Raw genomic sequence first — 55,746 nt, 5'->3', positions numbered from 1 at the left:
GGACCTCCGAACATACATTCTATATTAATGATACAATATTTAAAAAATAAAAACAAGAGCTTTTTCATCTTTATTTGAATCTATGTTTCTGGCATTCATCCCGGCATTGAAATGCCGGGCCTTCTGCCAGTCGTTCGTAAACCCCGAATTCACTCTATACCAAGCCCCCTTAGATATCCCGTTTATTTTTCCAACACAACTTCATCGTTTTATTCAATCATTCAATAAAATACCTTCAAAACTAAATGGCCAACATAAAAGTCTAGCTGGTTTTTTAATTAAGCAGCATCAAGATGAATCTCCATATCATCGATTACCAACTTATGATTATGACCTGCTGCAAAAAGGAATTACTTGCGCAACATGCCACTCATTTCGTGTTCATTCCACTGAAAGCAAAATTGTATGCTGTAACTGCGAGAGCGTGGAAAAACTTGACGATGCCATTCTGAGGAATGTTGCGGAATTAAAGCTTCTTTTTCCAAATGAGAAAATTACCACTAAACGTGTACATGAGTGGTGCAAAGTCATTCAGTCCAAAAAGACGATTAGGAGAGTTTTATTGCAAAATTTAACACCAATAGGAGACAGGCACCAAAGATATTTTATATAGGCTAAATACACCCACCCCATTTACATAGATTATGATTGTTAATATTTTGAGGGTGATGGACATGCGCCATTTATTTCCTGTAAATGATAATGCAAAGATATGCTTTTACCGTTATCTGCATTTTTTACTTCTCACGGGCAATGCAGGGGCACCCCTTTTACCGTGGGACATCCTCCTTTGCCTTTTGCAGGTAATGAACAGACAATGCTTTTTCCGGCAACTCACATTTTCACCGCTTGCGGGCAATGCAGAGGCACCCCTTTTACCGTGGGGCATCCTCCTTTTCCTTTTACGGGTAATGAACAGACAATGCTTTGACCGGTAACTCACACTTTCACCGCTTGTGGGCAATGCAGAGGTACCCCTTTTACTAATTCCTTACAGGGCAGAGCTCCCCAGTTTATCAACAACACAAAAAAGACCCTTCCCACCGAAGTGAAAAGAGCCTTGAAACGTAATATATTAACGCTTCGAGAACTGCGGTGCTCTACGCGCGCCTTTAAGACCGTATTTCTTACGTTCTTTCATGCGTGGGTCACGAGTTAAGAGACCTGCACGTTTTAGTGGCGCACGGAACTCAGGGTCTGCTTGAAGCAATGCACGGGCGATGCCATGACGGATGGCTCCCGCTTGTCCTGTGTATCCGCCGCCGTTTACATTGACCAATACGTCGTAGTTGCCCAATGTTTCAGTTGCTGCCAACGGCTGTTTAATGACTTCGCGCAAAGCCGCGAATGGAATGTATTCTTCTACTTCACGATTATTAATAACGATACGGCCTTCGCCGGGTACTAAGCGTACGCGGGCGACAGAGCTTTTACGGCGGCCTGTACCATAGTATTGAACTTGTGCCAAAATAAATTGCCCTCCCTTTAAATTATCCGCGAAGCTCGTAAGTTTGCGGTTGTTGTGCTTGATGTGGATGTTCCGGTCCTGCATAGACATGAAGTTTTCTGTACATTTGACGTCCTAATGGTCCTTTTGGAAGCATGCCTTTGATGGCCAATTCAAGCATTTTTTGCGGTTGTTTTTCTCTCATTTCCTGAGCAGTTCTTTGCTTGATGCCTCCAAGGTATCCTGAATGACGGTAGTACATTTTGTCGCTCCATTTATTACCTGTTAATTCGATTTTTTCAGCGTTAATGATAATCACATGATCGCCTGTGTCAATATGAGGTGTGTATGTTGGTTTATGTTTGCCGCGCAAAATGCTCGCCACTTCAGATGCAAGACGGCCAAGCGTTTTGCCTTCAGCGTCTACAACGTACCATTTACGCTCGATTTCTCCGGCTTTAGCCATATACGTAGTACGCATTTATTACCCTCCAATTTTCAAAAAATGAGCTGTTGTTATTTTCATCACAATAAGTTTCCGGGGCTTATCGTGGAATTGAAAAAAGAATACCATAGGATATTTTATCTGTTTTGGCAAATGAAGTCAAGAAAAACTTGGACGCCAGGAAAGGTTGTTATCACTCCGGAAGCTTTTCGTAATACACTTCCCACAAATAGAGTCCTTGGGCAGGGGCCGTTTTCCCGGCCAGCCTGCGGTCTTTTGCAGCCAAAATGTCCGGAATATCCTGCGGATCAAGTTTTCCTGTGCCTACTTCCAAAAGCGTTCCTACCATAATTCTCACCATATTGTATAAAAAACCGTTCCCGGTAAACGTAAATACAAGTTCAGGATGGCGATCATCAATTTCAAGGCGGGAAATGGTCCTCACTTTGTTCGTCATTTCTGTTTTGGCCGAACAAAAGCTTGTAAAATCATGGGTTCCTGCCAAAAATTGTGCCGCTTTTCTCATTCGGCCAATATCCAGCTTGCCGCGGACATGGGCATAATAATGGCGTTTAAAAGGATCCCTTGCCTCGCGGTTGTACAGGAAATATTTATACGTTTTCCCGACTGCGTCGTAACGGGCGTGAAATTCGGGTGCGGCCGCTTCCACATTCAAAAGTGAAATATCATCCGGCAGCAGGCTGTTCAGCGCCTTCACCCACCGTTCTGAAGGCAGCGACAGCCCGGAGTCGAAGTGGATGACCTGTCCGCGCGCATGTACGCCCGCATCGGTACGGCCGGAAGCGGTAACTGGAACATGGCGTCCTTTATGCATTTTTTTCAACACTTTTTCAATTTCTTCCTGGACCGTCCTCCCTTTCGGCTGGATTTGGTAGCCGGAGAAGCCGGAGCCATCATATTCGATCGTTCCTTTATAACGCTGCATTTCCCTTGATCCCCATTTTCATGATCTCCATGTGATTAACAGTATCGTGAGTATGATGAATGCGCAACCCGCCAGCATGTCACGCGCGTGCCATTTCAGCAGGCGGTATTTCGTCCGGCCTTCTCCCCCGCGATACCCCCTTGCTTCCATGGCGGTCGCCAGTTCTTCGGCCCGTTTGAATGAACTGACAAACAAAGGAATCAAAAGCGGTACAATGGCTTTCAGTCTATCCTTGATGGGACCGCTGGAAAATTCAACGCCCCTGGCCATTTGCGCTTTCATGATTTTATCCGTTTCATCCATAAGCGTTGGGATAAAGCGCAATGAAATGGACATCATCAATGCCAATTCGTGTACCGGGAAGTTGACTTTCTTGAGCGGTTTCATCAAGCTCTCAAGTCCGTCCGTCAATGTGATCGGCGTTGTTGTCAGCGTAAGCAACGTCGTGACAAACACGAGCAGGAAGAAGCGAATCGAAATAAAGATCGCCTGCCGCAGGCCTTCTTCATGTATGTGAACCTTGCCGGGGCTGTATATGACATCTCCCTCTTTGTTAAAAAAGAGCTGCAGGAAAAAAGTAAAGATAATCAAAATGATGACAGGTTTTAAACCATTGATTAAAAACTTGATATTCATTTTTGACAAAAGGATCAGCATGAAGACAAAAGCAACAAGCAATCCATATGTCAGTGTATTATTCGCCAAAAAAACGACAGCAATAAATCCGAACACAAACAGCAGCTTTGTTCGCGGGTCCAGCATGTGAATAATGGAGTCACCGGGAATATAACGCCCAAAAATCATTTTTTCCATCATGGGAGCATGCCGCCTCCCTCTTTCAGTTCTGCCAGCAGTTCGGATAGTTCCTCGATGGACAGGCATGTTTTTTTGAGCTTTTTATTCATTTTTTGCTCAAGCTGGTATTGAAATTTGACGACTTGGGGAACATCCAGCCCAAGTTCAAGCAGCTCTTCCGGATTGGAAAAGATGGTTCTCGGTTCACCGATTTTTTGTACACGCCCTTTATGCAAGATGACAATTTCATCGGCATATTTGGCCGCATCTTCCATGCTGTGCGTTACTAGAATGGTAGACAGGCCCTTTTCCTTATGCAAACGGTAAAACATCTCCATAATTTCCGTCCGGCCGCGCGGATCAAGCCCCGCTGTCGGTTCGTCCAGCACCAATACTTCCGGATCCATCGCCAATACTCCGGCAATGGCGACACGCCGCATTTGCCCGCCGGAAAGATCAAACGGGGATTTGTGCAAAATGTCTTCCGGCAAGCCGACTTCTGCGATCAGTCTTTTTGCCCTTTTCTTCGCTTCTTCCTCGGAAACGCCAAAATTCATCGGCCCAAAGCAAATATCTTTTTCAACGGTTTCATCGAAGAGCTGATGTTCGGGAAATTGAAAAACAATCCCGACTTTTTGCCGGATGCTTCGCAGGTTCTTCTCTTTTTTTCCCGCTGTGATCGTTCTTTCGCCGATGGTAATCTTCCCTTTTGTCGGCTGCAGCAATGCGTTCAAATGTTGGAGAATGGTAGATTTTCCGGAGCCGGTATGACCGATCAAGGCAACGAACGAGCCTTCCTTGATGTGCAGGTTGATATCCTGGATGGCGAGGCGTTCAAACGGCGTGTTGGCCGAATATTTATATTCTACTTTTTGAAGTGTAATTTCCATAAATCATTCACCAACTCTTCATCTGTCAAATACAATTGCGGCAAGGGAAGACCCGCTTTTCTTAACGTATGGCTCATTTTTACAGGAAAGGGAATATCAAGCCCAAGAGTGACCAGCTCTTCTTCCAGTTCAAAGATTTCCTTGGGCTTCCCTTCTTTATACACCCGGCCCCGGTTCATGACGATCATCCTGTCTGCCCTGGCCGCTTCTTCCAAATCATGCGTAATCGATATGACGGTCAGCCCTTGCTCATCTTTCAATTCCCTTACGGTCTGAAGCACCTCTTCCCGCCCAAGCGGATCAAGCATGGATGTTGCTTCGTCCAATATAATGACATCCGGTCTCAGAGCAATGACGCCGGCAATGGCGACGCGCTGTTTCTGGCCTCCGGAAAGATGATGCGGCTCCTGGTTGAGAAAGTCGGACATATGCACCCGTTGGAGCGCCTCTTCTACACGTACGGTCATTTCTTCATGCGGAACACCGTTATTCTCCATCCCAAAAGCCACATCATCTTGTACAGTTGTGCCGACAAACTGGTTATCCGGACTTTGAAATACCATTCCAACCTTGCGGCGGATATCCCAAACTGTCTCTTCACTTAAAGGAAGATTCTGAACCTTGACCATGCCTTTTTCGGGAAATTGCAGCCCGTTTAAAATTTTGGCAAGCGTCGATTTTCCCGAACCGTTATGGCCCACAATGGCAAGCCACTCGCCTTCTGTGACAGAAAAAGATACGTCTTTTAAGGCGTACGATTCCTGGCCTTCGTAGCGAAAAGAAATATTTTGAATGGAAATCACCGGTTTCGCCATCTCTTGCCCCTCCTCTTGCACATTAACGCTTTCTGCATGAAGCCCATAAACAGAAAAAAGCCTGCACCTTGCTCCGGGCACCGGCCGGACCGGTGCCTCATCCTTGATGACAGAGGGAGAAGGTGCATGGAGCTAGACAGGGTCACAAAAAACGTGCCTATCGTAACGCTCTTTTAAGCTTTCATGTTTCTCACGTTTAAAGAAAAAGGGCAATAGACGTACGCCCTGCCCTGTAATGTTTCTTTTGGATTAAACCAATTCAATAATAACCATTGGAGCTCCGTCTCCACGGCGTGGTCCGAGCTTCATGATTCTGGTATAGCCGCCTTGGCGTTCTGCATACCTGGGGGCAATATCGGAAAACAGTTTTTGCAATGCATCCTGGTTTTCTTCGGCATTTGCCACTTCTTTGCGGATGAAGGCGGCTGCTTGCCGGCGGGCATGCAAATCTCCGCGTTTTCCAAGAGTGATCATTTTCTCGACAACAGAGCGAAGTTCTTTTGCACGCGCTTCTGTTGTTTCAATCCGTTCGCTAATAATCAAGTCCGTTGCCAAGTCGCGAAGCATGGCTTTGCGCCCTGCGCTTGTACGTCCCAATTTACGATAAGACATGTCGTTTCCCTCCTTTGTTGTGGCATATTCGCTATGTTATATCTCTTTTATTCGTCTTTTCGAAGTTCAAGCCCCAGCTCTTCCAGCTTGCCTTTTACTTCTTCCAAAGATTTTCTTCCCAAGTTTCTTACCTTCATCATGTCTTCTTCGGTCTTGTTCGCCAGCTCCTGAACCGTATTAATGCCGGCCCGCTTCAGGCAGTTGTACGATCTGACGGAGAGATCAAGTTCTTCAATCGTCATTTCGAGGACTTTTTCTTTTTGATCTTCTTCTTTTTCCACCATGATTTCAGCATGCTGGGCTTCATCCGTCAACCCGACGAAAATATTTAAATGCTCGGTTAAAATTTTGGCTCCAAGGGAAATGGCCTCTTCCGGGCTGATGCTTCCGTTCGTCCAAACGTCCAGCGACAGCTTATCGTAGTTTGTCATTTGACCGACTCGCGTGTTTTCCACTTGATAATTGACGCGCGATACAGGTGTATAAATCGAATCAATCGGTATAACGCCAATCGGTAAATCGTCGCGCTTGTTCATATCAGCAGGAGTGTACCCGCGGCCTTTTTTTGCTGTCATGCGTACACGGAAGTTGCCGTTTTCGGCAAGCGTGGCAATATGCAGATCGGGATTTAGTATTTCTACATCGCTGTCATGCATAATGTCCGATGCTTTTACTTCGCCTTCGCCTTGTGCATCAATTTCCAACGTTTTTTCTTCGTCAGAATAAATTTTCAGAGCTAGTTTCTTAAGATTAAGGATGATAGAGGTAACATCTTCGACGACACCTTCTATGGTTGAAAATTCATGCTGTACCCCTTCGACCTGTATCGAGGTGATCGCTGCACCAGGGAGTGAGGATAATAGAATACGACGCAAGGAGTTACCCAAAGTTGTACCATACCCACGCTCAAGCGGTTCGACAACGAACTTTCCATAATTAGCATCATCACTGATCTCAATCGTTTCTATTTTCGGCTTTTCAATCTCGATCATTCACATATACCCTCCTTCAAAACGTCGAAATTCCGGCTGCCCGAAATTCCCCCATGAAACATTTGTCCGTGCAACAACCCGATGAGGAACAAGTTGAATTTAATCATAAATTCATATAGTACCCCATTATAGACAGGTAATACAGAATTTATACAAATTCATTATACACGACGACGTTTTGGCGGACGGCATCCGTTATGAGGAACGGGTGTCACGTCTCTGATGGCCGTTACCTCAAGGCCGGCAGCTTGGAGAGCACGAATCGCTGCTTCGCGGCCTGCACCCGGGCCTTTTACGGTCACTTCCAAAGTTCTCATGCCATGCTCCATGGAAGCTTTCGCAGCCGTTTCTGCAGCCATTTGGGCAGCAAATGGAGTGGATTTACGGGAGCCTTTAAAACCGAGTGCACCGGCTGAAGACCAGGAAACAGCATTTCCCTGAGCATCCGTGATCGTTACGATTGTATTATTAAATGTGGAGCGAATGTGAGCGATCCCTGTTTCTATATTCTTTTTTACACGACGTTTGCGAGTATTTGTTTTACGTGCCATTGTATATAACCTCCTTTACTTGCTATTTTTTCTTGCCCGCTACCGTTTTACGGGGACCTTTCCGGGTCCGTGCGTTGTTTTTCGTGTTTTGTCCACGTACCGGCAGTCCGCGGCGATGGCGAAGCCCCCGGTAAGAGCCGATTTCCATGAGGCGTTTAATGTTCAATGATACTTCACGGCGAAGGTCTCCTTCAACCTTTAAGCCGTCAACGATATTACGAATTTTATCCAACTCGTCATCCGTCAAGTCTCTTACACGTGTATCTTCGGAAACTCCCGCTTCTTTGAGAATATCGGCGGCTGTATTTTTTCCGATACCGTAAATATATGTGAGCGCAATAACGACGCGCTTTTCACGTGGAATGTCTACACCAGCTATACGTGCCACGATGTGTGCACCTCCTTATTATCCTTGTTTTTGTTTATGTTTCGGGTTTTCACAGATTACCATAACTTTGCCTTTTCTACGGATAATTTTGCACTTCTCGCAGATCGGCTTGACTGATGGCCTTACTTTCATTTTTTTAAAACCTCCTTAACAGCCTGAAGTGCACTACTTAAAGCGGTATGTGATTCTTCCCCGCGTCAAATCATATGGAGAAAGTTCCACAGTTACTCTATCACCAGGCAAAATACGAATGAAGTGCATGCGGATTTTTCCCGATACATGCGCAAGCACCGTATGGCCATTTTCTAATTCTACCTTAAACATGGCGTTTGGCAAAGTATCCACTACCTTGCCTTCCACTTCAATGACATCTTCTTTCGCCATCAAACCCGTCTCCCTTCTCTAAGACTTCCAAAACCTCTTCCACAAACTTTCCAAGAGCCCATCGCAACTTCCCATTGGTGACCCGCCCGGTTTCCAACATGCTTCTGCGCACTTCCTCATTAATATAGTCATAGCACTGAAGATGTTGAATGTTCTTCTTTTTGGGACGGTCAAATTTTCTTTTGTCCCCATCCGCGATCAATACGAATTTGTCATCCATCCGCTGGATGACGATCGCGTATTGGCCGGCATCCCGCCCTTTATGAATATAGACAACCTGGCCGATTTGGGGACTCGAGTCAGACTCATTCAACGAGATCACCTGCGCTTACAGTTTTGTTAAAATCTCAAAACCTGTTTCCGTAATGGCTATTGTATGTTCAAAGTGCGCACACATTTTCCCGTCAACTGTTACGACAGTCCAATTGTCCGGAAGCGTCTTAACGTAGCGGCTTCCCGCATTGACCATCGGCTCAACGGCCAGCACCATCCCGGGTTTCAAGCGGGGTCCTTTGTCAGGTGGACCATAATTGGGAATTTGCGGATCTTCATGTAAGCTTAGACCAATTCCATGCCCTACATACTCACGGACAATGGAAAAACCTTCTGCTTCCACAAATGTTTGTATCGCATGAGAAATATTTGAAAGACGAGCGCCCGGCCTGGCTTGTTCCAAGCCCATATATAGAGATTTCTCCGTTACGTCGAGCAGCATTTGCGTTTCATCGTTGATCCTGCCCACTGCATATGTCCAAGCCGAATCACCGTGATACCCGTTATATTGGGCCCCGATATCGAGGCTGACAATGTCGCCTTCATTTAGAACACGGTCACCGGGTATGCCATGGACAAGCTCCTCGTTGACGGATACGCAGATGCTCCCGCTAAATCCGTTATAGCCTAAAAAAGAAGGATGTGCACCATGTTGTCTGATAAATCTTTCGGCAATGTTGTCCAGTTCCTTCGTCGTAATGCCAGGCTGAATATGCTTTTGCAACTCTTGATGAGTCATGGCAACAATTCGACCGGCTTCTCTCATTAATTTAATTTCTCGGGGGGTTTTTGTAATAATCATTATTTCAAATCCTTTAAAAGCGCATCAATGTCTGAAAATACTTGATCAATATGCTGCTGGCCATTGATGTTTTTCAAATAGCCTTTCCCGTAATAGAAATCCAGAAGCGGCTGCACCTGTTTCACATTAACGTCGAGTCTGTTTTGGACGGTTTCCTCGTGGTCATCTTGGCGCTGATACAGTTCTCCGCCGCAACGGTCACATACACCCGGCTCTTTTGGCGGATTAAATATGAGATGATAAGTGGCGCCGCATTCTTTGCAAATTCGGCGGCCGGTCAAGCGCTCCATCAATATATCTTTATCTACGTCAATATTGATGACATAGTCGATTTTTCTTCCAAGTTCAGACAATATGTCTTCAAGGGCCTCTGCTTGTGGCACTGTTCTGGGAAAACCGTCAAGAAGGAAGCCTTGTTCGCAATCTGCTTTGCTTAAACGGTCACGAACGATGCCGATCGTAACTTCATCGGGAACGAGTTCTCCTTTATCCATAAAGGATTTCGCTTTAAGCCCCAACTCCGTACCCTCATTCATGGCTGCCCGGAACATATCTCCTGTTGAAATATGAGGAATTTGATATTTATTAACAATCTTATCGGCCTGCGTACCTTTTCCGGCACCAGGAAGTCCCATTAACACTAAATTCATTCAAAATCGCCCCTCTGCATCCACCCGGGCCTATGCTTGCCCGCATGTTATTTAATGAACCCTTTGTAATGGCGCTTTACAAGCTGAGCTTCCAGTTGTTTCATCGTTTCAAGCGCAACACCGACAACAATGAGCAATCCGGTTCCGCCAATTTGGGCTGCCTGCGGCAAGTTGGCAAATTTAATAAAAAATACAGGCAGAATGGAAATGAAAGCAAGGAACAGCGCCCCGACAAACGTCAGTCTGTAAAGTACGCGCGTCAAGTATTCCTGCGTGTTTTTCCCCGGACGTATACCTGGTATATAACTGCCCTGTTTCTTTAAATTTTCAGCAACTTGTTCGGGATTCACCTGAACAAAGGCGTAAAAATAAGTAAAGGCGACAATCAGGATGACAAAAATGGCCATTCCTACAGGCTTGGTATGATCAAAAAATGATTGAATCGTACTGACAATGTCACCTGAGCCAAAAAATGTCACGATTGTTTGCGGTGCAACCATAAACGCGCTTGCGAAGATGACTGGAATGACCCCAGCAGCATTTACCTTTAACGGCAAATGTGTATTTTGCCCGCCGACAGGGCTGCGTCCATCCATGCGCTTTGCATATTGGATCGGAATTTTACGCAGTGCCTGCTGGACAAATATGACGCCAACAATGATTGCAATGACAGCGAGCAGAATGAGCAGCATGACGACAATTCGAATGAATAGTTGTTCTCCTGCACCTTCAAATTGCGTTGCATAGATTTGGTTTACTGCATTGGGAATGCCCGCGACGATTCCGGCGAAAATAATAATGGAAATTCCGTTGCCGGCGCCATTTGCCGTAATTTGCTCGCCCAGCCACATCAGGAACGCCGTTCCTGCGGTCAGGACGATGGCAATCGTAATATACGTGCCAAATCCAGGGTTTTTTATAAGTTGAAGCTGTGTCATCCGGTTAAAGCCAAAAGACAAGCCGATTGCTTGAATAAACGCTAATACAATGGTGAAGTAACGGGTAAACTGTGCCAGCTTGCGGCGTCCCACTTCACCTTGCTTCGACCACTCAGTAAATTTGGGCACGACATCCATTTGCAGAAGCTGCACAATGATGGAAGCCGTGATATATGGCATAATGCCCATCGCAAAAATGGAGAAGTTTTGGAGGGCACCTCCGCCAAAAATATTCATAAAACCAAACAAACTTGCCTGGTCCTGCAATTTAAGCACATCGGAATCTACATTGGGCACGGGGATAAACGCCCCGATTCGGAAAACGACAAGCATTAACAAGGTAAAAATAATCTTTTTTCTTATATCCCTCACACGCAAAAGGTTGGAGACTGTCCGGAACATTAAATCACCTCTGCAGTTCCGCCGGCGGCTTCGATGGCCTCTTTAGCGGCAGAGGAGAATTTATTCGCTTTTACAGTCAGCTTTTTCTCGATGTTGCCTTTCGCAAGAATTTTGATACCGGACTTTTCATTACTGACAACCCCTGTTTCGATGAGAAGCTCCGGAGTCACTTCCGTGCCGTCTTCAAAGCGGTTGAGGGCGTCAAGATTCACAATGGCATATTCCTTGCGGTTGATATTTGTGAAGCCGCGTTTTGGCAAACGCTGGAATAAAGGCATTTGACCACCCTCAAATCCCGGCCGCACTCCGCCGCCCGAACGGGCATTTTGTCCTTTATGTCCCCTGCCGGCTGTTTTTCCGTTGCCGGAGCCGATTCCACGTCCCACACGGCTGCGTGCTTTGCGGGCTCCTTGAGCAGGTTTTAACTCATGCAGTTTCATGATGGGCACCTCCTTCTTCCTTTTGTTTTTACTGTTCCTTGACCGTGACAAGATGGGAAACTTTGTTGATCATTCCCCTGATCGCCGGATTGTCAGCATGCTCTACTGTTTGGTTGAGTTTGCGCAAGCCGAGCGCTTTGACAGTGTCACGCTGATCTTTCGTACGGCCGATCAAGCTGCGAGTGAGGGTGATTGTTAATTTTTGAGCCATGATCTTCCCCTCCTTAACCTAACAATTCTTCGACTGATTTATTGCGCAGCTTTGCTACGTCTTCAGCTCGTTTGAGATTTTTGATTCCTTCGATCGTTGCACGAACCATGTTAATCGGCGTGCTGGAACCAAGGGATTTTGAAGTGATGTCCGCAACACCGGCCAATTCCAATACCGCACGGACCGGTCCGCCGGCAATCACTCCGGTACCCTCATTCGCAGGTTTAAGAAGGATTTGGCCTCCGCCGTAGCGTCCGATAATTTGGTGTGGAATCGTTGTGCCGACCAAAGGCACTTCGATCATATTCTTTTTCGCATCTTCGATCGCCTTGCGAATTGCTTCAGGAACCTCTTGTGCCTTACCGGTGCCAAATCCAACGTGACCATTTTTATCACCGACAACAACAAGCGCCGTAAAACGGAAGCGCCGTCCACCTTTGACAACTTTTGCGACACGGTTTACTGTAACTACACGTTCTTCCAAATCAAGTTTGTTCGCATCAATTTGACGCATATAGTTCGTCCCTCCTTTTTATTAAAATTCCAGGCCATTTTCACGGGCAGATTCGGCCAATGCTTTGACACGTCCATGGTATAAATAGCCGCCGCGGTCAAAAACGACTGCTTTTACGCCTTTTTCAACAGCACGTTTGGCAATGAGCTCTCCCACTTTTTGCGCTGCTTCCACGTTGCCTGCAGCTTCGGGGTTGAGTTCTTTGTCGAGTGTAGAAGCACTTACGATTGTTACGCCCTTTTCATCATCAATCAATTGGGCATAAATATTTTTATTGGAACGGTACACGCTTAAACGCGGGCGTTCTGCAGTACCGCTTAATTTTACACGGACACGCGCATGTCTTTTCTTGCGCACTTTGTTCTTGTCGAGCTTGGTAATCAAGCGAGTCACTCCTTTCAGTACCTAGCAGCTTTATTTACCTGTTTTTCCTTCTTTGCGGCGTACGTATTCACCTTCGTAGCGAATACCTTTGCCTTTGTACGGCTCAGGCGGGCGCACCGCACGGATATCAGCAGCCAAGGCTCCTACTCTTTCTTTGTTGTAACCTTTTACGACTACTTTTGTATTGGATGGAACATCGATTTCGATGCCATCTTCCGGTTCGAATTCAACAGGATGTGAATAGCCTACGTTTAAAACGAGTTTTTTGCCCTGTTTTTGGGCACGATATCCGACTCCGACGAGTTCAAGAGATTTTTCAAAACCCTTTGATACGCCTTCCACCATATTTGCAAGCAATGAACGGGTCGTTCCGTGCATGGAGCGGTGTTCTTTTGCGTCGGATGGACGGACAACCGTAATCGTATTGTCTTCGACGTTAATGATCATTTCTTGATGAAATGTATTTTTAAGCTCACCTTTTGGCCCTTTGACAGTAACTGTATTTCCGTCCTTTGTCACTGTTACGCCAGAAGGAATTTCAATTGGTTTTTTACCAATACGGGACATTGTTACACCTCCGTTCTTGTATGAAAAATTACCAGACGTATGCGAGTATTTCGCCGCCAATTTGCTTGGCTCTTGCTTCTTTATCGGACAATACGCCTTGAGAAGTGGAAACAATCGCAATTCCAAGTCCGTTTAATACTTTTGGCACTTCGTTCGCTTTTGCATACACGCGAAGGCCCGGTTTGCTGATGCGTTTCAGTCCGGTAATCACGCGTTCGTTATTGGCTCCGTATTTCAGAAAAATGCGCAGGATTCCCTGTTTGTTATCTTCTATAAATTCAACGTCACGAATGAAACCTTCCTTTTTCAGGATTTCGGCGATTTCCTTCTTGATGTTGGAAGCAGGAACTTCCAAAGTTTCGTGACGGACCATGTTCGCGTTGCGAATTCTTGTCAGCAAATCTGCAATTGGATCAGTCATTACCATTTATTTTTACCTCCTTCCCAATCTCGGCCTTACCAGCTTGCTTTTTTGACGCCAGGGATTTGACCCTTATAGGCCAGTTCGCGGAAACAAATCCGGCATAGTTTAAATTTGCGAAGGACAGAGTGCGGCCGGCCGCATCGTTCGCAACGTGTATATTCTTGCACTTTAAATTTTGGTGTGCGTTTTTGTTTCACAACCATTGATTTTTTAGCCACTATTTCGCCTCCCTTTTGTTTTGATTACTTTTGAAACGGCATTCCGAAGCCGGCAAGAAGTTCACGAGCTTCTTCATCCGTTTTTGCCGTAGTGACGATCACAATATCCATGCCGCGAACTTTGTTGACTTTATCGTAATCAATTTCCGGGAAAATGAGTTGTTCTTTAATGCCCAATGTGTAGTTTCCGCGTCCGTCAAACGCTTTTTTGGAAATTCCGCGGAAGTCGCGTACCCGCGGCAATGAAACGGAAACCAATTTGTCAAAAAACTCATACATGCGTTCGCCGCGAAGAGTCACTTTCGCACCGATTGGCATGCCTTCACGAAGGCGGAATCCCGCAATGGATTTTTTGGCTCTTGTGACAACCGGTTTTTGGCCAGTGATCAAAGCCAGTTCTTCAACAGCGTTGTCGAGCAATTTGGCATTTTGAACAGCGTCGCCAACACCCATGTTCACAACGATTTTTTCAATTTTAGGTACTTCCATTACAGATTTATAATGAAACTTGCTCATAAGAGCAGGAGTGATTTCTTTCTGAAATTTTTCCTTTAGGCGGTTCATGTCGTGTACCTCCCTTCACTACACAGTTTTTACGTCATCTAAAATTTCGCCGGATTTTTTGGCTACACGAACACTTTTTTCTTTTTCGCTGCCATCTTTCATTTTAATCGTTACTCTTTTATAGCCGACTCTTGTCGGTTCATTTGTTTTGGGATCAATGACCATGACGTTAGATGCATGGATTGCTGCTTCTTTTTCAATGATCCCGCCCTGCGGATTGTCTTGGGAAGGTTTCGCGTGTTTTTTTATCGTATTGACGCCTTCTACAAGTACACGTTCCTTTTTGGGGAATGCGGCAAGTACTGTGCCGGTTTTTCCTTTGTCTTTGCCAGTAATAACCATTACTTTATCGCCTTTTTTGACATGCATTCAAGCGCACCTCCTTAGTGACCTAATTGTAATTCCTTAAAGAACTTCAGGAGCCAAAGATATGATTTTCATGAAGTTTTTATCGCGAAGTTCGCGGGCAACCGGTCCGAAGATACGAGTTCCTCGAGGTGCTTTATCATCACGGATAATGACACATGCATTTTCGTCGAATTTAATGTAGGAACCATCCGGACGACGTGCTCCGCTTTTTGTCCGTACAATAACAGCTTTTACTACGTCGCCTTTTTTGACAACGCCCCCAGGTGTTGCATTTTTTACTGTGCACACGATGACATCTCCAATGTTAGCCGTTTTACGGCCGGATCCGCCCAGCACTTTGATGGTCAATACTTCTCGGGCCCCGGAGTTGTCAGCCACTTTTAAACGGGATTCTTGTTGAATCATTACTTGTTACCTCCCTTCGGAAATCGTATATCCGAAAAAATATTGATTATATAATAACCGCTTTTTCTACGACCTCTACGAGGCGGAAACGTTTTGTAGCCGAAAGCGGGCGAGTTTCCATAATCCGGACGATATCCCCGACTTTTGCTTCGTTTTGCTCGTCATGAGCCTTGAATTTTTTAGAGTACTTTACGCGTTTGCCGTACAGAGAGTGTTTTTTATACGTTTCGACCATTACTGTGATGGTTTTATCCATCTTGTCGGAGACAACCCGGCCGGTATACACTTTACGCTGGTTGCGTTCACTCATATTGCAAACCTCCTATCATTATCGATTGTTAACCCCGATCTCTCTTTCGCGGATGATCGTTTTCATCCGTGCGATTCCTTTGCGCACTTCTCTGATACGGGCGGTGTTTTCAAGCTGCCCGGTCGCCAGTTGGAAGCGAAGGTTAAATAGCTCTTCTTTTAAAGACTTAATGTTTTGTTCTATTTCGGCAGTGGTTAATTCACGTATTTCATTAGCCTTCATTTCGTTCACCACCAATTTCTTCTCGTTTAACAAACTTGCATTTTACTGGAAGTTTGTGAGACGCCAGACGAAGTGCTTCACGCGCAACTTCTTCAGATACGCCGGCAATTTCGAACATGACTTTGCCCGGTTTTACGACAGCTACCCAGCCTTCAGGAGCCCCTTTACCGGAACCCATGCGGACTTCCAATGGCTTCGCTGTATAAGGTTTGTGCGGGAAAATTTTAATCCATACTTTACCGCCACGCTTCATGTAACGGGTCATGGCAATCCTGGCGGCTTCAATTTGGCGGTTTGTGATCCAGGATGCTTCCAAAGCCTGCAATCCATACTCGCCAAAGTTTACTTCCGTGCCGCCTTTTGCCTGGCCGCGCATTTTTCCGCGGTGTTCGCGGCGGTATTTTACACGTTTAGGCATTAACATGATTATTTTCCTCCTTCCTCGGACTTTTTCTTTTCAGGAAGGACCTCTCCACGATAAATCCATACTTTTACGCCAAGCTTGCCATAAGTAGTGTCAGCTTCAGCATGTGCATAGTCGATATCTGCGCGGAGTGTATGAAGTGGAACTGTTCCTTCGCTGTAATGTTCAGAACGAGCAATATCTGCTCCGCCAAGACGACCGGATACCATTGTTCTGATTCCTTGCGCACCTGCACGCATTGTCCGTTGAATGGCTTGTTTTTGAGCACGTCGGAACGAAATGCGGCTTTCAAGCTGGCGCGCGATGTTTTCTGCCACCAATTTTGCATCCAAATCAGCTTTTTTAATTTCAACGATGTTAATGTGTACCCGTTTGTTTGTTAGTTTGTTTAGTGCTTTGCGAAGCGCTTCTACTTCACTTCCGCCTTTTCCGATCACCATGCCGGGCTTGGCAGTGTGGATCGTAATGTTGAGCCTGTTTGCAGCGCGCTCGATTTCAACACTGGAAACAGAAGCATCCGCAAGCCGGTTTTCGATATATTCACGCACCTTTATATCTTCGTGCAATAAAGTTGCGAATTCTTTTTCAGCGTACCATTTAGATTCCCAATCGCGAATGATGCCGATGCGCATCCCGATCGGATTCACTTTTTGACCCACGATTTATCCCTCCTTCTTTTCTGATACCACGATTGTAATGTGGCTTGTGCGCTTGTTGATCTGGCTTGCCCGTCCTTGCGCACGTGGCCTGAAACGTTTCATTGTCGGGCCTTCGTCGACATAAGCTTCGGATACCAAAAGATTTTCAACGTCCATTTCATAGTTGTGCTCTGCATTTGCTACAGCGGATTTCAAAAGCTTTTCCACGATGGGAGAGGCGGCTTTTGGTGTCAGCTTTAAAATGGCAACTGCTTCGCCTACTTGCTTTCCTCGAATTAGATCGACGACAAGGCGTGCTTTACGAGGAGCAATTCGAACTGTTCTGGCAACAGCTTTTGCTTCTTGCATCAGGGGGTTCCCTCCTCTCATTAGCGTCTAGTTTTTTTGTCATCTCCGGCATGGCCCCGGTAAGTTCTCGTCGGTGCAAATTCACCCAACTTATGGCCAACCATATCTTCGCTTATATATACCGGAACATGCTTGCGGCCATCATATACAGCAATGGTATGTCCGATGAATGACGGAAAAATGGTCGAACGGCGTGACCACGTTTTAATGACTTGCTTTTTGTTTTCTTCATTTAATTTCTCTACTTTTTTTAGCAAATGATCATCTGCAAAAGGCCCTTTTTTCAGGCTGCGACCCATGCTAGTACCTCCCTTCGTGATTGCGCTACGGTCCGATGAATGAACCGTAGGACAATCCCGTTATTTTTTGCGCCGGCGTACGATAAACTTATCCGACTTGTTCTTTTTCTTGCGTGTTTTGTAACCGATCGTCGGTTTGCCCCATGGTGTAACCGGAGATTTAAGCCCGATTGGCGTTTTGCCTTCACCACCGCCGTGCGGGTGATCGTTAGGGTTCTTAACAGATCCGCGGACGTGTGGACGTTTGCCCAGCCAGCGGGAACGGCCTGCTTTACCAACCGTTACGAGCTCATGCTGTTCATTTCCGACCTGGCCGATTGTTGCACGGCAGGCAGCCAAAATCATCCGTACTTCTCCGGAATTCAAGCGGACAAGCACGTATTTTGTTCCTTCTTTGCCGAGAACTTGTGCAGACGTACCTGCAGAACGAACCAATTGTCCGCCTTTGCCGGGTTTCATTTCGATGTTATGAACGACCGTACCAACAGGAATGTTTGCCAGAGGCAAGGCATTTCCGACTTTAATGTCTGCATCGGGGCCGGACATGACTTCCATGCCTACCTGCAAATTTTTTGGAGCCAAGATGTAGCGTTTTTCACCATCAACATAGTTGATTAACGCGATGTTTGCGGAGCGGTTCGGATCATATTCGATTGTAGCAACGCGTCCACGTATACCGTCTTTGTTGCGTTTAAAGTCGATGACTCTGTATTGCCGCTTGTGACCGCCGCCGCGATGACGAACTGTAGTCCTACCTTGGTTGTTGCGGCCGCCTTTTCTGTTCAGCGGTGCAAGCAAAGGTTTTTCAGGCGTGTTTGTTGTGATCTCTGAAAAATCCAAACTTGTCATCCCGCGGCGTCCGTTGGAGGTAGGTTTGTATTTTTTGATCGCCATGATTTTCCCTCCTCTTCTGTTATTGGAAAAGCTTTATTAAGCCTCGAAAAAGTCGATTTCTTTGCTGTCTGGCGTTAAAGTGACAACCGCTTTGCGGCGTTTTTTCGTATAACCGGCAAACCGGCCTACGCGCTTGTATTTCCCTTTGTAGTTCAATACATTGACCTTCGCCACTTTTACGTCAAATATATTTTCTACCGCATCTTTTACTTGCGTTTTATTCGCTTTGACGTCTACTTCGAAAGTGTATTTTTTGTCAGCCGTCAAGTCCATGGAACGTTCTGTGATGATGGGGCGCTTAATTACATCACGTGCATCCATTACCCAAGCACCTCCTCCACTTTTTCAACTGCAGCTTTCGTCAAGACCAATGTGTTATGGCCGACAACGTCAAGTACATTGAGGCTGTCTGCATCGATTACTGTTACTCCGGGAATGTTCCGGGCCGATAAAGCCACGTTTTCCTCTGTGTTTTCCATTACAAACAGCGCTTTTTTGCCAACTGGCAAGTTGTTGAGTACTTTGACAAATTCTTTTGTTTTTGGTGCGTCAAACGACAGTGACTCGACAACGAGTACATTTTCTTCTTGCGCTTTGGAAGATAATGCCGATTTGATGGCAAGGCGGCGCATCTTTTTAGGCATTTTGTAGCTGTAGCTGCGTGGAACAGGACCAAATACAGTTCCGCCTCCCCGCCATTGCGGTGAGCGGATCGATCCTTGGCGTGCCCGTCCGGTTCCTTTTTGGCGCCATGGCTTTCTTCCTCCGCCACGCACTTCAGAACGTGTTTTTACTTTTGCAGTTCCTTGTCTTAAGGAAGCTCTTTGCATCACGATCGCTTCGAATAAGACATGGTTGTTTGGTTCAATTCCAAAGATGGCTTCGTTGAGATCAACCTCCCCAACTTTGGAACCTTCTTGATTATAAAGGCTTGCTTTTGGCATGCTTTTACTCCTCCTTTCCTCCAGTTATCTTTATTGCACTTTCACTCCGGATTTAATTTCCAGCATCGCCTTTTTCGGACCCGGAACGTTTCCTTTCACTAAAATCAAGTTGCGTTCAGCATCCACTTTAACGATCGGAAGGTTTTGGATGGTTACTCTTTCTCCCCCCATACGGCCAGGGAGCGCTTTTTGTTTGAATACCCGAGCCGGGTCAACCGGTCCCATCGAGCCTGGACGGCGGTGGAAGCGGGAACCGTGCGTCATTGGTCCGCGGGCTTGCCCGTGGCGTTTAATGACACCTTGGAAACCTTTCCCTTTAGAAATTCCTGATACATCTACCAAATCGCCTTCTGCGAAAATATCAACTTTGATCTCCTGACCAACTTCGTACTCATCTAGATTAACACCGTTCAACTCACGGATGAAGCGCTTAGGTGCAGTATTTGCTTTTGCAACGTGCCCTTTTTCAGGTTTGTTGGCAAGCTTGTCACGTTTATCTTCAAAACCAATTTGGATGGCTTCGTAACCGTCATTTTCAACAGTTTTCTTTTGAAGAACTACATTTGGAGCCGCCTCGATTACTGTTACGGGAATCAAACGTCCATCTTCAGCAAAGATCTGCGTCATGCCGATTTTTCTTCCCAAGATTCCTTTGGCCATGAGTCACACCTCCTGTATGAATTTCTTTCCTTATAATTTGATTTCAATATCCACTCCGGACGGCAAGTCAAGTCTCATTAATGAATCTACCGTTTGCGGCGTAGGATTGATAATATCGATTAAACGCTTATGTGTACGCATTTCAAATTGCTCGCGAGAATCTTTATATTTGTGAACCGCGCGCAAAATCGTGTAGACGGCTTTTTCAGTTGGAAGCGGGATTGGACCCGATACATTCGCACCTGAACGTTTTGCTGTTTCTACAATTTTCTCCGCCGATTGGTCCAAGATTCTATGATCATACGCTTTTAATCTAATCCTGATCTTTTGTTTTGCCATTACTTTCCCTCCTTTTCGCCTATTTTAGAAATAGACTTGCTCCATGAAAATTTCCCCATACACTCGCCATGGCAAAGCGGCCGGGTGTATCGGCAACCTTCCACATCATTGCAGTCAAAAACCAACATTATACATTATACAGATATTATATAGCCAATGCAATATGAAACAACAAATAATGCCGTTAATTTGACTGTTTCATTATACAGACGTTCCAGCAATTTTTCAACAATGGCTTTTCGCCTGCTTTTTCCGGGTATATTATCTGAAAAAGGGCATGTCGCTTTCTGATTAAAAAATATTTTTATCTGAAAGGTGTTTACAAAACAGCTTGGTTTGTATATTATGGTTAATAAGTTTCCCTAGGGCAACTATTTGTCCTTAGGTAACATTTCCTGCAGACAGTTAAATTTTCATTAATGATATAAAGAAAAGATAAGGAAGGTGAAAAGTTATGACAGATAAAGCCATTACTGTGCGGAACCTATCTGTATCCTATTATGGAAAGGAAGTCCTCAGAGACATCAATTTTTCTTGTGACAATGGAAAGCTTGTAGGAATAATAGGGCCAAATGGCGCAGGAAAATCAACCATGATGAAAGCAGCTCTTGGTCTAATCCCCAAAGACAGTGGGCAAGTCAGCATTGGAGGGAAACCTCTTGATGAAATGAGAAGATTGATTGCCTATGTACCGCAGCGGTCGAATATTGACTGGGATTTTCCGATTGTAGTCAAGGATACCGTCCTTCTAGGGACCTACCCAAAGCTCGGCCTATTTCACCGTCCCAAAAAAGAAGACAGGGAATGGGCGTTGGCGTGTCTCGAAAAGGTTGGAATGGAACAATTTGCAAACAGCCAGATTGGGGAATTATCCGGGGGTCAGCAGCAACGTGTATTTCTTGCCCGCTCCCTGGCGCAAAGAGCCAAGTATTTCTTTATGGACGAACCGTTTGTCGGGATTGATGTGTCCAGTGAAGAAGTCATTATTAACATCTTAAAAGGTTTAAGGGATGAAGGTAAAACCGTTTTTGTCGTACACCATGACCTTACGAAGGTGGAAAACTACTTTGATGACCTTATTTTGGTAAACAAGCAATTGATCGGCGCGGGGCCTGTGGATCGCGTCTTCAGACCGGAATTAATGCAGGCCGCCTACAAGACCCCCATTCCGCTGCTCAATAGTTTGGGGGTTGGCGTGTAATGGAGTTCATTCATGATTTAATGACTTATGAGTTTTTACAAAAGGCATTCCTCACATCTATCATGGTCGGGATCATTTGCGGTGTGATCGGCAGCTTTATCATCCTGCGCGGAATGGCACTGATGGGCGATGCCATCTCACACGCCGTTCTGCCCGGGGTGGCCGTTTCCTATCTGCTGGGAATCAACTTTTTCTACGGAGCCGTGGTAACGGGCATCCTAACAGCGCTCGGCATTGGGTTAATCAGCCAAAACAGCCGGATTAAAAATGACTCTTCGATAGGGATTGTTTTTTCTGCAGCTTTCGCTCTGGGAATTATTTTAATTACCTTGGCCCAAAGTGCTACCGATCTGACACAGATTCTGTTTGGAAATGTACTTTCGGTCAGATCCTCCGATATGTGGCTGACCCTCATTGTCGGTGCATTAGTCATCCTTATTGTGGTTTTATTTTATAAAGAGCTGCTTGTCTCTAGTTTTGATGAAACAATGGCTGCTGCGTACGGACTAAAAACCAGGCTGATTCATTATATGATCATGGTGTTGCTAACGCTTGTCACTGTTGCATCCTTGCAGACGGTTGGAGTGATTCTTGTGGTGTCCATGTTAATTACTCCGGCATCGACAGCTTATCTGCTGACGAACCGTCTATCAACCATGATTGTACTTGCTTCGGTATTTGGAGCATTATCTTCAATCATCGGATTATATTTCAGTTTCATCTATAACCTGCCCTCCGGACCTGTAATTGCTTTAGCAACAACAGCTATTTTTGTCCTGGCGTTTCTTTTTTCTCCAAAACAGGGAATTCTTTGGAGAATGATAAAGGCAAACAAACATAAGGCGATAGCCGGCTGAACATTGGCAGGAAAAGTGTATAGAAATATTTAATGGAAAGGGAGTTTCACTGAGAATGAAAAGTATGTTGAAATGGATTGGATGGGCAAGCATTGCAGTGTTTTTGCTTGCAGCTTGCGGAAATGACAAATCGGGAGCGGGAGCTGGAGCCAAAGGGGATGGACCTTTAAAGGTTGTCACTTCTTTTACGATCATTGAAGACCTGGCACGGGAAATAGGCGGGGATGATGTGGAGATACACAACCTCGTACCTACCGGTACCGACCCTCATGAGTATGAGCCGCTGCCCGAAGATATTAAAAAAGCCACTGATGCGGATGTACTTTTTTACAATGGACTGAATCTTGAAGGCGGAAAAAGCGGATGGTTTTTCAAAATGGTCGACTCTGTCGGCCAAAAAGAAGAGAATATATTTAGTTTGACGGAGCGGGTTGAACCGATGTATTTGAGCAGTGAGGACGGGAAGGAAGAAGAAATCAATCCACATGCTTTTATTGATCCCAATGTCGGCATAAAAATGGCCGAGGATATGCGGGATGCTTTTATGAAAATCGACCCCGACCGCAAACAAAATTACGAGAAACGCGGCAATGATTATATCGACAGATTGAAAAAGATTGAAAGTGAATACGAGAAAAAGCTGGGTGATATCTCTGAAGAAAACCGCATTTTAGTTACAAGTGAGCGTGCCTTCCAATATTTGGCCAAACATTATGGATTGAAAGAGGCCTATATCTGGGCAATTGATACGGAGGAAAACGGGTCGCCTTCCCAAATCAAATCTCTCGTTCAGTTCCTTAAGGACCATCCTGTACCGGTTCTTTTCGTAGAATCCAACGTGGATACGCGGCCGATGGAAACTGTTTCTAAAGAATCCGGGGTCCCCATTTATGAAAAACCAATCTATTCAGATGAGATAGGGAAGCCCGGCGATGAGGTCGATACGTATATCAAATATCTAAAATACAATATTGACATCATGTACGATGGACTATCCAAATAGTCTTGGGGCTGTCGGTGTCATGTGTGACAGCTCCTTTTCTTTGAGTCTAACCCCATAAGTTTAGAATTAAAAACGAGCAGGGAGTGATCAGTTCCCTGCTCGTTTATTATGGCTTCTTAGACACCATTTATAATTATTTTTCAATAGAAGTAACAACACCGGAACCAACTGTACGTCCACCTTCACGGATTGAGAAACGAGTTCCGTCTTCAATCGCAATTGGGGAGATAAGCTCAACAGTCATTTCGACGTTGTCGCCAGGCATAACCATTTCTACTCCCTCAGGAAGGTTGATGATGCCAGTTACATCCGTTGTACGAAAATAGAACTGGGGACGGTAGTTGGAGAAGAATGGAGTGTGACGTCCACCTTCTTCCTTAGAAAGCACATAAACTTCAGCTTTAAATTTTGTATGCGGAGTAATGGAACCTGGTTTAGCCAACACTTGGCCGCGTTGGATTTCGTCACGGGAAATACCGCGAAGAAGGGCTCCGATGTTGTCTCCGGCTTCAGCATAGTCAAGAAGCTTGCGGAACATCTCTACTCCGGTAACAGTTGTTTTCTTGGATTCTTCAGCAAGGCCGATGATTTCTACTTCGTCGCCAACTTTCACTTGACCGCGCTCTACACGGCCAGTTGCAACTGTTCCACGTCCAGTAATGGAGAATACGTCCTCAACCGGCATCATGAATGGTTTGTCGGTTTCACGCTCTGGAGTTGGGATGTAAGTATCAATGGCCTCCATTAATTCAACGATTTTTTCCTCCCATTCGGGTTCTCCTTCAAGAGCTTTAAGAGCAGAACCTTTGATCACAGGAATGTCATCGCCAGGGAATTCATATTCAGAAAGAAGATCACGGATCTCCATTTCTACCAATTCCAATAATTCTTCATCGTCAACCATGTCGCATTTGTTCATGAATACAACAATGTAAGGAACACCTACGTTACGAGAAAGAAGGATATGCTCACGAGTTTGCGGCATTGGGCCGTCAGCAGCAGACACAACAAGAATCGCGCCGTCCATTTGAGCAGCGCCCGTGATCATGTTTTTAACATAGTCAGCGTGTCCTGGGCAGTCTACGTGTGCATAGTGGCGTTTATCCGTTTCATATTCTACATGGGAAGTAGAGATGGTAATTCCCCGCTCCCGCTCTTCAGGAGCGTTGTCAATCATGTCATAACCTTTTGCTTCAGCACCGCCGCGTTTTGCCATTACAGTGGTGATTGCAGCCGTCAAAGTTGTTTTACCATGGTCAACGTGTCCGATTGTACCAATATTCGCATGTTCTTTGGAACGATCAAATTTTTCCTTAGCCATTAGGAAATCCTCCTTTGTAATTAAAAAGTATGAAGTATGATAGAGCGCTCTAAAGCCGGGGGATTCCCCGTCTTTAAAGCTGCCCGGATATCTATAAGTAGTTATACTTGATAGACGTTGTAAAATCAATTATTCACCGCTATTTTTTTTGATAATCTCTTCAGCAATTGATTTGGGCACTTCTTCATAGTGATCAAAGTGCATTGTATACGTACCGCGTCCTTGTGTATTGGAACGAAGGGAGGTCGCATAACCGAACATTTCGGAAAGAGGAACAAATGCTCTTACGACTTGGGCATTGCCTCTTGCTTCCATTCCTTCAACGCGTCCGCGGCGGGATGTGATGTCACCCATTGTATCGCCAAGATATTCCTCGGGCACCGTTACTTCCACTCTCATGATGGGCTCCAAGAGAACCGGGTCACATTTTTTCGCGGCATTTCTAAGAGCGAGCGAAGCGGCAATTTTAAAGGCCATTTCACTGGAGTCAACATCGTGGTAGGAGCCGTCATATAATTTGGCCTTTACATCGATGAGCGGGTACCCCGCCAACACTCCGTTGCTCATCGCATCTTCCAGGCCGGCCTGAACCGCTGGAATATATTCGCGAGGAACAACGCCCCCTACGATGGCATTTTCAAATTCAAAGCCCTGTCCTTCTTCAAGCGGCGAAAATTCGATCCAAACGTGTCCGAATTGTCCGCGTCCCCCGGATTGGCGTACGAATTTTCCTTCCACCTGTGCCGACTTACGGAAAGTTTCACGGTAGGAAACTTGCGGTGCACCCACATTTGCTTCCACTTTAAACTCACGCTTTAAGCGGTCGACGATAATGTCAAGGTGAAGTTCCCCCATTCCGGCAATAACGACTTGGCCTGTTTCAGGGTTCGTTTCGGCACGGAAAGTCGGGTCCTCTTCCTGAAGTTTTGCAAGAGCCGCACCCATTTTATCCTGGTCAGCTTTCGATTTAGGCTCGATCGCAACTTCAATAACCGGATCAGGGAATTCCATCGATTCCAAGATTACCAGGTTTTTCTCGTCACAAAGCGTGTCGCCTGTACTTGTATCTTTCAATCCAACGGCTGCAGCAATGTCGCCGCTGTATGCAGTTGAAATTTCCTCACGGTGGTTTGCATGCATTTGCAGGATGCGGCCGATCCGTTCCCGCTTGCCCTTCGTCGAGTTTTGAACGTAAGAGCCGGACTCAAGCTTACCGGAATATACCCGGAAGAATGTAAGACGGCCTACGTATGGGTCAGTCATGACTTTAAAAGCGAGGGCTGAGAAGGGTTCGTTGTCGTCAGCATGACGCTCTACTTCTTCGTCTGTTCCCGGCACAATGCCTTTAATGGACGCGATGTCCGTAGGAGCCGGCAAATAGTCAATGACTGCATCAAGAACCGGCTGTACGCCTTTATTTTTAAAGGCAGTTCCGCACAGTACCGGATAAAATTCAACTTTCAAGGTAGCTGCGCGAATGGCCGCTTTTAATTCTTCAGCCGTGATTTCTTCGCCCTCAAGATATTTCATCATGAGCTCCTCATCAAAATCGGAAACGGCTTCGATTAAGCTTGCGCGCATTTCCTCCGCTTTGTCTTTCAAATCATCCGGAATTTCTGATTCGGTTGCATCAAGGGCATCGCCTTCGTAAATCCATGCTTTCATTTCCACCAGGTCCACTACACCCTTAAAGCTGTCTTCCGCACCAATTGGAAGCTGGATTGCATGGGCATTTGCCTGTAAACGGTCATGAAGCGTTTTGATCGCGAACTCAAAATCCGCGCCAATTTTGTCCATTTTGTTTACAAAGACAATCCGTGGAACTCCGTAAGTTGTCGCTTGCCGCCATACTGTTTCTGTTTGCGGCTCAACGCCCGATTGGGCGTCAAGGACGGTTACGGCGCCATCAAGCACCCGCAAAGAACGTTCAACTTCAACTGTGAAGTCTACGTGGCCAGGAGTATCGATGATGTTGACGCGGTAACCTTTCCACTGTGCCGTTGTAGCGGCCGATGTAATCGTGATTCCACGCTCCTGCTCCTGCTCCATCCAGTCCATTTGCGAGGCACCTTCGTGAGTTTCACCCACTTTATGAATGCGTCCCGTATAGAAAAGAATGCGCTCAGTTGTTGTAGTTTTACCGGCATCAATGTGAGCCATGATTCCGATATTACGAGTCTTTTCTAAGGAGAACTCTCTAGGCATCTCGTATTTCTCCTTCCTGGAATGTATAAATAACTATCAGTAATAAATCTTCTGTGCTTACCAGCGGTAATGGGCAAACGCTCTGTTTGCTTCCGCCATTTTATGCGTGTCTTCACGTTTTTTAACGGAAGCTCCGCTGTTGTTGGCTGCATCAAGAATTTCATTCGCCAAACGCTCTTCCATCGTTTTTTCACCGCGGAGGCGAGCGTAGTTTACTAACCAGCGCAGCCCAAGCGTGGAACGGCGCTCAGGACGCACTTCAACCGGTACTTGGTAGTTTGCCCCACCAACCCGGCGGGCTCTTACTTCCAATACGGGCATGATGTTTTTGAGTGCTTGTTCAAACACTTCCATGGCATCTTTGCCGGATCTTTCTTGAACGATATCAAATGCTGAATATAAGATAGACTGTGCTTTTCCTCTTTTTCCGTCTACCATAAGTTTGTTGATCAGACGAGTAACAAGCTTAGAGTTATAGATCGGATCAGGGAGAACGTCTCTTTTGGCAACAGGTCCTTTACGTGGCATTGAGGTTCCTCCTTTCGCGATTTGTTAAAAATCTGTTATAATCGATTATTTTTTCTCTTTAGGGCGTTTTGTTCCGTATTTGGAACGACTTTGTGCACGGTTCTCCACTCCGGCCGTGTCCAGAGCGCCGCGAACAATGTGATAACGTACACCCGGCAAGTCTTTCACGCGTCCGCCGCGGATCAGCACAACGCTGTGTTCTTGCAAGTTATGTCCGATTCCGGGAATGTAGGCAGTAACCTCAATGCCATTTGTCAAACGGACACGGGCATATTTACGAAGGGCAGAGTTTGGCTTTTTGGGCGTCATTGTCCCTACACGCGTACATACACCACGTTTTTGAGGTGACGATACATTTGTCGTTGTTTTTTTGAAGCTGTTATAGCCTTTATTAAGCGCAGGAGAGTCAGAAGTGGTTACTTTAGACTTTCTTGGCTTGCGGACCAATTGGTTAATTGTAGGCATTGTTTGCTCCTCCTTTCAACATTTTTATAGTCCCACACATCCAGGTGGTTCTTTTTTAAGGCAAAAAAACAAGTTTTTGCAGGACAATAGGGATTTTCTGCAAAAACACCTTTAGTGAGTAATGGCAACCGTTGCCGCTCCTACTTCAATTCCGCACGCTTTGCCCAACTTTTTCATCGAGTCCACTTTTGTAATGGGGACGTTCGCTTCGTTGGCGGTTTGAATGATGTTTTCAGTGATGCGCGGGTCGGCATCTTCAGCAACTATCACTTCAATCACGTGTCCGGATTTCAGGGCCCTCAACGTTTGCTTTGTTCCTATGATAACATTTGCAGCCTGTGACACTTTTTCATAAGACAATTTGCATATCCTCCAAAGTAACAGGTTATTGATAGGATCACCTTGAATATATTATCATCTGATATTTTCAATGTCAACATAAACAGAGAAAATTTATGACCCGCCAGCCTGAAAGCTGGCGGACCGCTGTTATTGTTGTTCCACGTTTACCGTTTCCTCTTGCTTCCCGATCACGGCTCTTGCTTTCCTGTAACGCTGCATGCCTGTTCCCGCAGGGACCAGTTTGCCAATAATGACGTTTTCTTTTAAGCCGAGCAGTTCGTCCCGCTTTCCTTTGATGGCGGCATCGGTCAGGACGCGCGTCGTTTCCTGGAAGGATGCGGCTGACAAGAACGAATCCGTTTCAAGCGATGCTTTGGTAATACCGAGCAATACCGGACGGCCGGTTGCCGGCGTCTTCTCTTCCAACAGGGCTTTTTCATTTGCATCCGTAAACTGGTGAATGTCAAGAAGCGTTCCGGGCAGCACATCGGTATCCCCGGCGTCTGTCACCCTGACTTTGCGGAGCATTTGGCGCACCATTACTTCGATATGCTTGTCGCCGATTTCAACTCCTTGCATCCGGTAAACTTTTTGCACTTCACGGAGCAGGTACTCTTGCACCGCAGCTACATCGCGTGTACGGAGAAGCTCTTTAGGATCAATCGACCCTTCGGTCAATTCCTGCCCGCGCTCTACATGGTCATCGACAGCTACGCGCAAGCGGGCTGTATAAGGAGCCGTGTATGTTTTGCTTTCTATTTCACCCTGGATGACAATTTCGTGCTGGCGGTCCCTGCCCTCATTAATGGCCGTGACTGTACCGCTGATTTCCGAAATAACCGCCTGCCCTTTCGGGTTCCGCGCTTCAAACAATTCCTGGATACGGGGAAGACCCTGGGTAATATCGTCTCCGGCAACGCCCCCGGTATGGAATGTTCTCATTGTTAACTGTGTACCAGGTTCACCAATCGATTGGGCAGCAATGATTCCAACTGCCTCGCCGACATCCACGACGGATCCGGTCGCCAGGTTGCGGCCGTAGCATTTTTTGCATACTCCGTGACGCGCGTTGCATGTAAATGCCGAGCGGATCCACACTTGCTCAATACCGGCGTTGACAATTTCTTTTGCTGTGTCCTCAGTGATGAGCGTGTTTTCCGGAATGATGATTTCTCCCGTTTCAGGATGTACGACTTTTTTACGCGTAAAGCGGCCGACAAGCCTTTCTTCCAATGACTCGATTTCTTCGGATCCATCCTTTAATGCCGCTACGAGAAGTCCGCGGTCTGTTCCGCAGTCGTCTTCCCGGACGATGACATCCTGGGCCACATCAACAAGGCGCCTTGTCAAGTATCCGGAGTCCGCTGTCTTAAGCGCCGTATCCGCCAATCCTTTACGTGCTCCATGCGTCGAAATAAAGTACTCGAGTACCGTTAAACCTTCACGGAAGCTTGATTTGATCGGAAGTTCAATGATTCGGCCGGCCGGGTTGGCCATCAGTCCGCGCATTCCCGCAAGCTGGGTAAAGTTGGACGGGTTACCACGGGCACCGGAATCGCTCATCATGTAGATCGGGTTCAAGTTGTCGAGGGACTCCATCAATTTATCCTGTATTTGATCCTTCGCCGCGCTCCAAATGGAAATAACACGGTCATAACGCTCTTCATCGGTTATCAAACCACGCTTGAACTGCTTCATGACGTTATCCACTTTTAATTGGGCTTCCTCCAAGATCGTTTCCTTCTCGGACAATACGACGATATCGGAAACACCAACAGTAATACCGGCTTTTGTTGAATATTTGAAGCCCAAATTTTTCATCCGGTCAAGCATTTTGGATGTTTCGGTAATCTGGAATCTCTTAAAGATTTCCGAAATGATGTTTCCAAGTATTTTTTTATTAAACGGCCGTACGAGCGGCTGATTTTGAATATATTCACGAACGTTCTCCGTTGGAGACACGAAGTATTTGTCAGGCGTATTTCCTTCCAGATTTTTGTTCGTCGGCTCATTAATGTATGGAAACGAAGGCGGCAAAATCTCGTTGAATATGATTTTGCCCACAGTCGTAATGAGCAATTTTTTCCGCTGTTCGTCCGTAAATTTTTCGTTCTTAAGCGACTCGGCATGAATGGCAATCCGGGAATGGAGGTGCACGTAGCCGTTATGATACGCAAGCAGCGCCTCATTCGGATTTGTAAAAATCATGCCTTCGCCCGTGGCACCTTCGCGCTCAAGCGTCAAATAATAGTTGCCGAGAACCATATCCTGTGATGGCGTAACGACCGGTTTCCCGTCCCTTGGATTGAGGATGTTTTGGGCGGCAAGCATCAGCAGCCTTGCCTCAGCCTGGGCTTCCGCTGAAAGCGGGACGTGGACAGCCATTTGGTCACCATCAAAGTCGGCATTGTAAGCTGTACAAACAAGCGGGTGAAGGCGAATGGCCCTTCCTTCAACAAGCGTCGGCTCAAATGCCTGGATTCCAAGCCTGTGTAACGTCGGTGCACGGTTCAACAGAACCGGATGTTCCTGAATCACTTCTTCAAGTACATCCCAAACCTCGGGATGAACACGCTCGATTTTGCGTTTTGCACTTTTTATGTTGTGTGCAAGCCCTTTTTCAACAAGCTCTTTCATGACGAAAGGCTTGAACAGCTCAAGTGCCATTTCTTTTGGAAGTCCGCACTGGTACATTTTCAAGTTTGGACCCACGACGATCACCGAACGCCCTGAATAATCAACACGTTTGCCAAGCAGGTTTTGGCGGAAGCGCCCCTGTTTTCCTTTCAGCATGTGGGAAAGGGATTTAAGCGGGCGGTTTCCCGGCCCCGTTACCGGGCGTCCTCTCCGTCCGTTGTCGATTAAGGCATCCACCGCTTCCTGAAGCATCCGCTTCTCATTCTGAACGATAATTCCGGGAGCACCTAGGTCCAACAACCTTTTCAGACGGTTGTTTCTGTTAATGACCCGGCGGTACAAATCGTTCAAATCTGATGTTGCGAAGCGGCCGCCCTCAAGCTGCACCATCGGGCGCAGTTCAGGGGGAATGACCGGAAGTACTTCGAGAACCATCCAGTCCGGATGATTTCCCGAGTGACGGAACGCTTCAATTACTTCAAGGCGTCTGATGGCACGTGTCCGGCGTTGACCCTGCGCTGTTTTCAGCTCTTCTTTCAGTTGATCCGCTTCCTTATCAAGATCGATGTCCTGCAATAGTTTTTTGATCGCTTCCGCACCCATGGAAGCTTGGAACTGCGTTCCATATTTTTCACGGTAAGCACGGTATTCTCTTTCGGATAAAAGCTGTTTCTTTTCCAGGGTCGTATCTCCAGGGTCTGTCACGACATAGGACGCAAAGTAAATAATTTCTTCCAATGCCCTTGGCGACATATCAAGGAGAAGCCCCATCCGGCTCGGAATCCCTTTAAAATACCAAATGTGAGAGACGGGAGCGGCAAGCTCAATATGGCCCATGCGCTCGCGGCGAACTTTCGCCCTTGTTACTTCAACGCCGCATCGGTCACAAACGACACCTTTATAACGTACGCGCTTGTATTTGCCGCAGTGACACTCCCAATCTTTCGTCGGTCCGAAAATACGCTCGCAGAAAAGGCCGTCTTTTTCTGGTTTAAGTGTTCTATAGTTGATTGTTTCCGGCTTTTTCACTTCCCCATATGACCATGAACGAATCTTATCTGGTGAAGCAAGGCCTATTTTCATATACTCAAAATTGTTTACATCCAACAAGGGGCCTACCTCCCTTTTCATATACAGGTTTAACCCTTATTGCCTTGACGAATTGATTATTCTTTTGTCGCGGCTGTTTCTTCCACTTTTGTTTCCGGGGCGATGTTCAACGTGTCTGCCTGATGAACGTCATCTTCATCCTCAAGTTCGCGCATTTCGATCTCCTGTTCATCACCCGACAGAATTTTGACGTCCATTCCAAGGCTTTGCAATTCTTTGATCAAAACTTTGAACGATTCGGGGACGCCCGGTTCCGGCACGTTTTCCCCTTTAACGATTGCCTCGTACGTTTTGACACGTCCGACAACATCGTCTGATTTGACAGTCAGGATTTCCTGAAGCGTGTAAGCAGCGCCATAGGCTTCAAGTGCCCATACTTCCATCTCGCCAAAACGCTGTCCGCCAAATTGGGCCTTGCCGCCAAGCGGTTGTTGAGTGACGAGTGAGTATGGTCCAGTGGAACGGGCATGCAATTTGTCGTCAACCATGTGTGCCAATTTCAGCATGTACATGACACCGACGGAAACCCTTGTATCAAACGGTTCTCCCGTTCTTCCGTCATAAAGGACTGTTTTCGCATCGGAGGACATACCGGCTTCTTCGATTGTGTCCCAAACATCTTCCTCAGTGGCTCCGTCAAAAACAGGCGAGGCCATGTGAAGGCCGAGATTTCTTGCCGCCATTCCCAGGTGCAGCTCCAATACTTGCCCGATGTTCATCCTTGAAGGAACACCAAGCGGGTTAAGCATGACATCCACAGGGGTACCGTCAGGCATAAACGGCATATCCTCTTCAGGCAATATCCGTGAAATAACCCCTTTGTTCCCGTGGCGTCCAGCCATTTTATCCCCTTCTGAGATTTTTCTCTTCTGAACAATATACACCCTGACAAGTTGATTCACTCCAGGTGCGAGTTCATCACCCTCTTCACGGTTGAATACTTTTACATCAAGGACAATTCCGCCGCCGCCGTGTGGCACTCTGAGTGACGTATCACGAACTTCACGCGCTTTTTCTCCAAAAATGGCATGAAGGAGGCGTTCTTCGGCGGTTAATTCTGTTACGCCTTTGGGAGTTACCTTTCCGACGAGCAGGTCTCCATCTTTTACCTCTGCACCTATGCGGATAATGCCGCGTTCATCGAGGTTTTTAAGTGCCTCTTCCCCGACGTTTGGAATGTCTCTTGTCATTTCTTCGGGACCAAGCTTCGTATCACGGGCTTCTGATTCATATTCTTCAATATGAATCGATGTATACACATCGTCCTTTACAAGACGTTCGCTCATAATAATGGCATCCTCATAGTTGTAGCCTTCCCATGTCATGAAGGCGACAAGAACGTTGCGGCCAAGGGCAAGTTCCCCTTGATCCATGGAAGGCCCATCCGCCAGGATCTCACCTTTCGTTACACGATCGCCGACATTCACAATCGGACGCTGGTTATAGCAGGTGCCCTGGTTGGAACGGATAAACTTGAGCAAGCGATATTTATCGAGATCGCCTTTGACTTCAACGCCATCCAGCGTTTGAATGCGGCGCACCCAAATTTCCCGGGCTTCAATGTGCTCGACGATGCCGTCATGTTTACAAATAACGGCCGCGCCCGAATCTTTTGCAGAGACATATTCCATTCCGGTTCCGACAAGCGGCGCTTCCGGTTTCATAAGCGGAACAGCTTGCCGCTGCATGTTCGCTCCCATTAGCGCACGGTTTGAGTCGTCGTTTTCCAGAAACGGTATACATGCCGTTGCGGCAGATACGACTTGTTTTGGAGATACGTCCATATAGTCGATACGTTCCCTTTTCACAACTGTATTTTCTCCACGGAAACGGGCAATGACTTCTTCGTTGAGAAAGCCGCCTTCTTTTGTGAGAGGGGCGTTTGCCTGGGCGACAACATAGTTATCTTCTTCATCCGCTGTCAAATAGTCAATCTGGTCCGTGACAAGCCCGGTTTCAGGATCAACCCGGCGATACGGTGTTTCGATAAAACCGAAGCGGTTTACTTTTGCATAAGTTGAAAGCGAGTTAATCAGGCCGATGTTGGGACCTTCAGGCGTTTCAATCGGACACATGCGCCCATAGTGGGAATAGTGGACGTCACGGACTTCCATGCCCGCACGCTCACGAGTCAAACCGCCCGGTCCAAGTGCCGACAGCCTGCGTTTATGCGTCAATTCCGCAAGCGGATTCGTCTGATCCATGAATTGCGACAACTGGGAGCTTCCGAAAAACTCTTTAATGGAAGCAATGACAGGCCGGATATTAATTAATTGCTGCGGTGTGATCGTCTGAATGTCCTGGATGGACATGCGCTCGCGCACGACACGCTCCATACGGGACAAACCGATTCTGAACTGGTTTTGAAGCAATTCTCCGACAGATCTCAAACGGCGGTTCCCCAAATGGTCGATATCGTCCGTATCCCCGACACCATACAGCAAATCAAAGAAATAGCTGATGGATGCAATAATATCAGCAGGCGTAATATTCTTTATTTCTTCTTCAATAAAGGCATTGCCGATCACATTAATCGTTTTTTCTTCGTCATCGTTGGGAGCATATATTTTGACTGTTTGGACCGTAATATCATCTTCCACTACACCGCCATGGCTGTTGTATGTTGTAAATCCTGCACCCTTTTCAAGAAACGGAATCAATTTGTCCAGCGTACGGCGGTCAAGAAAAGTTCCTTTTTCCGCGATGATTTCACCCGTTTCCGGATCAGCAAGCGTTTCAGCAAGCCGCTGGCCAAACAAACGGTTTTTTATATGAAGCTTTTTATTGATTTTATAACGTCCAACATTGGCCAAATCATATCGCTTTGGATCAAAAAAACGGGAGATCAGCAAGCTTTTGGCATTTTCCACTGTTGGGGGCTCGCCTGGACGAAGGCGTTCATAAATTTCCAGAAGCGCTTTTTCCACACTCTCCGTATTGTCTTTTTCGAGTGTATTTCTGAGATATTCATTATCTCCGATCAGTTCGATGATTTCTTGATCAGAACCGAACCCAAGCGCACGCAAAAGAACCGTTACCGGCAGTTTTCTCGTCCGGTCAATCCGGACATACACGACATCTTTTGCATCTGTTTCGTACTCGAGCCATGCTCCGCGGTTCGGAATGACCGTAGCCGTAAAACCTTTTTTGCCGTTTTTGTCAATTTTGGCGCTGTAATACACGCTTGGTGACCGAACGAGCTGGGAAACAATGACACGTTCTGCTCCATTGATGATGAATGTCCCCATTTCCGTCATCAGCGGAAAGTCGCCCATGAAGACGTCCTGGTCTTTTACTTCGCCTGTTTCTTTATTTAAAAGGCGCAATTTGACGCGAAGCGGGGCAGAGTATGTGGCATCGCGCTCTTTTGCTTCCTCCACGGAATATTTCGGTTCGCCGAGACTGTAATCAATAAATTCCAAAGATAAATTCCCGGCAAAGTCTTCGATTGGGGAGATGTCCTGAAACATTTCCTTTAAGCCCTCATCAAGAAACCATTGATAGGAAGAAGATTGGATTTCAATTAGATTTGGCAGCTCCAATACTTCACTAATGCGGGCAAAGCTTCTGCGTTTGCGGTGTCGTCCGTACTGAACAAGTTGACCTGTCAACTGTTTCACCCCTCAAATCATGCATTTTAATGATTGATACCCATCCAGGAATAAAGGAAGATACAAATCATCAGACAAAAAAGAAAAATGGTTTTGCTTTGAAAACCACAATTTTCCCCGAGACAAACTTATATTTATTCATTTTTTCCATAAAAGCCATTGATTATACGTCTAAAATATGCTTTTAGGTGATTTTATGGAAAACATTATATTGGCATCTTACAATGCTATCATAAAAGTGTTGAAGAATCAAATTTTTATTGCCTTCAAAATAAAATACCCTTTTTTCTTGTTTACAACGTTCACCTTGCCGAACAACTCTTCCAATTTCACTTTGGCCGAAGGTGCACCTTGTTTTTTTTGAATTACAACCCACAGCTCCCCGCCGTGTGCCAAATGGGAGAAACTGCCTTCAAATATATCAAAAACAACCTGCTTTCCGGCCCTGATGGGCGGATTTGTCAAAATAGCGGCGAAGTTTCTTTCTTGTATGCTTTGAAAACCGGAGCTCTCATATATGGCAACATTTTCAATGCCATTTTGTTGCGCATTCTCTTTAGCCAAGCCGAGTGCGCGTTCATTTACATCAGTCATGTGAACATGCCTGCCGGGATAATCCTTTGCGATGCTCAAGCCAATCGGACCATAGCCGCAGCCAACGTCCAGCACGGGCCCGTCTATATCAGGCATGGAAAAAGATTCAAGAAGGTGCCTGGAACCGAAGTCGACCTCACCTTTGGAAAATACACCCCGGTCCGTTTTAAAATGAAAACTGCTTCCCCGTAATGTGGTGCTCCAATAGATCGGTTCGCTCTCTGTTTCGGGCCGGTGCGAATAATAATGATCCGTCATTTTTGGCTACCCCCGTTAACGTGCGAAAAAAGCCCGCCGTATATGGACGAGCTTTTTCCAGCACAATCATTACTTAACTTCGACTTCTGCCCCAACTTCTTCAAGTTTCGCTTTAAGTTCTTCAGCTTCTTCCTTGGATGCGCCTTCTTTGATTGGCTTGGGAGCGTTATCGACAAGCTCTTTCGCTTCTTTCAAGCCAAGGCCTGTAACTTCGCGAACCGCTTTGATCACTTTGATTTTTTGTGCACCCGCACTGGCAAGAATGACATCAAATTCCGTTTGTTCGGCAGCAGCTTCACCAGCAGCAGCCCCGCCGGCTACAGCAACCGGAGCAGCAGCCGTTACGCCGAACTCTTCTTCAATCGCTTTTACTAATTCATTTAATTCAAGAACTGTCATTTCTTTGACAGCTTCAATAATTTGCTCTTTCGTCATGATTTTTTCCTCCATTATTCGATTTAAGTAATTTGGGGTTTCAGTGTCTAATTCCGGGCGTTGCAGCCCGCGGTCCTTCGGTCCAATTCGGGAGGCTTGAAAGAATGCCTCTCTGATTGGCCCTCCTGCACATTTCGCTGATGGGCAAAGGCTTTCCCTTTACGTTACGCGCCTTGTTCTTCTTTTTGCTCTGCCACAGCTTTTGCAGCAAGCGCCAAGTTGCGAACTGGAGCTTGAAGAACGCTAAGCAGCATGGAAAGCAAGCCTTCGCGGGAAGGAAGATTTGCAAGTGCCTTGATTTCGTCCACAGTAGCGATGTTTCCTTCTATGACTCCCGCTTTGATTTCAAGGGCTTCATGTTCTTTCGCAAAGTTGTTTAAAATTTTGGCCGGCGCCACAACATCTTCCGTGCTGAATGCAATCGCATTCGGGCCAACCAGCGTTTCGTTCAGTCCGGCCAGGTCAGCAGCTTCTGCAGCACGGCGAGTCATTGAGTTTTTATAAACTTTAAACTCGACTCCCGCTTCACGAAGCTGTTTGCGGAGTTCTGTTACTTCTGCGACGTTTAATCCGCGGTAGTCAACAATGACTGTAGATACGCTTGATTTTAATTTTTCCCCAATTTCTTCAACAATTTGTTTCTTTTGCTCGATAACGTTGCTCACCTTTACACCTCCCAACATTTATACCATAAAAAAACCTCCATGCAGACTGGAGGTTTCATGCGTTCAATCATACGGACAGATTGAAAAAATATATCGCAATGACCTCGGCAGGAAATTAAGCTTTTTAAGCACCTGCTGTCTACGGTACAAATGTTTTAATTTAATTTTGGCAAACACATTTTACCCGATCGGCTGTTTGTTGTCAACTTATGCTTTGACGGAAACAGTGGCCGGGTCCACTTTAATGCCGGGCCCCATTGTCGAAGTGATCGTTACACTCTTCATGTATGTGCCTTTGGCAGCAGCCGGCTTTGCCTTTAAGAGCGTCTCATAAAGAGTTGAAAAGTTTTCTTCCAATTTGGCAGAGTCAAAGGAGACTTTACCGATCGGAACGTGAATAATTCCGGCTTTGTCCAAACGATATTCGACTTTACCCGCTTTGATTTCGTTGACCGCTTTGGCTACATCAAATGTAACCGTTCCTGTTTTCGGGTTGGGCATTAACCCTTTGGGACCAAGCGTCCGTCCAAGCTTGCCCACTTCACCCATCATGTCAGGGGTTGCGACAACGACATCAAAGTCAAGCCAGCCTTGGTTGATTTTGTTAATGTACTCTGTGTCTCCGACGTAGTCAGCTCCCGCAGCTTCAGCTTCTTTCGCTTTTTCGCCTTTGGCAAAAACGAGTACGCGTTGCGTTTTGCCAGTGCCGTTAGGCAGTACAACTGCACCGCGAATTTGCTGGTCCGCTTTTTTCGGGTCTACCCCAAGGCGGAATGCCGCTTCTACTGTCGCGTCAAATTTTGCATAATCCGTTTTTTTGACGAGTTCAATCGCTTCTGCAACTGCATAAGCTTTTGAACGGTCGACAAGCTTTAAAGCCTCAATGTATTTCTTGCCTTTTTTAGCCATTATAATATCCTCCTATATTGTGGTGATAGCGGAATAACCTCCCACGAAGAAGGTTGCAGATGGATGGCGCAACCCTGCAACCACCAACAATCAGTCTTCTATCTTGATTCCCATGCTGCGTGCAGTGCCTTCAACCATGAGCATTGCCGCTTCCACATTCGCCGCATTTAAATCCGGCATTTTCATTTCGGCGATCTCTCTCACTTTATCACGTTTAATGACAGCCGCCGTCTTCTTGTTTGGTTCACCGGAACCAGACTCGATGCCTGCTGCTTTTTTGAGAAGAACAGCCGCCGGCGGAGTTTTTGTTATGAATGTAAAAGAACGATCCTCAAACACTGTGATTTCAACAGGAATGATAAGTCCTGCCTGATCTTGTGTACGGGCGTTAAACTCTTTGCAGAAACCCATGATGTTTACGCCTGCCTGGCCGAGTGCCGGTCCGACTGGCGGTGCAGGATTCGCTTTTCCGGCAGGTATTTGCAATTTAACAATCTTAATGACTTTTTTAGCCACGAGACACACCTCCTTAAGTCCGTGATGTGGTAATAGGGTCTTCCCCTCCCACTCATAAAGCCGTCTGTTTCGAGACGGACTAACCTAAAAAATATTATCACTTTTGACAGCAAAATTCAAGTTGTTGCGAATCATATTTTTTCAATTTGGGCAAAGTCAAGTTCCACAGGTGTTTCCCTGCCAAACATATTGACAAGCACTCTAGCTTTTCCTTTATCTTGATCCAATGATTCTATCTTTCCGGATTGGTTGGCAAACGGACCTTCTTTTACCGAAACCGTTTCCCCCTGTTCAAACTGGACATCAACCTGGGGCTTTTCGAGGCCCATTCTCTTTAATATATAGTTGATTTCCTCAGGCAGAAGCGGCGTGGGCTTTGATCCTGAACCGGCGGAACCGACGAATCCCGTTACGCCCGGCGTGTTCCGGACGACATACCATGAATCATCTGTCATAATAAGCTCCACGAGCACATAGCCTGGAAAAACTTTTTTCTTGACTGTTTTCTTTTTGCCGTTTTTCATGGCAGTTTCTTCATCTTCAGGAACGATAACGCGGAAAATTTTGTCTTGCATTCCCATAGACTCTACCCTTTTTTCCAGATTTGCCTTCACCTTGTTCTCGTATCCCGAATAGGTGTGAACCACATACCAATTTTTTTCCATGGATTGGGACTGTTCGTCCTTCCCTCCCTATCAATTCTTTAAATATTGGCCAAATGAAAAAACCCGTCGATCGGGCTTTGAAGTACGGGTGCAAATATGCGATTGATAACATTATACCATGCAGCGTTTACTTATATACAAGTTTATCGAATGATTATTTACAATCCGAGAATAAGGCGTATGGATTTGGAAATGACTAAATCAACACCTGCAAAGAATAGTGCAAGTATGATGACCGTTGTGATAACGGTAATCGTATATCCCGTAAGTTCCTTTCGCTTCGGCCAGCTTACTTTTCTCATTTCTGTGCTGACGTTGCGGAAAAATTGAGTTATGCTTGACATGGATCTAACCTCCAACATAAAAAGTACGACGGATTACTTTGTTTCCTGGTGAAGTGTATGGGCATTGCAATGCCTGCAATATTTTTTCAATGTTAACCGCTTGCCTGCACCGCCTTTATGATTATCCGCTGTATAATTTCGTAAGCCGCACTCCGTGCAGGCCAAAGTGATTTTTCTCTTCATCTGACTTTCGCACCTGTTTCTTGATTATCCTATAAAAAATACCATAGGGGAATAAGGCTGTCAACTTGACAGCCGGGTTTACAAACTGATTTCACGCAGTTCCAGGTAGCGTTCCAGCTTCCGCTTGACCCTTTGAAGGGCATTGTCGATCGACTTTACGTGGCGGTCCAGTTCATCGGAAATCTCCTGGTACGTCCGCCCGTCCAAATAAAGCGCTAACACTTTTCTTTCAAGATCGCTTAACAGTTCGGTCATTTTGTCTTCAATACTACTAAATTTCTCCCGGTGAATGAGCAATTCTTCGGGATCCATGTTTTTGGCCCCGGAAATGACGTCCATCAGCGTACGGTCAGAATCTTCATCATAAATTGGCTTGTCCAAGGAAACGTAGGAGTTAAGTGGAATATGTTTTTGGCGAGTGGCAGTTTTTATAGCGGTAATGATTTGCCGTGTAATACATAGCTCCGCAAAAGCTTTAAACGAGGTGAGCTTTTCTTCCCTATAATCCCTGATCGCTTTATAGAGGCCAATCATGCCTTCCTGAATAATATCTTCACTGTCTGCCCCTATCAGAAAATAAGAACGCGCTTTAGCCCTGACGAAGTCGCGATATTTTTTAATAAGATAATCTAGCGCTTCGCCTTCTCCTTTGTGGACTAATTCTATTAAAGCTTCATCTTCCAGCAAATCGAATGCGACATTTTGATCAATTTTCATGTATGAAAGCACTCTTATCCCCCGTCCTTTTAACCGTCGATTAAAAATATTATACATGACAGAATTTTCTAACGTCAACTGATCATTTTTTTCCGCGCCGCCACTTTTCAAAGATTTCTGTCAAATCCTGACTGAGAGATATTTTTCCGGTAGGTGCGTGAGTTCGAGTTTTTTCGATTTTGTTCTCTATTTTTCGCCCGGTATCTTCTATTTCCTTTAATAGCTCCCTGGCGGAAATGCGCAATGCCCCCTGTCCAAAAATCACCCATTGCTCTGTAAAATCTGATGTTGCCACATATATTTTGTGACGAAGATCATTTAACTCCGTAGCCAGCTTTTCTATTCTTTCATCTGCGGTTTCTTCCGATTTTGTATAGATGACCTCCACCTTATGGTTCAAGTATTTTTTTTCAATGCCGCGGACGTGATAGGCATCAAAGACAACGATTACTTTTAAACCGGTAAACCCTTGGTAATCGGCCAGCAATTCAACCAGCCGGTCGCGGGCCGCTGCGAGATCTTTCTTTTTCAAATCGACGAGTTCAGGCCATGCCCCGATCATGTTGTAGCCGTCAACGATGAGGATGTCCATCCCTTCACCCCCGCAGCGGCCGGCGCTTCCGGTATACTTCATACATAAGCAAAGCGGCCGCTACCGATGCATTCAATGAAGTGACACGCCCAGCCATTGGCAAATGGATCAGAAAGTCGCATTTTTCTTTAACGAGGCGGCCGATTCCTCTTCCTTCACTTCCGATGACAATGGCGAGGGGAAGTGAGGCGTCCATCAGCCGGTAATCCCGGCTCTTTTTCGCTTCTGTTCCAAACACCCAGACTCCGCGATCTTTCAACTCATCGATTGTACGGGCAATATTCGTTACTCGGGCTACCGGGACATACTCAATTGCACCGGTTGAAAGCTTGGCCACCGTGGCGGTCAGGCCGACGGCCCGCCTTTTCGGAATGATAATCCCATGAACGCCCGCCGCATCTGCAGTCCTTAGGATGGATCCCAAATTATGCGGATCCTCCAGCTCATCCAAGATGAGGAAAAAGGGATCCTCTCCCTTTTCTTCCGCCCGCTTAAACAAGTCATCAATCTCGGCATATTGGTAAGCGGCCACTTCGGCAATGACACCTTGGTGGTTTTCTTTTGTCATTTGATCCATTTTTTGTTTTGGAACGTATTGAATTTGTATCTTTTTTTCATTTGCCAGTTGGATGATGGGCCTCATCTGCCCTCTTTGGGAACCTTCGGCTATCCAGATTTTATGCATATCGCGACCGGATTTTAAAGCTTCCAAAACCGGATTTTTTCCGGCGATCCATTGTCCGCTCATGCCGGGCCGCCTCCTTTTTTCTCTTGGTCTACACTCTCGATGGCCATTTGGACGATTTCCGAAAGCCGCTCCCGCTCATCCGCCAAATACAGCCAGCCGATTAACGCCTCAAAAGCCGTGCTGTGCCTGTACGTTTGGACATCGGTATTTTTCGGAATTGTCCCGGACTTGGCGTTTCTGCCGCGCCTGACGATCTCCAATTCCTTTTCTTTCAGGCATCCAAGATCAATCAACGTTTTCAATGTGGCCGCCTGCGCTTTTGCCGACACGAACCGTGTCGCTTCCGAATGAAGCCGGTGAGGCCTTGTTTTGCCGCTTGCAAGCAAGTACCTTCTGATAAACACGTCGTAAATGGCGTCACCCATATAGGCGAGCGCCAGGCTGTTTAATTGTTTATACTCTACCTCTACATTGGGCTGTGGGAGCTGCATCGTGTTATCCTCGCTTCCATCTTGTACCTTGTGCCGTATCTTCCAAAATGATGTTCATTTCTTTTAAGCGATCGCGGATTTCATCGGCGAGTTTGAAATTGCGTTCTTTCCGTGCTTCATTTCGCTGCCGAATCAGCTGTTCAATTTCCTCATCCAGCAATTCTTCCGTTTCCAGTTCGAGGCCCAGTACGGAAAAGAGTTCCTCAAATTCCTTCATGAAAGCCTCAATGACAGTCGTTGACGTATTTTTTCCCCTCAAATAGTAATTGGCTTGTTTGGCCAGCTCAAACAAAACAGAAATGCCGTCTGCTGTGTTAAAATCGTCATCCATCCTCACGATAAATTCATCGTGGAGCGATTTGATCTGATCAAGCCACTGCGAATCATCATCCGCCAGATTGGCGCTGACGCTGTGGCGGTGTTTTAAGTTCTGATACGCTGTTTTCAGCCTTTCCAACCCTGCGCCCGCATTGGCAAATAATTCTTCCGAATAGTTGATCGGGTTCCGGTAATGGACGGATAGCATGAAAAACCGCAAGATCTGCGGATCGTGTTCCCTAATAATATCATTGACCAACACGAAGTTGCCAAGTGATTTGGACATTTTCTCATTATCGATATTAATATATCCGTTATGCATCCAATAGCGGGCAAAAGTTTCACCCGTCATCGCTTCGGACTGGGCGATTTCATTCTCGTGATGCGGAAACGTCAAGTCCTGGCCGCCGGCATGAATATCAAGCGTATCACCCAAATACTTTCTCGCCATGGCGGAGCACTCGATATGCCAGCCCGGGCGGCCTTTCCCCCAAGGGCTCTCCCAGCAGATTTCCCCTTCTTTTGCCGCTTTCCATAAGGCAAAATCAAGGGCGTCTTCTTTTAACTCCCCCGGCTGGATACGCGCGCCAATTTTTAAGTCGTCAACCGACTGATGGGAAAGCTTGCCGTATCCATCAAATCTTCTCGTTTTAAAATAAACGTCACCGCCGGACTCATAAGCATAACCCTTTTCGACAAGCGCTTCAATAAATCGGATAATCTCATCCATATTTTCGGTCACGCGCGGATGGATATCCGCTTTTTTGCAGCCGAGCGCCGCTGTATCTTCAAAAAATGCCTGAATAAAACGGTCGGCCACCGTCAAGGCATCCACCCCGAGTTCCTTGGCAGCCTTGATAATTTTATCATCCACATCGGTAAAATTGGATACAAAATGGACATCGTATCCACGGTATTCCAGGTAACGGCGGACTGTATCGAACACAATCGCAGGCCTGGCATTCCCAATATGAATATAGTTGTAAACGGTCGGACCGCAAACGTACATTTTTACTTTTCCTTCTTCTAGCGGGACAAATGTCTCCTTTTTGCGCGTTAACGTGTTGTATATTTTAATCGTCATCCTGAGTGGCTCCTCTCCTGTTTCATGGCGGCAATTTCAGATTGCAGACGTGCAATTTCCGCTTCCATGGCTGAACAGCGGTCTGCAATTGGATCCGGCAAACTGTGGTTAAGATCCCTTTTCAACCTGACCCCGTCTTGTACAACGACCCGGCCCGGTATCCCGACAACCGTTGAATTGGGCGGTACATCTTTCAGCACGACCGATCCGGCCCCCACTTTTGAATACTCACCGATTGTAATATTTCCCAGCACCTTCGCCCCCGTGGAAATGAGGGCATGATCTTTAATTGTCGGGTGCCGTTTGCCTTTTTCCTTCCCGGTACCCCCGAGCGTTACTCCCTGAAACACCGTTACGTCATCGCCGATTTCACAAGTTTCCCCAATGACGACTCCCATCCCATGGTCAATAAAAAACCTGCGGCCGATTTTCGCTCCCGGATGGATTTCAATTCCGGTAAAAAAACGGTTGATTTGAGAAATGAGCCGTGCGATAAAAAACAATTTTCTTTTAAAAAACATGTGGGCGATCCTATGTGCCCAAATGGCATGCAAACCGGAATATGTTAAAACAACCTCCAGGACCGTGCGGGCCGCCGGGTCTTGATCAAACACGGTATCGATATCTTCCTTGATTCGTTTGAACATAAACGTCACTCCTCTCCCAATTCATAAAACTATCGCCGGAAAACACAAAAAACGTCTCCGATCTCTCAGAGACGCCTTTTTCGCGCGGTTCCACTCTGGTTGGATTTCAGCATTACCATGCTTTACACCCCAGCTTTTCCTTTATAACGGCAAGGGATCCGCTTGCACCTACTGGGATTTCCGTTCGGCACAAGGCTCAGAGGTGCATGTTCAAAAATCGAGTGGCTCAAACCGTTCTCAGCCGGCGGCGGTTCTCTCTGATCAGCATCGATTTTCTACTTTTCCTCTTCAACGCTTTTTTCTATAACTTTAATATATTACATTTTGAGCATTTTGTTAACGGATCAAACGCTCCAATCGGTTTTTTACTTTTTCTTTCCCCAACAGTTCAATGGCATTCGGCAATTCAGGGCCGCGGGTTGCACCCGTTACGGCAACCCGAATGGGCATAAACAGTTTTTTGCCTTTATGGCCGGTCGCTTTCTGGACGTTCTTCATCGCTTGTTTTATCCCGGCCGCTTCAAATGGTTCAAGCGCGGAAATTTGATCATAAAAGGCTTGGAGGACGTCCGGCACCTGCTCTTCTTCCAAAACGGCTGCGGCATCACCATCATATTGTATTTCGTCCTGGAAAAATTGTTTGGACAACTCAACAATTTCTGCACCATAGCTCATTTGCTCCTGATACAGGGCGACCAATTTTCTTGCCCGCTGCATTTCTTCTTCATCAGGCTGTTCACTTACATAGCCTGCTTTTTGAAGGTGCGGCAAAGATAATTCGACTACTTTATCCAAATCCAGCTTTTTCATATACTGGTTGTTCATCCAGGCCAGTTTGTGCTTGTCGAATAATGCTGGAGATTTCGACAGCCGGCTGGCATCAAAAATGTCGATAAATTCTTCTTTCGAAAAAATTTCCTCTTCCCCTTCGGGAGACCAGCCGAGCATGGCAATAAAATTAAACAATGCTTCGGGCAAATAACCCAATTCCGCGTATTGTTCAATGAACTGGATGATTGATTCATCCCGTTTGCTCAGTTTTCTCCGACTTTCATTTACAATCAGCGTCATATGTCCAAATACTGGCGGTTCCCAGCCAAACGCTTCGTAAACCATCAACTGCTTCGGGGTATTGGAAATATGGTCGTCACCGCGCAGCACATGGCTGATTTCCATTAAATGGTCATCCACCGCAACAGCGAAGTTATATGTCGGAATGCCGTCCTTTTTCACAATGACGAAATCACCGATTCCATCGGATTCAAAAGAAACTTCATCTTTTACCATATCTTTAAAAGTGTAAGTTTTTCCGGGTGGAACTTTAAAACGGACACTGGGCTCACGCCCTTGGGCTTCAAGCTTTTTCCGATCTTCATCTGTCAAGTTCCGGCATTTCCCGGAGTAGCGCGGCATCTCTTTGCGGGCAATTTGCGCTTCACGCTCCGCTTCCAATTCTTCTTCCGTACAGTAACATTTATACGCCAAGCCCCGTTCCAGGAGTTCATGATAATATTCTTCGTATATATGATTGCGTTCAGACTGGCGGTAGGGGCCGTATCCCCCGTCTTTATCGATGCTTTCGTCCCAGTCGATGCCAAGCCATTTTAAATATGCAAGCTGGCTTTGCTCGCCGCCTTCTATATTTCTTTTCTGGTCCGTATCCTCAATTCTGATAATAAATTTTCCGCCCTTGTTGCGGGCAAACAAATAGTTAAATAGTGCTGTACGCGCGTTTCCGATATGAAGGTGTCCCGTCGGACTCGGCGCATAACGAACCCGTATGTCATTTGACATCACTTGCTGCCTCCTCAAAGTTTCAAATCATGTTTGAAACTCGTCATTCTTCTTACATTTTACTATAGTTTAGCCTTCGTTAAAAGATGGCAAGCTTTCATTGTTCTTTTGAAGTAAAATGACAGCCATGGCCGCAATTCCTTCCTCGCGCCCGACAAAGCCAAGCTTTTCCGTCGTCGTTGCTTTTACATTTACACGGGCCCTTTCCGCCTCCAGCAAGCCGGCGATCCGCTCTCTCATCTGTTCGATATATGGCGCCATTTTCGGTTTTTGCGCCATGATCGTACAATCAACATTTACAAGGCCGTAGCCCTTTTGTTTGACAAGCTCCCATACGTCTTCAAGCAGGCGGGCGGAATCCAAATCTTTATTCGCTATATCGGTATCCGGAAAATGCCGTCCGATATCCCCTTCCCCGATGGCTCCCAGCGCCGCGTCCGCAATCGTATGAAGAAGGACGTCCGCATCGGAATGGCCGATCAATCCTTTTTCATATGGAATTTCAATTCCGCCAATGATGAGCGGCCGGTTGTCGGCAAATTGATGTACATCAAAACCTTGTCCAATTCTCAACATGTGAGCCTCTCCCTAACCATTAAGATGTGTGCGTTTCTCCAGGACGGCCCTGGCAAAATACAAGTCCTCCGGAGTCGTTATTTTCATATTATCGTAATCACTTTCAATAATTTTAACAGGGATATCCCCCATTTTTTCAACAAGCGAAGCTTCATCCGTTCCCAAATAGTCTTCAGCTTTTGCCCATTCATGCGCCTTCTGTAAAATGGACAAACGAAAAGCCTGTGGAGTCTGAATTTGCCACAAGCTGCTGCGGTCAATCGTTTCAACCACTTCCTGGCGAACCGCTTTTTTGATCGTATCTTTTACGGGGACTGCTGCTATGGCGGCGCCGGAACGGGCGGCCTCCCTTACAAGCTGTCTGATGACCGGGCGGCGGATAAACGGGCGGGCGCCATCATGAACCAGTACAATCTCACCAGAAACTGCCGTTAATCCATTATACACGCTATGCTGGCGCTCCGCGCCCCCATAAACAAATTCGAGCTTTCCTTCGTATTCCCGGCCGGCGGTCATTTCCTTAAAAATTTTTTCTTCTTTGGGCTGTATTACTGCGATCATTTTGGAACAGTCCCGGTCTGCCGCAAACACATCAAGTGTATGCAGGATAATGGGACGCCCGTTCAATTCAATAAAGAGCTTGTTTTTCCCCGCTCCCATTCTTGTTCCCGATCCGGCAGCGGGGATAATGACCTCATACTCCACCTTGTCCAAACCCCTGTCTATAGCGCTTTTTCCAACAATTTAGGTTTTGCAAAAATCATTCTTCCAGCCGATGTTTGCAATACACTTGTTACAACCACATCGATTTTTTTGCCGATGTAGTCTCTTCCTTCTTCTACGACAATCATCGTTCCATCGTCAAGATAGGCCACACCCTGGTTATATTCTTTTCCGTCCTTGATCACCTGAACATTCAATTCTTCTCCTGGCAGAACGACAGGTTTTACCGCGTTTGCCAAATCATTAATGTTCAAAACAGACACGTTTTGAATTTCACATACTTTATTCAAGTTAAAATCGTTCGTCACAACGGTTCCGTTCAGCAATTTTGCCAGCTTGACAAGCTTGCTGTCCACTTCCTGGACATCGTCAAAATCGCCTTCATACATCTGGACCTCAATATTAACTTCCTTTTGGATTCGGTTCAAGGTATCCAGGCCACGTCTTCCCCTGTTTCTTTTCAAGGCATCGGAAGAATCGGCTATATGCTGAAGTTCTGCCAACACAAAGTGCGGAATCACAAGAATGCCTTCCAAAAAACCCGTTCGGCAAATGTCGGCGATTCTCCCATCAATAATGACACTCGTATCGAGGATTTTCAATCTTTTTGATGATGCCTGCTCATGATCGTCGCCCACATCGCCGGGCGTTTTCTTTTTGCTCGCCCGGGTAAACGAGAATAAGTTCGTCAGCTCATCGCGCTTTTTAAACCCGACTTGAAAACCGAGATAACCGAGCAATAATGTAAGTAAAATCGGGACAAATTCGTTCACAATGGGGATCTCGATATGATTGATGGCCAGTCCGGCCAAAAATGCGACGATCAATCCGAAAATAAGACCCAAACTTCCAAACAAAATATCGGTAACGGGAGCTTTTACGATTCGGTCTTCAAACCATTTGACCACGTTGACCATATGATCAACCGCCCAAAATGTAATGATATAAAAAATAATAGCGCCCATAATAGCAGTAACAAACGTATTATTTATCCAAATAATTTGATCCAGGGATGCCAATTTTAAAAGCCCGGGAATCAGAAAAAGGCCAAGCGTTCCTCCTAAAAGCAAGAAACATGCCTGGACAATCCGCTTTAACATAACTTCACCTCCTTGTTTTCATTATAAGCAAATTGCGCACTTTAAAAACGTGACGAATTGATTATTTTACGAATACCACGGCAAAATGGTTTCAATATTATAGTCGAATAGTTTTGGCGAGCGTCGTCTTCTTCATTTTACTTTAACAAAAGAATAGGACATTTTCTTTTCAGACATATGACAATTACGTAAATTATTATGTTAAGAATGCTTGCTGCAATGCTTCCTCTACTGTTTCCACGCCAATGAGCCGAATCCCTTCCGGAACTTTCCAGCCGCCGATATTTTTGGCAGGAACCAATATTCGGGTAAAGCCGAGCTTTGCAGCTTCCTGGACGCGCTGCTCAATGCGGGATACACGCCTTACCTCCCCTGTTAAACCAACTTCCCCGATCAGGCAATCTGCCGGCCTGGTAGGCTGGTCGCGAAAGCTCGATGCGATACTGACAGCCACCGCAAGGTCAATCGCCGGTTCATCCAGCTTTACTCCTCCGGCCACTTTAAGATATGCATCCTGGTTTTGCAGCAAAAGGCCGACCCGTTTTTCCAAAACAGCCATTAACAGTGATACGCGATTATGGTCGATGCCGGTTGCCATCCGCCGCGGATTTCCATAGCTTGTAGGAGAAATCAGGGCTTGGATCTCCACGAGTACAGGCCTTGTTCCCTCCATCGAAGCGACTACGGTTGAACCAGACGCTCCTTTTGAACGTTCTTCAAGAAATATTTCAGACGGATTTTCCACCTCTTCCAAGCCCGACTCTTTCATTTCAAAAATACCGATTTCATTCGTAGAACCAAACCTGTTTTTGACGGCCCGCAAAATCCGGTAAGTATGATGGCGTTCCCCTTCAAAATATAAAACGGTATCCACCATATGCTCCAAAAGACGCGGACCTGCAATTGCCCCTTCTTTTGTCACATGTCCGACGATGAAAATCGCAATTCCCTTTGTTTTTGCCATTTTCATGAATTCGCCGGTACATTCACGGACTTGTGAGACGCTGCCCGGTGCAGAAGTCACTTCAGGATGATAGACGGTTTGGATGGAGTCTACTACTACAAAATCCGGAGATAAATTGGAAATCGTTTGATCAATCAGCTCCAAATTCGTTTCGGCATAAATAAATAGGTTCGGTGAAGTTACATGAAGCCGGTTGGCCCGCAGTTTTGTTTGTTTAACCGATTCCTCTCCCGATATATAAAGCACTTTTCTATCCAAATCAGCCAGCCGGGCAGATGTTTGTAAAAGGAGGGTTGATTTGCCGATCCCCGGATCTCCCCCGATCAACACAAGCGATCCGGGTACAACACCCCCGCCAAGAACGCGGTTGAATTCCGTTAAGTTTGTCTCAATGCGGGGTTCCATGTCCGTTTGAATGGAGGTAATGGGCGTGGCTTTGGATGTGGCAACCGGGGCAGTGTGACGAAGCCCTCCTTGTCTTGATTTTCCGGTTATTTCGACTTCTTCAACCATTTGGTTCCACTCGCCGCAGCCCGGGCAGCGTCCCATCCATTTTGGTGATTCATAGCCGCAATTTTGGCACATGAACTTTGTTTTTCTTTTCGCCATTTTAGGTCCTCCCCTTGCAGTCATACAAAAGATGGGGCACACGGTTTAATCTCCATGTACCCCGGTTTGATTAAGACAATGATTCTTCTTTTGTTTTCACGACAAATTCGCCGTCCTCGACGTCAACGAGTACATGTTGACCCATTTTGATTGTTCCTTTTAACAGTTCCTCAGAGAGGCGATCCTCAATGAATTTTTGAATGGCTCTTCTAAGGGGCCTTGCACCGTATTCCGGATCAAATCCTTCTTCGGCAATTTTTTCCTGGGCTCTTTCAGTTAATTCAAGATCCATTTCCTGCTCTTTTAACCGTCCAATTAGCTGGTTGGCCATAAGGGTGGCAATTTTCTTCAAGTGTGGTTTTTCCAACGCATGGAATACGATAATTTCGTCAATCCGGTTTAAAAATTCGGGGCGGAACGCTTTTTTCAATTCTTCCATCACTTGGCTCTTCATGTCCTTATAATTTCGTTCCCCGTCTTGGATGGCAAACCCGACATATTTATTCCGATTCAATGTTTGGGCCCCGACGTTTGACGTAAGAATCAGCACTGTATTCCGGAAGTCGACGGTCCTTCCTTTTGAATCGGTCAAGCGCCCGTCTTCCAATACTTGAAGTAAAATGTTAAAAACGTCAGGATGGGCTTTTTCTATTTCATCCAGCAATATGACTGAGTACGGTTTTCTTCGGACTTTTTCCGTCAGCTGGCCGCCCTCTTCAAAACCGACGTATCCCGGAGGTGAACCGACAAGCCTGGAAGTGGAATGTTTCTCCATATATTCGGACATATCCAGACGAATGATGGCATCCTCATCGCCGAACATCGCTTCGGCAAGCGCACGGGCAAGTTCCGTCTTTCCTACGCCTGTTGGTCCAAGGAAGATAAAGGATCCAATCGGCCTTTTTGGATCTTTCAATCCTGCACGGGCCCTTCTTACTGCTTTGGCAACCGCTTTTACAGCCTCTTCCTGGCCAATAACACGAGAATGAAGGATGTCTTCCAAATTGAGCAGCCTTTCCGTTTCGGTAGAAGCAAGCTTCGATACTGGAACTCCCGTCCAGCTTGATACGACCTGGGCGATGTCTTCCACCGTCACTTCCGTGTTTTCCTGTCCCTGCTTTTCTTTCCAGGATTTCTTCGTTTCTTCCAATTCCTCACGGAGCCTTTGTTCCGTATCCCTCAATGAAGCGGCCTTTTCAAACTCCTGGCTTTGCACGGCGGCATCCTTTTCTTTCCGGATCATTTCAAGTTTCTGCTCGAGTTCTTTTAAATTTGGCGGAGTCGTATAAGAACGGAGTCTCACTTTGGAACCTGCTTCATCAATTAAGTCGATGGCTTTGTCCGGCAGAAAACGATCCGAAATGTATCGGTCCGACAATTTTACGGCTGCTTCAATTGCTTCGTCTGTAATGGAGACGCGATGATGCGCTTCATAACGATCACGAAGCCCTTCCAAAATTTGAATTGATTCTTCAATGGTAGGTTCATCCACTTGAATGGGCTGGAAGCGGCGCTCAAGTGCTGCATCTTTTTCAATATATTTTCGATATTCATCCAACGTCGTAGCACCTATGCACTGAAGCTCTCCGCGCGCCAAAGACGGCTTCAAAATATTGGACGCATCAATGGCACCCTCAGCTCCGCCGGCGCCGATTAATGTGTGCAGTTCGTCAATAAATAAAATAATATTTCCTGCCTGCCTGATTTCGTCCATCACTTTTTTCAGACGGTCTTCAAACTCACCACGATATTTTGTTCCCGCAACGACTGTTCCCATATCCAGGGTCATGACCCTCTTGTCGCGGAGCGTTTCCGGTACTTCGTTATTGATGATTTGCTGTGCAAGGCCTTCAGCAATCGCTGTTTTTCCGACACCGGGCTCTCCGATAAGAACCGGGTTATTTTTTGTTCTCCTGCTGAGTACTTCGATGACGCGTTGTATCTCCTTATTCCGGCCAATCACCGGGTCCAGGCTCCCCTCCTTGGCTATCGCTGTCAAATCGCGGGCCAAGCTGTCCAGCGTGGGCGTATTGGCGTTTGAAGCATTTCCGCCGCCATGGCTGCTGGCCTCATTGCTTCCCAAAAGCTGGAGAACTTGCTGCCGCGCTTTATTGAGACTGACACCAAGATTATTCAATACCCGTGCTGCAACGCCTTCACCTTCGCGGATTAACCCGAGCAATACATGCTCCGTCCCAACATAGGAATGGCCAAGCTTCCTTGCTTCATCCATCGAAAGTTCTATGACCTTTTTGGCCCGTGGGGTATAATGAATCGTCTGGGACGTATCTTTCCCGGGGCCGATCAAGTTTTCAACCTCTTTTTGAATTTTTTCCGGACTGAGCCCGAGTCCGTATAACGCCTTGGCCGCAATTCCTTCCCCTTCTCTGACAAGCCCGAGCAAAATATGTTCCGTGCCAATATTGCCATGGCCCAGCCTAACCGCCTCTTCCTGGGAAAGGGCCAATACTTTTTGTGCTCTCTCTGTAAAACGACCAAACATCATGCTAATCTCCTCCTGTCCGTTTCTCTTCAAGTTTTAAGCGTTCCCTGATCAATGCCGCTCTTTTGATGTCCCGTTCCACAGGTCGAAGCGGCCCTCCTGCATATTGTTGTAAAAATCCCGGTTGTGTTAAAATCATGAGTTCATTTAATATGTTTCTTGAAAGGTGTTTAATATATCCTGTATCTATGCCCAATCTGACGTCAGATAAACATTCTGCCGCCTCTTTTGTTTCAATTATTCTGCAATTGGCCAAGATTCCGTATGACCGAAATACTTTGTCTTCTAATTGTATGTTTGATGTTTTGACTAATGCTTGGCGGGCTGCCCTTTCCTGGGCAACAATCTGGTGAACGACGCTAATTAGGTCCCCGACAATATCCTCTTCAGACTTTCCCAGTGTAATTTGGTTGGAGATTTGGAATATGTTTCCCAGGGCCTCACTGCCCTCACCATATATTCCCCTGACGACCAGTCCCAATTGGTTGATTGCGGGGATAATCTGATTCATTTGACGGGTAAGAATCAGTGCCGGCAAATGGACCATGACGGATGCGCGCAAACCGGTGCCAACATTAGTTGGACAGGTCGTTAAATAGCCAAGCTGCTCATCAAATGCATAATCAACGCGTTCTTCCAAAAGATCATCAATTTTATTAGCCCGTTCCAATGCCTCCATAATTTGCAATCCCGGATAGAGGCATTGTATCCTGATATGATCCTCCTCGTTGATCATGATGCTGATGTCTTCCCGTTCTGAAAGGAGGACTGCTCCATGGGTTGCATGCTCCGCCAATCTCGGGCTGATCAGATGTTTTTCCACCAATACTCTTTTTTGCAAATCTTTGAGGCCGTCAATTTCCAAAAACTCCATTGGACCGTAATCCCGGAAAGCATGTACTTGGATCGTCTCATTAATTTTATTAATGATTTCCCCGGCTTCCTCATTGCTAAACAAAGTCGGGAACTTGTAATTCCGCAAATTTCGGGCCAGCCTGATACGGGAGCTTAAAATAATATCCGAATCGGGACCTTCTGAACTCATCCAGGAACTTACAGCTTGATTAAGAAACTTTTCTAGACTCATTCGCTTTTTTCCTCCCCTTCAACCAGTTTTTTTTCAAGGGAGCGAATTTGATCGCGTACTTCTGCTGCTTTTTCAAACTCTTCCTGCCGAACCAAAAAGCCGAGTTTCTCTTTTAACAATTCAAGCTCTTTTTTCAAATGGAGAGATCCGCCAATCCTTGCAGGTACTTTCCCTCCATGTGTCATATTTCCGCTGTGCAGCTTTTTAATTATGGGTACAAGCTGATGTCGAAATGTTTGATAACAGTTTGCACAGCCGAATCGTCCAATCTTGGCAAACTGCGGGTACGTCATCTTGCAAACTTCACACTGGAGCATTCCTCCAGAAATCGATTCCGGAGCCGCTTTCTGGTAAGCAGGATCAATATTCAACAGGCCGGCAAGCATATCGTTGATCGAAAAGCCCGCCCCTCCCTGGAGCAAATAAAGTTCCCCTTTCTCCTGTGCACAGCGCTCACAGAGCTCAATAACGGTTTTCTCCCCATTCACCACTTTTGTAAAATGCAGGGAGGCCGGCCTTTCTTTACATTCTTGACATATCATTTTAGCCATCCTCCTTTTTCCTAATCATACTTAATCGACTGCAGCATCGCTTTCAACATACGAGCACGCAATACGTCTCTTTCAGGTAAATCGATGGATAATACAGTCCGGTCAATCACGTTGATCATCAACTTTGCCTCGCGTTCCTTCAAGATTTTTTCCTCCAACAAACGCATGATGATATCTTCTGCTCTCGACTGGGAAATCTTTTTTCCAATCAATACCTTTAGCTGATCAATCAAATGGGCCTGATTATGAAGCTTTACTTTGGAAATTCTGATATAACCGCCTCCCCCTCGCTTGCTTTCTACCAAATACCCTCTTTCCATTGTAAAGCGGGTGTTGATCACATAATTGATTTGCGAGGGAACACACTGAAACTTGTCAGCCACCTCACTTCTCTTTATTTCTACGATTTCGCTTTCACTAAGTTCCAACACTTTTTTTAAATATTCCTCAATAATATCGGACACATTCCGCATCATCAAGCCGCCTCCCTGACCTATGCTTGACTTTGACTATATTTGACTTAAATTATACATGAAAAAAAGCTTGGTTTGCAATCAGATCGCTTATTCATATTTTTGCCTTTTTAAGACAAAATAAAACCAGGCCAATTGATATGGGCATTTTGGCTTGTGTTCACAATTGTATGTAATAAGAAAAGCGCCTTGCTCAGCCCCGACAAGCATACGACGAAACACACAGGAGGCCCCCTCCGGACTTATGACCTCGAGGGGCTAGGCGCTGGAGCTAGACACAGAAAAACTTCTTTTGAAGAAAAATTTTCTTAGCAAGACTTTCTTAACTTTTGAAGAAAACAGAAAAAACATAGAGCGTTAAAGCTCTATGTTTTTGTTTGCCCGGCAACGTCCTGCTCTCGCAAGGGGAAACCCCTCACTACCATCGGCGCTGAAGAGCTTAACTTCCGTGTTCG

At 46.1% G+C, this 55,746-nt stretch carries 70 protein-coding genes, 1 rRNA gene and 2 other annotated features; of the genes, 3 read left to right on the top strand and 68 right to left on the bottom strand.

Going from position 1 to position 55,746, the window contains the following annotated elements; genetic code table 11:
* Positions 1-1,075: 1,075 nt before the first annotated feature.
* The 37 genes from rpsI to rpsJ form a co-directional block, all read right to left on the bottom strand.
* Positions 1,076-1,468, bottom strand: coding sequence for a 30S ribosomal protein S9 (gene rpsI / locus AB1L08_RS08315; RefSeq protein ID WP_413064206.1), 393 nt, complete (start codon positions 1,466-1,468; stop codon positions 1,076-1,078).
* A gap of 22 nt (positions 1,469-1,490) precedes the next feature.
* Positions 1,491-1,928 carry a 50S ribosomal protein L13 gene (gene rplM, locus AB1L08_RS08310; RefSeq protein ID WP_413064205.1) on the bottom strand — a complete coding sequence of 146 codons (438 nt, stop codon included), beginning with the start codon at positions 1,926-1,928 and terminating at the stop codon, positions 1,491-1,493.
* 157 nt (positions 1,929-2,085) lie between these two features.
* Entirely contained in the window at positions 2,086-2,838 is a 753-nt protein-coding gene (gene truA / locus AB1L08_RS08305) for a tRNA pseudouridine(38-40) synthase TruA (RefSeq protein ID WP_413064204.1), read from the bottom strand.
* Between the two features lie 18 nt (positions 2,839-2,856).
* Positions 2,857-3,654: an energy-coupling factor transporter transmembrane component T family protein gene (locus AB1L08_RS08300; protein ID WP_413064203.1), complete on the bottom strand. Its 798-nt coding sequence runs from the start codon at positions 3,652-3,654 to the stop codon at positions 2,857-2,859.
* Positions 3,651-4,523, bottom strand: a complete 873-nt coding sequence (locus AB1L08_RS08295; RefSeq protein WP_413064202.1) for an energy-coupling factor ABC transporter ATP-binding protein — start codon at positions 4,521-4,523, stop codon at positions 3,651-3,653. The genes AB1L08_RS08300 and AB1L08_RS08295 overlap by 4 nt, the downstream gene beginning before the upstream one ends.
* The gene (locus AB1L08_RS08290; RefSeq protein WP_413064201.1) at positions 4,499-5,338 is read right to left on the bottom strand and encodes an energy-coupling factor ABC transporter ATP-binding protein; all 840 of its coding nucleotides are present in this window, start codon (positions 5,336-5,338) and stop codon (positions 4,499-4,501) included. The genes AB1L08_RS08295 and AB1L08_RS08290 overlap by 25 nt, the downstream gene beginning before the upstream one ends.
* 249 nt (positions 5,339-5,587) lie before the next feature.
* A complete protein-coding gene (gene rplQ, locus AB1L08_RS08285; protein WP_413064200.1) occupies positions 5,588-5,950 on the bottom strand; it encodes a 50S ribosomal protein L17 in 363 nt (120 codons plus the stop codon).
* 47 nt (positions 5,951-5,997) lie between these two features.
* A complete protein-coding gene (locus AB1L08_RS08280; RefSeq protein WP_413064199.1) occupies positions 5,998-6,942 on the bottom strand; it encodes a DNA-directed RNA polymerase subunit alpha in 945 nt (314 codons plus the stop codon).
* A 161-nt stretch (positions 6,943-7,103) separates the two neighbouring features.
* Positions 7,104-7,493 (bottom strand): 30S ribosomal protein S11, encoded by a 390-nt coding sequence (gene rpsK, locus AB1L08_RS08275; RefSeq protein ID WP_413064198.1) that lies wholly within the window; start codon positions 7,491-7,493, stop codon positions 7,104-7,106.
* Between the two features lie 22 nt (positions 7,494-7,515).
* On the bottom strand, positions 7,516-7,881 hold the full coding sequence (gene rpsM / locus AB1L08_RS08270) for a 30S ribosomal protein S13 (protein WP_413064197.1): 366 nt from the start codon (positions 7,879-7,881) through the stop codon (positions 7,516-7,518).
* An 18-nt stretch (positions 7,882-7,899) separates the two neighbouring features.
* Positions 7,900-8,013 (bottom strand): 50S ribosomal protein L36, encoded by a 114-nt coding sequence (gene rpmJ / locus AB1L08_RS08265; protein WP_016205879.1) that lies wholly within the window; start codon positions 8,011-8,013, stop codon positions 7,900-7,902.
* 33 nt (positions 8,014-8,046) lie between these two features.
* Complete coding sequence (gene infA, locus AB1L08_RS08260; protein ID WP_018708754.1) at positions 8,047-8,265, bottom strand: translation initiation factor IF-1; 219 nt, start codon at positions 8,263-8,265, stop codon at positions 8,047-8,049.
* Positions 8,243-8,578 (bottom strand): KOW motif-containing protein, encoded by a 336-nt coding sequence (locus AB1L08_RS08255; RefSeq protein WP_413064196.1) that lies wholly within the window; start codon positions 8,576-8,578, stop codon positions 8,243-8,245. The genes infA and AB1L08_RS08255 overlap by 23 nt, the downstream gene beginning before the upstream one ends.
* 15 nt (positions 8,579-8,593) lie before the next feature.
* Positions 8,594-9,340 carry a type I methionyl aminopeptidase gene (gene map, locus AB1L08_RS08250; RefSeq protein WP_413064195.1) on the bottom strand — a complete coding sequence of 249 codons (747 nt, stop codon included), beginning with the start codon at positions 9,338-9,340 and terminating at the stop codon, positions 8,594-8,596.
* On the bottom strand, positions 9,340-9,990 hold the full coding sequence (locus tag AB1L08_RS08245) for an adenylate kinase (RefSeq protein ID WP_413064194.1): 651 nt from the start codon (positions 9,988-9,990) through the stop codon (positions 9,340-9,342). The genes map and AB1L08_RS08245 overlap by 1 nt, the downstream gene beginning before the upstream one ends.
* A 47-nt stretch (positions 9,991-10,037) precedes the next feature.
* On the bottom strand, positions 10,038-11,330 hold the full coding sequence (secY, locus tag AB1L08_RS08240; RefSeq protein ID WP_413064193.1) for a preprotein translocase subunit SecY: 1,293 nt from the start codon (positions 11,328-11,330) through the stop codon (positions 10,038-10,040).
* Positions 11,330-11,770 carry a 50S ribosomal protein L15 gene (gene rplO, locus AB1L08_RS08235; RefSeq protein WP_413064192.1) on the bottom strand — a complete coding sequence of 147 codons (441 nt, stop codon included), beginning with the start codon at positions 11,768-11,770 and terminating at the stop codon, positions 11,330-11,332. The genes secY and rplO overlap by 1 nt, the downstream gene beginning before the upstream one ends.
* Positions 11,771-11,798: 28 nt before the next feature.
* Positions 11,799-11,981: a 50S ribosomal protein L30 gene (gene rpmD, locus AB1L08_RS08230; RefSeq protein ID WP_413064191.1), complete on the bottom strand. Its 183-nt coding sequence runs from the start codon at positions 11,979-11,981 to the stop codon at positions 11,799-11,801.
* A gap of 13 nt (positions 11,982-11,994) precedes the next feature.
* A complete protein-coding gene (gene rpsE, locus AB1L08_RS08225; RefSeq protein WP_413064190.1) occupies positions 11,995-12,495 on the bottom strand; it encodes a 30S ribosomal protein S5 in 501 nt (166 codons plus the stop codon).
* Positions 12,496-12,516: 21 nt separating this feature from the next.
* Entirely contained in the window at positions 12,517-12,879 is a 363-nt protein-coding gene (gene rplR, locus AB1L08_RS08220; protein WP_413064189.1) for a 50S ribosomal protein L18, read from the bottom strand.
* Between the two features lie 30 nt (positions 12,880-12,909).
* Positions 12,910-13,446, bottom strand: a complete 537-nt coding sequence (rplF, locus tag AB1L08_RS08215; protein WP_413064188.1) for a 50S ribosomal protein L6 — start codon at positions 13,444-13,446, stop codon at positions 12,910-12,912.
* A 28-nt stretch (positions 13,447-13,474) separates the two neighbouring features.
* Positions 13,475-13,873: a 30S ribosomal protein S8 gene (rpsH, locus tag AB1L08_RS08210; RefSeq protein WP_413064187.1), complete on the bottom strand. Its 399-nt coding sequence runs from the start codon at positions 13,871-13,873 to the stop codon at positions 13,475-13,477.
* 29 nt (positions 13,874-13,902) lie between these two features.
* Positions 13,903-14,088 (bottom strand): type Z 30S ribosomal protein S14, encoded by a 186-nt coding sequence (locus tag AB1L08_RS08205; RefSeq protein WP_077111561.1) that lies wholly within the window; start codon positions 14,086-14,088, stop codon positions 13,903-13,905.
* A 24-nt stretch (positions 14,089-14,112) separates the two neighbouring features.
* Entirely contained in the window at positions 14,113-14,652 is a 540-nt protein-coding gene (rplE, locus tag AB1L08_RS08200) for a 50S ribosomal protein L5 (protein ID WP_413064186.1), read from the bottom strand.
* 18 nt (positions 14,653-14,670) lie between these two features.
* Positions 14,671-15,021 (bottom strand): 50S ribosomal protein L24, encoded by a 351-nt coding sequence (gene rplX / locus AB1L08_RS08195; protein ID WP_413064185.1) that lies wholly within the window; start codon positions 15,019-15,021, stop codon positions 14,671-14,673.
* Positions 15,022-15,057: 36 nt separating this feature from the next.
* Positions 15,058-15,426 (bottom strand): 50S ribosomal protein L14, encoded by a 369-nt coding sequence (gene rplN, locus AB1L08_RS08190; protein WP_077111558.1) that lies wholly within the window; start codon positions 15,424-15,426, stop codon positions 15,058-15,060.
* A gap of 46 nt (positions 15,427-15,472) precedes the next feature.
* Complete coding sequence (rpsQ, locus tag AB1L08_RS08185; protein ID WP_413064184.1) at positions 15,473-15,736, bottom strand: 30S ribosomal protein S17; 264 nt, start codon at positions 15,734-15,736, stop codon at positions 15,473-15,475.
* Positions 15,737-15,754: 18 nt separating this feature from the next.
* The gene (gene rpmC, locus AB1L08_RS08180) at positions 15,755-15,958 is read right to left on the bottom strand and encodes a 50S ribosomal protein L29 (RefSeq protein ID WP_413064183.1); all 204 of its coding nucleotides are present in this window, start codon (positions 15,956-15,958) and stop codon (positions 15,755-15,757) included.
* Entirely contained in the window at positions 15,948-16,382 is a 435-nt protein-coding gene (rplP, locus tag AB1L08_RS08175; protein ID WP_413064182.1) for a 50S ribosomal protein L16, read from the bottom strand. Before rplP ends, rpmC begins: the two co-directional genes overlap by 11 nt.
* Before the next feature lie 2 nt (positions 16,383-16,384).
* A complete protein-coding gene (gene rpsC, locus AB1L08_RS08170) occupies positions 16,385-17,041 on the bottom strand; it encodes a 30S ribosomal protein S3 (RefSeq protein ID WP_413064181.1) in 657 nt (218 codons plus the stop codon).
* Positions 17,042-17,044: 3 nt separating this feature from the next.
* On the bottom strand, positions 17,045-17,389 hold the full coding sequence (rplV, locus tag AB1L08_RS08165; RefSeq protein WP_413064180.1) for a 50S ribosomal protein L22: 345 nt from the start codon (positions 17,387-17,389) through the stop codon (positions 17,045-17,047).
* A 20-nt stretch (positions 17,390-17,409) separates the two neighbouring features.
* Entirely contained in the window at positions 17,410-17,688 is a 279-nt protein-coding gene (rpsS, locus tag AB1L08_RS08160; protein ID WP_413064179.1) for a 30S ribosomal protein S19, read from the bottom strand.
* A 60-nt stretch (positions 17,689-17,748) separates the two neighbouring features.
* The gene (gene rplB, locus AB1L08_RS08155; RefSeq protein WP_413064178.1) at positions 17,749-18,582 is read right to left on the bottom strand and encodes a 50S ribosomal protein L2; all 834 of its coding nucleotides are present in this window, start codon (positions 18,580-18,582) and stop codon (positions 17,749-17,751) included.
* 36 nt (positions 18,583-18,618) lie between these two features.
* A complete protein-coding gene (rplW, locus tag AB1L08_RS08150; RefSeq protein WP_413064177.1) occupies positions 18,619-18,903 on the bottom strand; it encodes a 50S ribosomal protein L23 in 285 nt (94 codons plus the stop codon).
* Positions 18,903-19,526, bottom strand: coding sequence for a 50S ribosomal protein L4 (gene rplD, locus AB1L08_RS08145; RefSeq protein WP_413064176.1), 624 nt, complete (start codon positions 19,524-19,526; stop codon positions 18,903-18,905). Before rplD ends, rplW begins: the two co-directional genes overlap by 1 nt.
* Positions 19,527-19,556: 30 nt before the next feature.
* Entirely contained in the window at positions 19,557-20,186 is a 630-nt protein-coding gene (rplC, locus tag AB1L08_RS08140) for a 50S ribosomal protein L3 (protein ID WP_413064175.1), read from the bottom strand.
* 30 nt (positions 20,187-20,216) lie between these two features.
* Complete coding sequence (rpsJ, locus tag AB1L08_RS08135; protein ID WP_413064174.1) at positions 20,217-20,525, bottom strand: 30S ribosomal protein S10; 309 nt, start codon at positions 20,523-20,525, stop codon at positions 20,217-20,219.
* Between the two features lie 454 nt (positions 20,526-20,979).
* Between rpsJ and AB1L08_RS08130 the strand changes: the two genes are divergently transcribed.
* Genes AB1L08_RS08130 through AB1L08_RS08120 form a run of 3 tightly spaced genes read left to right on the top strand, consistent with a single transcriptional unit; the run spans position 20,980 to position 23,586 of the window.
* Positions 20,980-21,726, top strand: a complete 747-nt coding sequence (locus AB1L08_RS08130) for a metal ABC transporter ATP-binding protein (RefSeq protein WP_413064173.1) — start codon at positions 20,980-20,982, stop codon at positions 21,724-21,726.
* Positions 21,726-22,583: a metal ABC transporter permease gene (locus tag AB1L08_RS08125; RefSeq protein ID WP_413064172.1), complete on the top strand. Its 858-nt coding sequence runs from the start codon at positions 21,726-21,728 to the stop codon at positions 22,581-22,583. The genes AB1L08_RS08130 and AB1L08_RS08125 overlap by 1 nt, the downstream gene beginning before the upstream one ends.
* A gap of 55 nt (positions 22,584-22,638) precedes the next feature.
* Positions 22,639-23,586, top strand: coding sequence for a metal ABC transporter solute-binding protein, Zn/Mn family (locus tag AB1L08_RS08120; RefSeq protein ID WP_413064171.1), 948 nt, complete (start codon positions 22,639-22,641; stop codon positions 23,584-23,586).
* Between the two features lie 133 nt (positions 23,587-23,719).
* Here AB1L08_RS08120 and tuf read toward each other — a convergent pair whose 3' ends face one another.
* From tuf to rrf, 31 genes are all read right to left on the bottom strand, one after another.
* Positions 23,720-24,907, bottom strand: coding sequence for an elongation factor Tu (gene tuf, locus AB1L08_RS08115; RefSeq protein WP_413064170.1), 1,188 nt, complete (start codon positions 24,905-24,907; stop codon positions 23,720-23,722).
* Between the two features lie 129 nt (positions 24,908-25,036).
* The gene (fusA, locus tag AB1L08_RS08110; RefSeq protein ID WP_413064169.1) at positions 25,037-27,112 is read right to left on the bottom strand and encodes an elongation factor G; all 2,076 of its coding nucleotides are present in this window, start codon (positions 27,110-27,112) and stop codon (positions 25,037-25,039) included.
* Between the two features lie 57 nt (positions 27,113-27,169).
* Complete coding sequence (gene rpsG, locus AB1L08_RS08105) at positions 27,170-27,640, bottom strand: 30S ribosomal protein S7 (protein WP_413064168.1); 471 nt, start codon at positions 27,638-27,640, stop codon at positions 27,170-27,172.
* A gap of 45 nt (positions 27,641-27,685) precedes the next feature.
* Complete coding sequence (rpsL, locus tag AB1L08_RS08100; protein WP_413064167.1) at positions 27,686-28,105, bottom strand: 30S ribosomal protein S12; 420 nt, start codon at positions 28,103-28,105, stop codon at positions 27,686-27,688.
* 111 nt (positions 28,106-28,216) lie between these two features.
* The gene (locus tag AB1L08_RS08095; protein ID WP_413064166.1) at positions 28,217-28,465 is read right to left on the bottom strand and encodes a 50S ribosomal protein L7ae-like protein; all 249 of its coding nucleotides are present in this window, start codon (positions 28,463-28,465) and stop codon (positions 28,217-28,219) included.
* A gap of 129 nt (positions 28,466-28,594) precedes the next feature.
* Positions 28,595-32,167: a DNA-directed RNA polymerase subunit beta' gene (gene rpoC, locus AB1L08_RS08090; protein WP_489686524.1), complete on the bottom strand. Its 3,573-nt coding sequence runs from the start codon at positions 32,165-32,167 to the stop codon at positions 28,595-28,597.
* Positions 32,168-32,250: 83 nt separating this feature from the next.
* Positions 32,251-35,805 carry a DNA-directed RNA polymerase subunit beta gene (rpoB, locus tag AB1L08_RS08085; protein ID WP_413064164.1) on the bottom strand — a complete coding sequence of 1,185 codons (3,555 nt, stop codon included), beginning with the start codon at positions 35,803-35,805 and terminating at the stop codon, positions 32,251-32,253.
* A gap of 249 nt (positions 35,806-36,054) precedes the next feature.
* Positions 36,055-36,657, bottom strand: coding sequence for a class I SAM-dependent methyltransferase (locus tag AB1L08_RS08080; RefSeq protein ID WP_413064163.1), 603 nt, complete (start codon positions 36,655-36,657; stop codon positions 36,055-36,057).
* Between the two features lie 69 nt (positions 36,658-36,726).
* Positions 36,727-37,092, bottom strand: a complete 366-nt coding sequence (gene rplL, locus AB1L08_RS08075) for a 50S ribosomal protein L7/L12 (RefSeq protein WP_413064162.1) — start codon at positions 37,090-37,092, stop codon at positions 36,727-36,729.
* A gap of 164 nt (positions 37,093-37,256) precedes the next feature.
* The gene (rplJ, locus tag AB1L08_RS08070; protein ID WP_413064161.1) at positions 37,257-37,757 is read right to left on the bottom strand and encodes a 50S ribosomal protein L10; all 501 of its coding nucleotides are present in this window, start codon (positions 37,755-37,757) and stop codon (positions 37,257-37,259) included.
* A 19-nt stretch (positions 37,758-37,776) separates the two neighbouring features.
* Positions 37,777-37,920, bottom strand: a sequence feature (ribosomal protein L10 leader region).
* A 44-nt stretch (positions 37,921-37,964) separates the two neighbouring features.
* Positions 37,965-38,666, bottom strand: coding sequence for a 50S ribosomal protein L1 (gene rplA / locus AB1L08_RS08065; protein ID WP_413064160.1), 702 nt, complete (start codon positions 38,664-38,666; stop codon positions 37,965-37,967).
* Between the two features lie 90 nt (positions 38,667-38,756).
* On the bottom strand, positions 38,757-39,182 hold the full coding sequence (gene rplK, locus AB1L08_RS08060; RefSeq protein ID WP_413064159.1) for a 50S ribosomal protein L11: 426 nt from the start codon (positions 39,180-39,182) through the stop codon (positions 38,757-38,759).
* A 131-nt stretch (positions 39,183-39,313) separates the two neighbouring features.
* Positions 39,314-39,847, bottom strand: a complete 534-nt coding sequence (gene nusG, locus AB1L08_RS08055; protein WP_413064158.1) for a transcription termination/antitermination protein NusG — start codon at positions 39,845-39,847, stop codon at positions 39,314-39,316.
* 158 nt (positions 39,848-40,005) lie between these two features.
* Complete coding sequence (secE, locus tag AB1L08_RS08050) at positions 40,006-40,191, bottom strand: preprotein translocase subunit SecE (RefSeq protein ID WP_413064157.1); 186 nt, start codon at positions 40,189-40,191, stop codon at positions 40,006-40,008.
* 33 nt (positions 40,192-40,224) lie between these two features.
* Complete coding sequence (rpmG, locus tag AB1L08_RS08045) at positions 40,225-40,374, bottom strand: 50S ribosomal protein L33 (protein WP_413064156.1); 150 nt, start codon at positions 40,372-40,374, stop codon at positions 40,225-40,227.
* 78 nt (positions 40,375-40,452) lie between these two features.
* Positions 40,453-41,169: an RNA polymerase sporulation sigma factor SigH gene (gene sigH / locus AB1L08_RS08040; RefSeq protein ID WP_413064208.1), complete on the bottom strand. Its 717-nt coding sequence runs from the start codon at positions 41,167-41,169 to the stop codon at positions 40,453-40,455.
* A gap of 4 nt (positions 41,170-41,173) precedes the next feature.
* On the bottom strand, positions 41,174-41,683 hold the full coding sequence (locus tag AB1L08_RS08035) for an NYN domain-containing protein (RefSeq protein ID WP_413064155.1): 510 nt from the start codon (positions 41,681-41,683) through the stop codon (positions 41,174-41,176).
* Between the two features lie 4 nt (positions 41,684-41,687).
* Positions 41,688-42,431, bottom strand: coding sequence for a 23S rRNA (guanosine(2251)-2'-O)-methyltransferase RlmB (gene rlmB / locus AB1L08_RS08030; protein WP_413064154.1), 744 nt, complete (start codon positions 42,429-42,431; stop codon positions 41,688-41,690).
* Positions 42,428-42,862, bottom strand: a complete 435-nt coding sequence (locus tag AB1L08_RS08025) for a Mini-ribonuclease 3 (RefSeq protein ID WP_413064153.1) — start codon at positions 42,860-42,862, stop codon at positions 42,428-42,430. Before AB1L08_RS08025 ends, rlmB begins: the two co-directional genes overlap by 4 nt.
* A gap of 4 nt (positions 42,863-42,866) precedes the next feature.
* Positions 42,867-44,264: a cysteine--tRNA ligase gene (cysS, locus tag AB1L08_RS08020; protein ID WP_413064152.1), complete on the bottom strand. Its 1,398-nt coding sequence runs from the start codon at positions 44,262-44,264 to the stop codon at positions 42,867-42,869.
* A complete protein-coding gene (cysE, locus tag AB1L08_RS08015) occupies positions 44,261-44,911 on the bottom strand; it encodes a serine O-acetyltransferase (protein ID WP_413064151.1) in 651 nt (216 codons plus the stop codon). The genes cysS and cysE overlap by 4 nt, the downstream gene beginning before the upstream one ends.
* 64 nt (positions 44,912-44,975) lie before the next feature.
* Positions 44,976-45,212 (bottom strand) — a binding site (T-box leader).
* A 35-nt stretch (positions 45,213-45,247) separates the two neighbouring features.
* Positions 45,248-46,705, bottom strand: coding sequence for a glutamate--tRNA ligase (gene gltX, locus AB1L08_RS08010; protein WP_413064150.1), 1,458 nt, complete (start codon positions 46,703-46,705; stop codon positions 45,248-45,250).
* Positions 46,706-46,774: 69 nt separating this feature from the next.
* Positions 46,775-47,281, bottom strand: coding sequence for a 2-C-methyl-D-erythritol 2,4-cyclodiphosphate synthase (gene ispF / locus AB1L08_RS08005; protein WP_413064149.1), 507 nt, complete (start codon positions 47,279-47,281; stop codon positions 46,775-46,777).
* Positions 47,282-47,293: 12 nt separating this feature from the next.
* Entirely contained in the window at positions 47,294-47,986 is a 693-nt protein-coding gene (ispD, locus tag AB1L08_RS08000) for a 2-C-methyl-D-erythritol 4-phosphate cytidylyltransferase (protein WP_413064148.1), read from the bottom strand.
* Positions 47,987-48,003: 17 nt separating this feature from the next.
* On the bottom strand, positions 48,004-49,104 hold the full coding sequence (locus tag AB1L08_RS07995; protein ID WP_413064147.1) for a PIN/TRAM domain-containing protein: 1,101 nt from the start codon (positions 49,102-49,104) through the stop codon (positions 48,004-48,006).
* 196 nt (positions 49,105-49,300) lie between these two features.
* A complete protein-coding gene (gene radA / locus AB1L08_RS07990; RefSeq protein ID WP_413064146.1) occupies positions 49,301-50,677 on the bottom strand; it encodes a DNA repair protein RadA in 1,377 nt (458 codons plus the stop codon).
* A gap of 70 nt (positions 50,678-50,747) precedes the next feature.
* Positions 50,748-53,183, bottom strand: coding sequence for an ATP-dependent protease ATP-binding subunit ClpC (gene clpC / locus AB1L08_RS07985; protein WP_413064145.1), 2,436 nt, complete (start codon positions 53,181-53,183; stop codon positions 50,748-50,750).
* A gap of 1 nt (position 53,184) precedes the next feature.
* Positions 53,185-54,267: a protein-arginine kinase McsB gene (gene mcsB / locus AB1L08_RS07980; protein ID WP_413064144.1), complete on the bottom strand. Its 1,083-nt coding sequence runs from the start codon at positions 54,265-54,267 to the stop codon at positions 53,185-53,187.
* A complete protein-coding gene (gene mcsA / locus AB1L08_RS07975; protein ID WP_413064143.1) occupies positions 54,264-54,809 on the bottom strand; it encodes a protein-arginine kinase activator protein McsA in 546 nt (181 codons plus the stop codon). The genes mcsB and mcsA overlap by 4 nt, the downstream gene beginning before the upstream one ends.
* A 20-nt stretch (positions 54,810-54,829) precedes the next feature.
* The gene (locus AB1L08_RS07970) at positions 54,830-55,291 is read right to left on the bottom strand and encodes a CtsR family transcriptional regulator (protein WP_413064207.1); all 462 of its coding nucleotides are present in this window, start codon (positions 55,289-55,291) and stop codon (positions 54,830-54,832) included.
* 379 nt (positions 55,292-55,670) lie between these two features.
* Positions 55,671-55,746 (bottom strand): 5S ribosomal RNA (gene rrf, locus AB1L08_RS22575); the annotation flags it as partial.

It is taken from the genome of Siminovitchia jepli, from assembly GCF_047228825.1.
In the GTDB taxonomy this organism is placed as follows: Bacteria; Bacillota; Bacilli; order Bacillales; family Bacillaceae_C; genus Siminovitchia.
The sequence above is the reverse complement of the archived record's forward strand: the minus strand, read 5'-3'. Positions and strand labels throughout refer to the sequence as shown.

Coding starts and splice junctions, on each gene's coding strand:
- truA (WP_413064204.1), bottom strand. CDS start 2,838: ATGCAGCGTTATAAAGGAACGATCGAATATGATGGCTCCGGCTTCTCC.
- rpsL (WP_413064167.1), bottom strand. CDS start 28,105: ATGCCTACAATTAACCAATTGGTCCGCAAGCCAAGAAAGTCTAAAGTA.
- rpsE (WP_413064190.1), bottom strand. CDS start 12,495: ATGCGTCAAATTGATGCGAACAAACTTGATTTGGAAGAACGTGTAGTT.
- rplW (WP_413064177.1), bottom strand. CDS start 18,903: ATGGATGCACGTGATGTAATTAAGCGCCCCATCATCACAGAACGTTCC.
- AB1L08_RS08025 (WP_413064153.1), bottom strand. CDS start 42,862: ATGCAGCTCCCACAGCCCAATGTAGAGGTAGAGTATAAACAATTAAAC.
- rpsG (WP_413064168.1), bottom strand. CDS start 27,640: ATGCCACGTAAAGGACCTGTTGCCAAAAGAGACGTTCTCCCTGATCCG.
- AB1L08_RS08290 (WP_413064201.1), bottom strand. CDS start 5,338: ATGGCGAAACCGGTGATTTCCATTCAAAATATTTCTTTTCGCTACGAA.
- radA (WP_413064146.1), bottom strand. CDS start 50,677: ATGGCGAAAAGAAAAACAAAGTTCATGTGCCAAAATTGCGGCTATGAA.
- clpC (WP_413064145.1), bottom strand. CDS start 53,183: ATGATGTTTGGTCGTTTTACAGAGAGAGCACAAAAAGTATTGGCCCTT.
- AB1L08_RS08280 (WP_413064199.1), bottom strand. CDS start 6,942: ATGATCGAGATTGAAAAGCCGAAAATAGAAACGATTGAGATCAGTGAT.
- ispF (WP_413064149.1), bottom strand. CDS start 47,281: ATGTTGAGAATTGGACAAGGTTTTGATGTACATCAATTTGCCGACAAC.
- AB1L08_RS08080 (WP_413064163.1), bottom strand. CDS start 36,657: ATGACGGATCATTATTATTCGCACCGGCCCGAAACAGAGAGCGAACCG.
- rplQ (WP_413064200.1), bottom strand. CDS start 5,950: ATGTCTTATCGTAAATTGGGACGTACAAGCGCAGGGCGCAAAGCCATG.
- rplD (WP_413064176.1), bottom strand. CDS start 19,526: ATGCCAAAAGCAAGCCTTTATAATCAAGAAGGTTCCAAAGTTGGGGAG.
- map (WP_413064195.1), bottom strand. CDS start 9,340: ATGATTATTACAAAAACCCCCCGAGAAATTAAATTAATGAGAGAAGCC.
- rpmC (WP_413064183.1), bottom strand. CDS start 15,958: ATGAAGGCTAATGAAATACGTGAATTAACCACTGCCGAAATAGAACAA.
- rplP (WP_413064182.1), bottom strand. CDS start 16,382: ATGTTAATGCCTAAACGTGTAAAATACCGCCGCGAACACCGCGGAAAA.
- cysS (WP_413064152.1), bottom strand. CDS start 44,264: ATGACGATTAAAATATACAACACGTTAACGCGCAAAAAGGAGACATTT.
- fusA (WP_413064169.1), bottom strand. CDS start 27,112: ATGCCTAGAGAGTTCTCCTTAGAAAAGACTCGTAATATCGGAATCATG.
- rplX (WP_413064185.1), bottom strand. CDS start 15,021: ATGCATGTCAAAAAAGGCGATAAAGTAATGGTTATTACTGGCAAAGAC.
- AB1L08_RS08300 (WP_413064203.1), bottom strand. CDS start 3,654: ATGATGGAAAAAATGATTTTTGGGCGTTATATTCCCGGTGACTCCATT.
- rplV (WP_413064180.1), bottom strand. CDS start 17,389: ATGCAAGAAGCAAAAGCTGTTGCCAGAACAGTTCGAATTGCTCCTCGT.
- AB1L08_RS08125 (WP_413064172.1), top strand. CDS start 21,726: ATGGAGTTCATTCATGATTTAATGACTTATGAGTTTTTACAAAAGGCA.
- rpmD (WP_413064191.1), bottom strand. CDS start 11,981: ATGGCTCAAAAATTAACAATCACCCTCACTCGCAGCTTGATCGGCCGT.
- AB1L08_RS07970 (WP_413064207.1), bottom strand. CDS start 55,291: ATGCGGAATGTGTCCGATATTATTGAGGAATATTTAAAAAAAGTGTTG.
- cysE (WP_413064151.1), bottom strand. CDS start 44,911: ATGTTCAAACGAATCAAGGAAGATATCGATACCGTGTTTGATCAAGAC.
- AB1L08_RS08245 (WP_413064194.1), bottom strand. CDS start 9,990: ATGAATTTAGTGTTAATGGGACTTCCTGGTGCCGGAAAAGGTACGCAG.
- rpmG (WP_413064156.1), bottom strand. CDS start 40,374: ATGAAGAGAAAAATCACTTTGGCCTGCACGGAGTGCGGCTTACGAAAT.
- tuf (WP_413064170.1), bottom strand. CDS start 24,907: ATGGCTAAGGAAAAATTTGATCGTTCCAAAGAACATGCGAATATTGGT.
- rpsK (WP_413064198.1), bottom strand. CDS start 7,493: ATGGCACGTAAAACAAATACTCGCAAACGTCGTGTAAAAAAGAATATA.
- rpsH (WP_413064187.1), bottom strand. CDS start 13,873: ATGGTAATGACTGATCCAATTGCAGATTTGCTGACAAGAATTCGCAAC.
- AB1L08_RS08130 (WP_413064173.1), top strand. CDS start 20,980: ATGACAGATAAAGCCATTACTGTGCGGAACCTATCTGTATCCTATTAT.
- rplA (WP_413064160.1), bottom strand. CDS start 38,666: ATGGCTAAAAAAGGCAAGAAATACATTGAGGCTTTAAAGCTTGTCGAC.
- rpsQ (WP_413064184.1), bottom strand. CDS start 15,736: ATGAGTGAACGCAACCAGCGTAAAGTGTATACCGGCCGGGTTGTCTCC.
- rplL (WP_413064162.1), bottom strand. CDS start 37,092: ATGACGAAAGAGCAAATTATTGAAGCTGTCAAAGAAATGACAGTTCTT.
- infA (WP_018708754.1), bottom strand. CDS start 8,265: ATGGCGAAAGAAGATGTCATTGAAGTGGAAGGCAAGGTAGTGGATACT.
- rpoC (WP_489686524.1), bottom strand. CDS start 32,167: ATGAAAATAGGCCTTGCTTCACCAGATAAGATTCGTTCATGGTCATAT.
- nusG (WP_413064158.1), bottom strand. CDS start 39,847: ATGGAAAAAAATTGGTATGTGGTTCACACCTATTCGGGATACGAGAAC.
- rpsS (WP_413064179.1), bottom strand. CDS start 17,688: ATGGGTCGCAGCCTGAAAAAAGGGCCTTTTGCAGATGATCATTTGCTA.
- rplO (WP_413064192.1), bottom strand. CDS start 11,770: ATGAAACTGCATGAGTTAAAACCTGCTCAAGGAGCCCGCAAAGCACGC.
- gltX (WP_413064150.1), bottom strand. CDS start 46,705: ATGTCAAATGACATACGGGTTCGTTATGCGCCGAGTCCGACGGGACAC.
- AB1L08_RS08035 (WP_413064155.1), bottom strand. CDS start 41,683: ATGGACATCCTCATCGTTGACGGCTACAACATGATCGGGGCATGGCCT.
- AB1L08_RS07995 (WP_413064147.1), bottom strand. CDS start 49,104: ATGTTAAAGCGGATTGTCCAGGCATGTTTCTTGCTTTTAGGAGGAACG.
- secE (WP_413064157.1), bottom strand. CDS start 40,191: ATGTCAAGCATAACTCAATTTTTCCGCAACGTCAGCACAGAAATGAGA.
- rplB (WP_413064178.1), bottom strand. CDS start 18,582: ATGGCGATCAAAAAATACAAACCTACCTCCAACGGACGCCGCGGGATG.
- rpmJ (WP_016205879.1), bottom strand. CDS start 8,013: ATGAAAGTAAGGCCATCAGTCAAGCCGATCTGCGAGAAGTGCAAAATT.
- rplM (WP_413064205.1), bottom strand. CDS start 1,928: ATGCGTACTACGTATATGGCTAAAGCCGGAGAAATCGAGCGTAAATGG.
- mcsA (WP_413064143.1), bottom strand. CDS start 54,809: ATGATATGTCAAGAATGTAAAGAAAGGCCGGCCTCCCTGCATTTTACA.
- AB1L08_RS08120 (WP_413064171.1), top strand. CDS start 22,639: ATGAAAAGTATGTTGAAATGGATTGGATGGGCAAGCATTGCAGTGTTT.
- rplF (WP_413064188.1), bottom strand. CDS start 13,446: ATGTCCCGTATTGGTAAAAAACCAATTGAAATTCCTTCTGGCGTAACA.
- AB1L08_RS08295 (WP_413064202.1), bottom strand. CDS start 4,523: ATGGAAATTACACTTCAAAAAGTAGAATATAAATATTCGGCCAACACG.
- rpsJ (WP_413064174.1), bottom strand. CDS start 20,525: ATGGCAAAACAAAAGATCAGGATTAGATTAAAAGCGTATGATCATAGA.
- rplE (WP_413064186.1), bottom strand. CDS start 14,652: ATGAACCGCCTAAAGGAAAAATTTCAGAAAGAAATCACTCCTGCTCTT.
- rplN (WP_077111558.1), bottom strand. CDS start 15,426: ATGATTCAACAAGAATCCCGTTTAAAAGTGGCTGACAACTCCGGGGCC.
- rplC (WP_413064175.1), bottom strand. CDS start 20,186: ATGGCCAAAGGAATCTTGGGAAGAAAAATCGGCATGACGCAGATCTTT.
- secY (WP_413064193.1), bottom strand. CDS start 11,330: ATGTTCCGGACAGTCTCCAACCTTTTGCGTGTGAGGGATATAAGAAAA.
- mcsB (WP_413064144.1), bottom strand. CDS start 54,267: ATGAGTCTAGAAAAGTTTCTTAATCAAGCTGTAAGTTCCTGGATGAGT.
- rlmB (WP_413064154.1), bottom strand. CDS start 42,431: ATGAGCGGACAATGGATCGCCGGAAAAAATCCGGTTTTGGAAGCTTTA.